Origin of the sequence: Pantoea sp. LMR881, from assembly GCF_027157825.1 — a bacterium.
Classification (GTDB): Bacteria; Pseudomonadota; Gammaproteobacteria; order Enterobacterales; family Enterobacteriaceae; genus Pantoea; species Pantoea haifensis.
This window is the reverse complement of the sequence record NZ_JAPVOK010000002.1, coordinates 2,708,315-2,765,985: the sequence shown is the minus strand read 5'-3', so window position 1 is coordinate 2,765,985 and position 57,671 is coordinate 2,708,315. Positions and strand designations below refer to the sequence as shown.

The 57,671-nt window shown below is 52.2% G+C and carries 44 protein-coding genes, 3 tRNA genes and 9 pseudogenes (2 of these 56 running past the window's edge); 18 read left to right on the top strand and 38 right to left on the bottom strand.

Annotated features, from left to right (window positions below; translation table 11 throughout):
* A protein-coding gene (locus tag O3W44_RS14885; RefSeq protein WP_269293666.1) for a methyl-accepting chemotaxis protein crosses the window boundary here: on the bottom strand, window positions 1-1,483 show its 5' portion. 77 nt of this gene lie to the left of the window's left edge; the window shows 1,483 of its 1,560 coding nt (coding positions 1-1,483); the start codon lies at window positions 1,481-1,483; its stop codon lies off the left edge, out of view.
* Between the two features lie 168 nt (window positions 1,484-1,651).
* On the opposite strand from O3W44_RS14885, the pseudogene O3W44_RS14880 reads away from it, so the two are divergent.
* The 3 genes and pseudogenes from O3W44_RS14880 to ppa all read left to right on the top strand — a co-directional run bounded on the left by O3W44_RS14880 (window position 1,652) and on the right by ppa (window position 3,189).
* Window positions 1,652-2,061 (top strand): annotated as a pseudogene (locus O3W44_RS14880) (lysozyme inhibitor LprI family protein).
* 48 nt (window positions 2,062-2,109) lie between these two features.
* Window positions 2,110-2,559, top strand: coding sequence for a DUF441 domain-containing protein (locus O3W44_RS14875; RefSeq protein ID WP_269293665.1), 450 nt, complete (start codon window positions 2,110-2,112; stop codon window positions 2,557-2,559).
* A 99-nt stretch (window positions 2,560-2,658) separates the two neighbouring features.
* Window positions 2,659-3,189 (top strand): inorganic diphosphatase, encoded by a 531-nt coding sequence (gene ppa / locus O3W44_RS14870; protein ID WP_021183548.1) that lies wholly within the window; start codon window positions 2,659-2,661, stop codon window positions 3,187-3,189.
* A gap of 66 nt (window positions 3,190-3,255) precedes the next feature.
* On the opposite strand, the gene O3W44_RS14865 is transcribed toward ppa, so the two are convergent.
* The 3 genes and pseudogenes from O3W44_RS14865 to tamA all read right to left on the bottom strand — a co-directional run bounded on the left by O3W44_RS14865 (window position 3,256) and on the right by tamA (window position 9,115).
* Window positions 3,256-3,609 carry a gamma-glutamylcyclotransferase family protein gene (locus O3W44_RS14865; RefSeq protein ID WP_269293664.1) on the bottom strand — a complete coding sequence of 118 codons (354 nt, stop codon included), beginning with the start codon at window positions 3,607-3,609 and terminating at the stop codon, window positions 3,256-3,258.
* 2 nt (window positions 3,610-3,611) lie between these two features.
* Window positions 3,612-7,380, bottom strand: a pseudogene (gene tamB, locus O3W44_RS14860) (autotransporter assembly complex protein TamB).
* Window positions 7,377-9,115 (bottom strand): annotated as a pseudogene (gene tamA / locus O3W44_RS14855) (autotransporter assembly complex protein TamA). The pseudogenes tamB and tamA overlap by 4 nt, the downstream one beginning before the upstream one ends.
* Window positions 9,116-9,611: 496 nt before the next feature.
* Here tamA and O3W44_RS14850 point away from each other — a divergent pair.
* Window positions 9,612-10,934 carry a hemolysin family protein gene (locus O3W44_RS14850; protein WP_269293663.1) on the top strand — a complete coding sequence of 441 codons (1,323 nt, stop codon included), beginning with the start codon at window positions 9,612-9,614 and terminating at the stop codon, window positions 10,932-10,934.
* A gap of 35 nt (window positions 10,935-10,969) precedes the next feature.
* On the opposite strand, the gene O3W44_RS14845 is transcribed toward O3W44_RS14850, so the two are convergent.
* On the bottom strand, window positions 10,970-11,176 hold the full coding sequence (locus O3W44_RS14845; protein WP_003855513.1) for a DUF1107 domain-containing protein: 207 nt from the start codon (window positions 11,174-11,176) through the stop codon (window positions 10,970-10,972).
* Window positions 11,177-11,492: 316 nt separating this feature from the next.
* Here O3W44_RS14845 and O3W44_RS14840 point away from each other — a divergent pair, with 316 nt between their 5' ends.
* Complete coding sequence (locus O3W44_RS14840) at window positions 11,493-12,056, top strand: YtfJ family protein (RefSeq protein WP_269293662.1); 564 nt, start codon at window positions 11,493-11,495, stop codon at window positions 12,054-12,056.
* Window positions 12,057-12,109: 53 nt separating this feature from the next.
* Here the strand turns inward: O3W44_RS14840 and cysQ are convergent, their stop codons facing one another.
* Window positions 12,110-12,853, bottom strand: coding sequence for a 3'(2'),5'-bisphosphate nucleotidase CysQ (gene cysQ / locus O3W44_RS14835; RefSeq protein ID WP_269293661.1), 744 nt, complete (start codon window positions 12,851-12,853; stop codon window positions 12,110-12,112).
* A 293-nt stretch (window positions 12,854-13,146) separates the two neighbouring features.
* Between cysQ and O3W44_RS14830 the strand changes: the two genes are divergently transcribed.
* On the top strand, window positions 13,147-15,084 hold the full coding sequence (locus tag O3W44_RS14830; RefSeq protein ID WP_269293660.1) for a bifunctional 2',3'-cyclic-nucleotide 2'-phosphodiesterase/3'-nucleotidase: 1,938 nt from the start codon (window positions 13,147-13,149) through the stop codon (window positions 15,082-15,084).
* A gap of 36 nt (window positions 15,085-15,120) precedes the next feature.
* Here the strand turns inward: O3W44_RS14830 and fklB are convergent, their stop codons facing one another.
* Window positions 15,121-15,741: an FKBP-type peptidyl-prolyl cis-trans isomerase gene (fklB, locus tag O3W44_RS14825; protein ID WP_269293659.1), complete on the bottom strand. Its 621-nt coding sequence runs from the start codon at window positions 15,739-15,741 to the stop codon at window positions 15,121-15,123.
* 220 nt (window positions 15,742-15,961) lie between these two features.
* On the opposite strand from fklB, the pseudogene O3W44_RS14820 reads away from it, so the two are divergent.
* Window positions 15,962-16,620: pseudogene (locus O3W44_RS14820) on the top strand (LysM-like peptidoglycan-binding domain-containing protein).
* Between the two features lie 49 nt (window positions 16,621-16,669).
* Here the strand turns inward: O3W44_RS14820 and rplI are convergent.
* Genes rplI through rpsF form a run of 4 tightly spaced genes read right to left on the bottom strand, consistent with a single transcriptional unit; the run spans window position 16,670 to window position 18,110 of the window.
* Window positions 16,670-17,119: a 50S ribosomal protein L9 gene (gene rplI / locus O3W44_RS14815; protein WP_269293657.1), complete on the bottom strand. Its 450-nt coding sequence runs from the start codon at window positions 17,117-17,119 to the stop codon at window positions 16,670-16,672.
* 39 nt (window positions 17,120-17,158) lie between these two features.
* Window positions 17,159-17,386 carry a 30S ribosomal protein S18 gene (gene rpsR / locus O3W44_RS14810; RefSeq protein ID WP_000135199.1) on the bottom strand — a complete coding sequence of 76 codons (228 nt, stop codon included), beginning with the start codon at window positions 17,384-17,386 and terminating at the stop codon, window positions 17,159-17,161.
* Window positions 17,387-17,390: 4 nt separating this feature from the next.
* A complete protein-coding gene (gene priB, locus O3W44_RS14805) occupies window positions 17,391-17,708 on the bottom strand; it encodes a primosomal replication protein N (protein ID WP_193405713.1) in 318 nt (105 codons plus the stop codon).
* Window positions 17,709-17,714: 6 nt separating this feature from the next.
* Entirely contained in the window at window positions 17,715-18,110 is a 396-nt protein-coding gene (gene rpsF / locus O3W44_RS14800) for a 30S ribosomal protein S6 (protein ID WP_128600449.1), read from the bottom strand.
* A 385-nt stretch (window positions 18,111-18,495) separates the two neighbouring features.
* On the opposite strand from rpsF, the gene O3W44_RS14795 reads away from it, so the two are divergent.
* Window positions 18,496-18,702 carry a hypothetical protein gene (locus tag O3W44_RS14795; RefSeq protein ID WP_269293656.1) on the top strand — a complete coding sequence of 69 codons (207 nt, stop codon included), beginning with the start codon at window positions 18,496-18,498 and terminating at the stop codon, window positions 18,700-18,702.
* Here O3W44_RS14795 and yjfP read toward each other — a convergent pair.
* Window positions 18,623-19,498, bottom strand: coding sequence for an esterase (gene yjfP / locus O3W44_RS14790; RefSeq protein WP_269293655.1), 876 nt, complete (start codon window positions 19,496-19,498; stop codon window positions 18,623-18,625). The genes O3W44_RS14795 and yjfP overlap by 80 nt on opposite strands.
* A gap of 160 nt (window positions 19,499-19,658) precedes the next feature.
* On the opposite strand from yjfP, the gene O3W44_RS14785 reads away from it, so the two are divergent.
* Complete coding sequence (locus tag O3W44_RS14785) at window positions 19,659-21,590, top strand: methyl-accepting chemotaxis protein (protein ID WP_269293654.1); 1,932 nt, start codon at window positions 19,659-19,661, stop codon at window positions 21,588-21,590.
* Window positions 21,591-21,643: 53 nt separating this feature from the next.
* Entirely contained in the window at window positions 21,644-21,970 is a 327-nt protein-coding gene (gene bsmA / locus O3W44_RS14780; protein ID WP_269293653.1) for a biofilm peroxide resistance protein BsmA, read from the top strand.
* On the opposite strand, the gene O3W44_RS14775 is transcribed toward bsmA, so the two are convergent.
* The 15 genes and pseudogenes from O3W44_RS14775 to nnr all read right to left on the bottom strand — a co-directional run bounded on the left by O3W44_RS14775 (window position 21,944) and on the right by nnr (window position 40,024).
* The gene (locus O3W44_RS14775; RefSeq protein WP_269293652.1) at window positions 21,944-23,572 is read right to left on the bottom strand and encodes an isovaleryl-CoA dehydrogenase; all 1,629 of its coding nucleotides are present in this window, start codon (window positions 23,570-23,572) and stop codon (window positions 21,944-21,946) included. The genes bsmA and O3W44_RS14775 overlap by 27 nt on opposite strands.
* 99 nt (window positions 23,573-23,671) lie before the next feature.
* A complete protein-coding gene (gene rlmB, locus O3W44_RS14770; RefSeq protein ID WP_269293650.1) occupies window positions 23,672-24,406 on the bottom strand; it encodes a 23S rRNA (guanosine(2251)-2'-O)-methyltransferase RlmB in 735 nt (244 codons plus the stop codon).
* A gap of 74 nt (window positions 24,407-24,480) precedes the next feature.
* Window positions 24,481-26,909, bottom strand: a pseudogene (rnr, locus tag O3W44_RS14765) (ribonuclease R).
* Between the two features lie 16 nt (window positions 26,910-26,925).
* Window positions 26,926-27,369: a nitric oxide-sensing transcriptional repressor NsrR gene (nsrR, locus tag O3W44_RS14760; protein WP_269293649.1), complete on the bottom strand. Its 444-nt coding sequence runs from the start codon at window positions 27,367-27,369 to the stop codon at window positions 26,926-26,928.
* Window positions 27,370-27,594: 225 nt separating this feature from the next.
* Window positions 27,595-28,893: an adenylosuccinate synthase gene (locus tag O3W44_RS14755; protein WP_269293648.1), complete on the bottom strand. Its 1,299-nt coding sequence runs from the start codon at window positions 28,891-28,893 to the stop codon at window positions 27,595-27,597.
* Window positions 28,894-29,059: 166 nt separating this feature from the next.
* Window positions 29,060-29,260 carry a DUF2065 domain-containing protein gene (locus O3W44_RS14750; RefSeq protein WP_269293647.1) on the bottom strand — a complete coding sequence of 67 codons (201 nt, stop codon included), beginning with the start codon at window positions 29,258-29,260 and terminating at the stop codon, window positions 29,060-29,062.
* A 55-nt stretch (window positions 29,261-29,315) separates the two neighbouring features.
* Window positions 29,316-30,299 (bottom strand): protease modulator HflC, encoded by a 984-nt coding sequence (hflC, locus tag O3W44_RS14745; protein ID WP_269293646.1) that lies wholly within the window; start codon window positions 30,297-30,299, stop codon window positions 29,316-29,318.
* Window positions 30,300-30,322: 23 nt separating this feature from the next.
* Window positions 30,323-31,561, bottom strand: a complete 1,239-nt coding sequence (hflK, locus tag O3W44_RS14740) for an FtsH protease activity modulator HflK (protein ID WP_269293645.1) — start codon at window positions 31,559-31,561, stop codon at window positions 30,323-30,325.
* A gap of 227 nt (window positions 31,562-31,788) precedes the next feature.
* Window positions 31,789-33,072 (bottom strand): ribosome rescue GTPase HflX, encoded by a 1,284-nt coding sequence (hflX, locus tag O3W44_RS14735; RefSeq protein WP_269293644.1) that lies wholly within the window; start codon window positions 33,070-33,072, stop codon window positions 31,789-31,791.
* A 77-nt stretch (window positions 33,073-33,149) separates the two neighbouring features.
* The gene (hfq, locus tag O3W44_RS14730; protein ID WP_269293643.1) at window positions 33,150-33,461 is read right to left on the bottom strand and encodes an RNA chaperone Hfq; all 312 of its coding nucleotides are present in this window, start codon (window positions 33,459-33,461) and stop codon (window positions 33,150-33,152) included.
* Window positions 33,462-33,564: 103 nt separating this feature from the next.
* Window positions 33,565-34,514 (bottom strand): annotated as a pseudogene (miaA, locus tag O3W44_RS14725) (tRNA (adenosine(37)-N6)-dimethylallyltransferase MiaA).
* Window positions 34,507-36,350 (bottom strand): annotated as a pseudogene (mutL, locus tag O3W44_RS14720) (DNA mismatch repair endonuclease MutL). The pseudogenes miaA and mutL overlap by 8 nt, the downstream one beginning before the upstream one ends.
* Window positions 36,351-36,399: 49 nt before the next feature.
* The gene (gene amiB, locus O3W44_RS14715) at window positions 36,400-38,034 is read right to left on the bottom strand and encodes an N-acetylmuramoyl-L-alanine amidase AmiB (RefSeq protein WP_269293642.1); all 1,635 of its coding nucleotides are present in this window, start codon (window positions 38,032-38,034) and stop codon (window positions 36,400-36,402) included.
* Window positions 38,031-38,507: a tRNA (adenosine(37)-N6)-threonylcarbamoyltransferase complex ATPase subunit type 1 TsaE gene (gene tsaE / locus O3W44_RS14710; protein WP_269293641.1), complete on the bottom strand. Its 477-nt coding sequence runs from the start codon at window positions 38,505-38,507 to the stop codon at window positions 38,031-38,033. Before tsaE ends, amiB begins: the two co-directional genes overlap by 4 nt.
* Window positions 38,504-40,024, bottom strand: coding sequence for a bifunctional ADP-dependent NAD(P)H-hydrate dehydratase/NAD(P)H-hydrate epimerase (gene nnr, locus O3W44_RS14705; protein WP_269293640.1), 1,521 nt, complete (start codon window positions 40,022-40,024; stop codon window positions 38,504-38,506). The genes tsaE and nnr overlap by 4 nt, the downstream gene beginning before the upstream one ends.
* Between nnr and queG the strand changes: the two are divergent.
* A pseudogene (gene queG / locus O3W44_RS14700) lies at window positions 40,023-41,161 on the top strand (tRNA epoxyqueuosine(34) reductase QueG). The gene nnr and the pseudogene queG sit on opposite strands and share 2 nt — an antisense overlap.
* 348 nt (window positions 41,162-41,509) lie before the next feature.
* On the opposite strand, the gene O3W44_RS14695 reads toward queG, so the two are convergent.
* The 4 genes from O3W44_RS14695 to orn all read right to left on the bottom strand — a co-directional run bounded on the left by O3W44_RS14695 (window position 41,510) and on the right by orn (window position 42,606).
* Window positions 41,510-41,585, bottom strand: a tRNA-Gly gene (locus O3W44_RS14695).
* 26 nt (window positions 41,586-41,611) lie between these two features.
* Window positions 41,612-41,687: transfer RNA gene (locus O3W44_RS14690), tRNA-Gly, on the bottom strand.
* Window positions 41,688-41,712: 25 nt separating this feature from the next.
* Window positions 41,713-41,788: transfer RNA gene (locus O3W44_RS14685), tRNA-Gly, on the bottom strand.
* Window positions 41,789-42,057: 269 nt separating this feature from the next.
* Window positions 42,058-42,606, bottom strand: coding sequence for an oligoribonuclease (orn, locus tag O3W44_RS14680; protein WP_269293638.1), 549 nt, complete (start codon window positions 42,604-42,606; stop codon window positions 42,058-42,060).
* A 103-nt stretch (window positions 42,607-42,709) separates the two neighbouring features.
* On the opposite strand from orn, the gene rsgA reads away from it, so the two are divergent.
* The 3 genes from rsgA to mscM all read left to right on the top strand — a co-directional run bounded on the left by rsgA (window position 42,710) and on the right by mscM (window position 48,138).
* The gene (rsgA, locus tag O3W44_RS14675; protein WP_269293637.1) at window positions 42,710-43,756 is read left to right on the top strand and encodes a small ribosomal subunit biogenesis GTPase RsgA; all 1,047 of its coding nucleotides are present in this window, start codon (window positions 42,710-42,712) and stop codon (window positions 43,754-43,756) included.
* Between the two features lie 138 nt (window positions 43,757-43,894).
* On the top strand, window positions 43,895-44,794 hold the full coding sequence (asd, locus tag O3W44_RS14670) for an archaetidylserine decarboxylase (RefSeq protein ID WP_269293636.1): 900 nt from the start codon (window positions 43,895-43,897) through the stop codon (window positions 44,792-44,794).
* A gap of 14 nt (window positions 44,795-44,808) precedes the next feature.
* Complete coding sequence (mscM, locus tag O3W44_RS14665) at window positions 44,809-48,138, top strand: miniconductance mechanosensitive channel MscM (protein WP_269293635.1); 3,330 nt, start codon at window positions 44,809-44,811, stop codon at window positions 48,136-48,138.
* A gap of 41 nt (window positions 48,139-48,179) precedes the next feature.
* Here the strand turns inward: mscM and mdh are convergent, their stop codons facing one another.
* A complete protein-coding gene (mdh, locus tag O3W44_RS14660; protein WP_269293634.1) occupies window positions 48,180-49,118 on the bottom strand; it encodes a malate dehydrogenase in 939 nt (312 codons plus the stop codon).
* 544 nt (window positions 49,119-49,662) lie between these two features.
* Between mdh and argR the strand changes: the two genes are divergently transcribed.
* The 3 genes from argR to yhcN all read left to right on the top strand — a co-directional run bounded on the left by argR (window position 49,663) and on the right by yhcN (window position 51,272).
* Complete coding sequence (argR, locus tag O3W44_RS14655; protein ID WP_269293633.1) at window positions 49,663-50,133, top strand: transcriptional regulator ArgR; 471 nt, start codon at window positions 49,663-49,665, stop codon at window positions 50,131-50,133.
* 490 nt (window positions 50,134-50,623) lie between these two features.
* Window positions 50,624-50,896, top strand: coding sequence for a YdgH/BhsA/McbA-like domain containing protein (locus O3W44_RS14650; protein ID WP_269293632.1), 273 nt, complete (start codon window positions 50,624-50,626; stop codon window positions 50,894-50,896).
* A 112-nt stretch (window positions 50,897-51,008) separates the two neighbouring features.
* Window positions 51,009-51,272 (top strand): peroxide/acid stress response protein YhcN, encoded by a 264-nt coding sequence (yhcN, locus tag O3W44_RS14645; protein WP_269293631.1) that lies wholly within the window; start codon window positions 51,009-51,011, stop codon window positions 51,270-51,272.
* A gap of 56 nt (window positions 51,273-51,328) precedes the next feature.
* Here yhcN and O3W44_RS14640 read toward each other — a convergent pair whose 3' ends face one another.
* The 5 genes and pseudogenes from O3W44_RS14640 to aaeX all read right to left on the bottom strand — a co-directional run bounded on the left by O3W44_RS14640 (window position 51,329) and on the right by aaeX (window position 56,321).
* Window positions 51,329-51,598: a barstar family protein gene (locus O3W44_RS14640; RefSeq protein WP_269293630.1), complete on the bottom strand. Its 270-nt coding sequence runs from the start codon at window positions 51,596-51,598 to the stop codon at window positions 51,329-51,331.
* A 56-nt stretch (window positions 51,599-51,654) separates the two neighbouring features.
* Window positions 51,655-53,108: pseudogene (locus O3W44_RS14635) on the bottom strand (NAD-dependent succinate-semialdehyde dehydrogenase).
* A gap of 111 nt (window positions 53,109-53,219) precedes the next feature.
* Window positions 53,220-55,172, bottom strand: a complete 1,953-nt coding sequence (gene aaeB, locus O3W44_RS14630; RefSeq protein WP_269293629.1) for a p-hydroxybenzoic acid efflux pump subunit AaeB — start codon at window positions 55,170-55,172, stop codon at window positions 53,220-53,222.
* A gap of 5 nt (window positions 55,173-55,177) precedes the next feature.
* Entirely contained in the window at window positions 55,178-56,110 is a 933-nt protein-coding gene (gene aaeA / locus O3W44_RS14625) for a p-hydroxybenzoic acid efflux pump subunit AaeA (protein ID WP_269293628.1), read from the bottom strand.
* A gap of 7 nt (window positions 56,111-56,117) precedes the next feature.
* Window positions 56,118-56,321, bottom strand: a complete 204-nt coding sequence (gene aaeX, locus O3W44_RS14620; RefSeq protein WP_269293627.1) for a p-hydroxybenzoic acid efflux pump operon protein AaeX — start codon at window positions 56,319-56,321, stop codon at window positions 56,118-56,120.
* 244 nt (window positions 56,322-56,565) lie between these two features.
* Here aaeX and aaeR point away from each other — a divergent pair, with 244 nt between their 5' ends.
* The gene (gene aaeR, locus O3W44_RS14615) at window positions 56,566-57,483 is read left to right on the top strand and encodes an HTH-type transcriptional activator AaeR (RefSeq protein ID WP_269293626.1); all 918 of its coding nucleotides are present in this window, start codon (window positions 56,566-56,568) and stop codon (window positions 57,481-57,483) included.
* A 31-nt stretch (window positions 57,484-57,514) separates the two neighbouring features.
* Here aaeR and tldD read toward each other — a convergent pair whose 3' ends face one another.
* Window positions 57,515-57,671, bottom strand: partial view of a metalloprotease TldD gene (gene tldD, locus O3W44_RS14610; protein WP_269293625.1) — the final stretch only. It continues 1,289 nt past the right edge of the window; only the last 157 of its 1,446 coding nucleotides appear in the window; the start codon falls outside the window, past its right edge; it ends in the stop codon at window positions 57,515-57,517.

The following is a 57,671-nucleotide window of genomic DNA, read 5'->3' as shown; positions in this document are numbered from 1 at the left end:
CTGTTGCCTGCTCAACTAACGCAGCATTCTGCTGTGCCACTTCATCCATCTGCGTCACCGCCTGATTAACTTGTTCAATACCACGGCTCTGCTCTTCGGACGCCATTGAAATCTCTTTCATCAACGCCGTAACACGCATTACTTCGCCAGAAATTTCATCCATGGTTTCGCCTGCGCGTGTCGCCATTTCGCTGCCCTCTTTCACGCGCGCCTGCGATTCACCAATCAATGTGCGGATCTCTTTCGCTGCATTGGCGCTGCGCTGGGCCAGATTTCGTACTTCGCTGGCAACCACGGCAAAGCCCCGGCCTTGCTCGCCCGCACGAGCGGCTTCGACGGATGCGTTAAGCGCCAGAATATTCGTCTGGAAAGCGATGCCGTCAATGACGCTAAGAATGTCGCCGATGCGATTAGCACTGTCGGTGATCTCATGCATTTTCTCCATGACGTAACACACCACTTCTGCACCGCGATCGGCGGTATCCGATACGCTGTTAGCCAGTTTATGCGCCTGCTGCGCATTGCTGGCATTGAGGCGCACGGTAGCGGTTAACTGCTCCATACTGGCCGCGGTCTGTTCAAGCGAAGCCGCAGATTCTTCCGTGCGTTGGGAAAGATGAATATTTCCTGCAGCCAGTTCACGGCTGCCAACATCAATTTGCAGGCTGGCTTCACGTACCTGATTGACTGATATTTGCAGGGCTTGCTGCATGCCTGCCAGGGCATTATTGAGCCGGCCCAGTTCATTGTTGCCTGCCAGCGGTAAGGTTTGCGATAAATCGCCCGCTGCGATCTGCTCAAGGTGACCAATCGCCTTATCCAGAGGCCGCAGCAGCATACGCCGCAGAAGCTGCCAGGCAAGCACCAGTAACAGCAGCGACAGCCCCACTGCTACAGCGATCAATAGCTTCATTTTGGTTTCGTTATAGGTAGCTTGCGCCAGCTGTGCTGCGCTCACTTCGTTGGCGTACTGGGCGAAATCTCCCACCGCCTTGCTGTAATTGTCTGCCAGAGTAGAGAGATTGCCTTCCAGCAACTGATAATATTCATCGGTGTACTGTTTATCCAAAGCCGACATCATTGGCTTGATGCCCTGCTCCAGATAGCGGTTGAAACTTAATGCCACTGCGTCAGCCAGCGTTTTGCCATGAGCAGTAACCGTTCCTGCATCGATAAACTGTTTTAAATTTTTCTGTGATGTAGCCAGATCCGCCTGCGCCTGTTTCGTCACGGCTGCGCCATCGTCGAGTAAGCCAATTTCGATTTTGCGCACCGCCAGTGCGGCTAAAGTGCGGGCGTGCATCAGTTCTGCATTACTTTGATAAAGACTGTTTAATTCAACACCCTGAATACGATTGATCGCATCCAGTGAGCGGTTTCCTTTGTTTATAGCCAAAATTCCCATAAAACTTACCGCCAGCAACAGCAGCGTCATAAACCCCAGCATAGCCAGCAAGCCGGTGCGAAGTGATAACTGTTTCATTCAGATAGATTTCCTGTGAGGAGTAAAAAGGCATAAATGCAACTTCCCTAACTCGGATGAGGTATCGGCAAAGGGAAGAATAAACTTTAATCATGCCGGTTAATGTCTGAACTGGCGTTTCCACTCAACCTGGCTCTACGCCGCTTTATCCTGCTTAAGGAAACCGTTATGAAAACCGCTCTGCTTTTAACATTGATACTTATCACTGGTAGCACCATGGCGCAAAGCTCCCCTGTCGACAGCAGGCTGAATCAGTGTCTGAACGGGGCATCGACCACGGCAGCCATGTCGGCATGCTATAACGAAGCCAGCCAGGCCTGGGACAGCGAGATGAACCATCAGTATGGAAAGCTGATGGGAAAATTAACCGGCGAGCCAAAAATAAATTGCGCATGGCGCAGCGCGCCTGGCTGGCTTACCGTGACAGTTGGCTGGAGGCCAGCCAAAGCCGTTACCGCGATCAGGGGACGCTGCGCGCACTTTCGCTTAGCGCACAAGCCGTTAGTCTGGTGCGTAATCAGGCTCGTATGTTGCAATCATTGAATGACGGCAGTTGCGCTAACCCGGATGATTGTTGATTAATGACAGTTGCCGGTCGGCGCATTTAATTACTTCACGGAGAAACCATGGCTGCTTATGCCTCAACACTGATCCTTGTTTGCCTCGCCATTTTGAGTTATTTCGTTCACAACAGTGCTGTGACTATTTCGATACTGATCCTGCTGGCGATTAAAATCACGCCGCTGGCGCAATTCTTTCCCTATGTCGAAAAACAGGGCATCACGTTAGGCATCATTATTCTTACCGTGGCGGTGATGGCACCGCTGGCCAGCGGTTCGCTGCCCGCAGAAACGCTGCTGAAATCGTTCGCGAACTGGAAATCAATTGTAGCCATTCTGGTGGGTATTTTCGTTGCCTGGCTGGGCGGCCGTGGCGTCAATATGATGAGCGCCAACCCTACGGTAATTGGTGGTTTACTCATCGGTACGGTGATTGGCGTGGCGTTTTTTCGTGGTGTACCGGTCGGCCCGCTAATTGCAGCAGGCATTGTCTCGCTGTTTGTCACGCAAAAGTAAGCGTCGAGGAGCATTCCTAAACGCCAAAAAGGGGCATACTTTCAGAGTCAGTTGGCTATAATAGCCGTCACTCAACACACGACACTGAAGGAATGCCCGATGAGTTTGAACCAGGTGCCAGCAGGTAAAGACCTGCCAGAAGATATCTACGTAATCATTGAGATCCCGGCAAATGCCGATCCGATCAAATATGAAGTTGATAAAGAGTCTGGTGCCCTGTTTGTAGACCGCTTTATGTCTACCGCCATGTTCTATCCATGCAACTACGGCTACATCAACAACACGCTGTCACTGGATGGTGACCCGGTTGATGTGCTGGTGCCAACCCCGTATCCGCTGGAGCCAGGCTCTGTGATCCGCTGCCGTCCGGTTGGTGTGCTGAAAATGACTGACGAGTCTGGCGAAGATGCCAAACTGGTTGCCGTTCCACACACCAAGCTGTCAAAAGAGTACGATCACATCAAAGATGTGAACGACCTGCCAGAACTGCTGCGTGCGCAAATCACCCATTTCTTTGAGCACTACAAAGATCTGGAAAAAGGCAAGTGGGTGAAAGTTGACGGTTGGGATAATGCTGAAGCTGCAAAAGCTGAAATCATTTCCTCTTTCGAACGCGCACAGAAGAAATAACTCTGCTGTTTCGTTTGATACACGCGTCAGATAAAAAAACACCGTCCAGTTGGACGGTGTTTTTGTTTAGGCGTTTGGTTCCTCATCGCGCTTTAGCCAGTCTCCGCTCGTTATACGCTGGCGTCCCGCCACTGAACGTTGATAGACATAAAGCCATGCACTGCCAAACGGCGTCTGAATCAGATGACGTTTGTATTCTCCACCCTTAGTACGAAGCGCATCCAGCTCGTTAAGGGTTGAGGCATCGATGCGGTACACTTCGCAATATACCGTTCCATTGCCCTGAACGACGCCAGGATAATGACCGAGACTGTAGAGCTCAAAGCCCTCAATCGGATAATCACCCAGCCATTGCGCGTTCGTCATCCAGTGACTATTTCCCTGCTTGCGCCGTAAACTGCCGTAAACAATTATTCGCATTGCTAAAACTCAAACTGATAGAGCAAATCGAGAGCCTGGTCCACACCGGACACAGCTTCCAAATAGAGTTTGGGCATCAGGCGGTAACGTAAGGTTAGCGTCGCCAGTGAATCAAAAATGCCAACACCATATTTTACTTGTAGACCCGGCAGCACATAGCCACTGACCTGCACTTGTTGGCTGTCGCCAACGCCAGTGGTGTCGAGAGCAAGATTGCTGACGCCGAATGTCTCCCCGATTTTACCCACAACCTGCCCACTTTGTGCAACCCCAGACCAACCAATGCTGAGGTTAATGCATTGCTGTCGCCGTCACTGTCGAGTCCTTGCCCGCGCAGCAGGTAAGACAATGCCTCTTGCTGTGACATGGCTGGATCGGAAAAGACTTCAACTTTAGGCTCATCAGCTAAGCCGGTCACACGCAGCCCGGCGGTTACGTCATCTTCCGTCGCCTCTGGATTACGGATCGCTTCAAGGTTCACGTAAGGCTGATCCGGCGGGCCGGCAAACTGCAGTTCGCCCTTCTGCACCAGCAAATCCTGTCCATAAGCATGGAAGCGACCAGACGGGATATTGATTTGTCCGTTTAATCCCAGCCCCGACTTATCCTGAACCAGTTTAAGATCGCCATTCAGTTTGGCTTTCAGGCCAAAGGCCGATAACCGCACATCGTTGCCAACATGGATCACCAGATTACTGTTGATCGGGATCGCAGTGGTTTTAGGCTGAATCGGTTTGAGGTTCTCATCCAGCATGACCTCATCTGACGAGACGCCGGTGGCACTTTGCGGCACTTCCTGAACAGTAATGCGCGCCCACGGAATATCCACGCGCCCGTCCAGGTTGAACGCTGCTGGCGTCGCCTCGAATACCAGATCTGGCGAGACATCCATGCGCACCATTGGCGGCACAGTTACACGTATTTTGCTGCCCTGTGCGGCAACGCGAGCGCGCCAGTTATCGAGCTGACTCCAGTCCGCGTTACCGTTCAGATTGACGTTGCCCTGCGCCGTTTGAATCAAGCCATTCAGCGTTGAACTCATGCCGTTGAACACCAGATTGAGATTCGCGGCAGTAAGATCGACGGGCATAAAACTGCCCTCAACATCCACATTTTGCAGACCAAGCTGCCCAAAAATCTGCGGCTGCTGCACGCTGCCGCCAAGGCGCAGGCTGCTGTTAAGATTGCCTGTGATTTTCTCGCCCTGCATCAGCGCAGGGTTAAGCAACGCCAGTGAGATGTTGCGGATATTGACGTTGCCGCCCAGGGTACGACGATTTTCAGGATCGTTAATCTGTACGTTGCCATCAAGCTGACCGTTATTCGCGATGCGGATTAGCCAGTCGAGTTGCGCTCGCCCGTTGCGCAGTGCGGCGTTTAGGTTAAGCGTATCAAAGGCAATGGGCAGCGTATTGCCCTGTACATCCTGTGCCACTTTGACGCCGTTCCCTTTCAACGCGATGGTGCCGGTCGGCAAGCCACCGTCAGCAGTCCAGTTCACGCGCGCATCGCCAGTGAAGACCCCCTCCAGTTGCGTAGCATCAGGCATGAAAGGTTTGATCATGGCTAAATCAAAGCGGTTGAGCACCACATGCGCTTGTCCGCTCGGCCCCGCTTCCACCGGTTGCGGGATGCACAGCTGCGCATTTGGGTTCTGCCAGCAGTGTGGCCCGATAGTCGCGGTCTGTTTAGCATTGAGGTAATCAATTGCCATCGCACGTGTCAGACGCCATTCACCCACGGGCGTATCGAAGCGCGTGTTGTTCAGTGAACCTTTCCAACGCTGCTCCTTGCGATCAAAACTGCCGCTCAGGGCAAGCTGGCCCGAAACGGGTTCACCCTGCACATTTAATTTGAGCTGATGCTGCTTTTCGTTGCCGTCGGCATTCAGCGTTAACAGATTAATGCTCAGTGCATCCTGTTTTAGCTGCTCCACACGCAGCTGTAGCTTGCCCGCAACCTGATCGCTGGAGCGCACATCACCATCCAGCGTAACGCGGCGGATCTGCAACTGCTGCCAGCGCAGCCCGCTGGCATTAAGATCGGCCAGCAGCTGCGGTGCCTGTAAGGTGCCACGCGCTTTGATGGTACCTTTTGCTACGCCGCCTAAGCCTGGTAAGGCGTTGTTCAACTGGGGCGCATCAATATTCGCGTCCAGGTTGAGGGTATCACCCAGCGCGCCTTTTACATCAACATGGTTACGCCCCAGCGCCAGCCTCACACCCGGAATCGTCCACTGGTTATAGCTGTTGCCGCTTAGCGATCCTTCAGCAGACACCGCGTTTTGCTTCACGTTTCCTTTTAACTGCAACTGCGGCACGCTCATCTGCCAGCTGCCCCCGTATACACTGCCACGGGTGGTAATTTTACCATCCAGCTTCGCTGGCCAGTCAGGGTACGCTCTGGCAGTATTAATGCCGGATAAAGTCAGTTCGCTACGCCAGCTGATCGCTTTGCTCCAGTCCACCAGCGCCGTAAGATCAATGTTACCTTGCAGCACGCCAACACGCAGCCTGTCGAGGTTAAATTGCTGCACATTGCCTTTGCCCTCAAGCGAGATGTTGGCAGGCGGCACCGCTTCCCCTTTCACGGCGGTGCGCAGCGACATGACATAATCGGTGGCTTTGCCGTTGAACTGGTAATCAAGATTCTCAGCCTGGTACTGTACCGGACCGGTCAGCGGCCAGCGCAACTGCGGGCTGGTCAACTTCAGCGACAGCGGCAAACCTGCCACCGCCGGTTGCGTTGTGGCATCTAACTGCGCACGCACCGGACCGGAAAGATTCAACGCCAGCGTCAACTCATCACGCATCGCGCCATTCAGCTTCAGCTTAATGTTTTCGCCTTTAACAGGGTCGACATTCACCGCCCCATTGAGAGAAAAATCTACCGGCCAGTTATCGGCCAGCGTTGCCTGACCGCTGCCGTTGAGCTGTCCTAAATTAGAATCTACTTCCAACGTCTGTAGCTGCATTTGACGATCGGCCGTTTTGGCTTTCACCAGCAGGCGTTGCACTGAAATGTCCGTGTCGCCCGTGATGCGCAGTTGTTCGCCCAGAATTTCCTGTATGTCGATATCCAGCGGCAAACGGAAATCAGGCAACGCTGGCAACAGGGGTTGATCAAACATCGCTTGCAGCGTTTCCCCAGCGGCTTTTCATCCGGCTGCGGCTGCTGCACTTTAGGTTGAATGACCTGCTCATTTGCGACCTCCGCCGCTTTTGGCAGGGCAATCAGCAAGCTCTGGATATGCGTCGGGTTCAGCGTCAGCGCCCGATCTTGCCACTGCAATCCGCTGGTGAAATCAAGCAGCGAAATAGCCGTGTCATCCACTTTGACATTAATGTTATGCAGACCAAGATGGCGTAAGGCGATCGGATATGGCGTACTGAGATTAGTGCTTCCGCTCTCCTCTTCCGGCGGCGGCTCGCTGGCTGGCGTCATCTTTTTGCTGTCGACCACCACGCTGATATCTTTTAGCGAGAGATCATTAACGCACAGCGAAGAGTGCAGCAGACAGTTGAGATCCACGGCTAAGTGAACGTTACCGGCATCAACGCTGACCCCTGGCATCTCATAGCGCAGCCCGCTAATGGTAAGATTACGCCAGCCGCCCTCGACCTGCTTGATCGATAAGCCCGGCACCCAGCGTGATGCGCCATTTAACACCAGATGCAAACCTGGCGTGGTGCCAATTAAAAACGCTACGCCGCCCAATACCAGCACCAGAAAAATCAGGATGCCGATCAGGACCTTTTTCCATAACTTCATAGTTCAGGCCCCAGTCCTACGTAAAATTGCAATCCATGTTCCTCATCATCACCAATGGGTCGGGCAATATCGAACTTGATCGGCCCTACCGGTGATGACCAACGCACGCCAATGCCTGCACCGGTTTTAAAATTGCTTTGCTTGATGTCGTTAACCGCTTCACCGGAATCGACAAATACCGCACCCCACCATTTACCGGTTACGTTGTACTGATATTCCACTGAGCCGGTAGCGAGTTTTGAGGCCCCCGTCAGCTTGCCGTCTTCATCGCGCGGCGAGATATCTTTATATTTATAACCGCGAATACTGCGGTCACCACCTGCGAAGAAGCGCAGATCCGGCGGCACCTTGTCAAAGTTATTGGTTTCGATCCAGCCGAGATTGCCTCGCGCCACAAAGCGGTGTTTATCGCCCAGCGTGCGTATCCAGACGTTCTGCGCCTGTAAAATCAGGAAATCGACGTCTGAACCCCAGGTCGTATCCGAAACATCAATGGAATAACGTTGTGAATCACCCCATGTGGGCATCAGGCCGCCACGCGAACGTGTGCGATTAAGGCTCACGCCTGGATAAAGCAGCATGGTGGTATTGGTCACGCTACCCTGGGTAAAGTGATCGAGACTCCAGCGCAGGTTAATCGCTTTTTGCCAGCCGGTACTGTTATCCCAGTAGCGCGAGACAGCAAGTGTCGAGGTATCCGCTTTGGTGTCATTGAGATCGGTACGCTTCAGGCCACCTGAAAAGGTGTAATACTGCTCAAGCGGGTTTTTTAGCAGCGGGACTTTATAGCTGAGATCGAGCTGCTGTTCCGGTGCAGAAACATAGGCGCTGGCCGTCAGACTGTGTCCACGATCGTTTACCCACGGCTTTCTCCAGGTTCCCTTCAGGCGCGGCCCTACATCCGTTGAGTAACCCACACCGGTTTCCAGCGTATTTTCCGTTCTCGGCGAGACGACCGCACTCAGCGGCAGCACTTTGGTTTTTTGCCTTCGTCGAATTCTGGTGCCACCACCACGGAGTTAAACCAGCCAGTGGCTGAGATGCGGCGGTTCAGCTCCGCTAAGTCACGCGAGCTGTAATAATCGCCTTTTTTAAACGGCACCAGATTTTGCAGATACTCTTCGCGAATTTGCGAACCCTCAAAGCTTACATCGCCAAAGCGATAGCGTGGTCCGCTGTCGTAGTCGATATCCCAGAACGCTTCGCGTCGTTCAACCGAGACACCTAACTGGCTTTGTTTGAAATCACCATCAAAATAGCCGTTGCGCAGCGCAAGGTTAGAGAAACCGCTTTTGAATTTGTCATACTGGCCGTGATTGAGTTGGGAGCCGACTTTGGGACGGCCCTGCTCTACCCAGGCTTTATAATCGGCGTCGTTTTTCGCGGCCCCTTCAACCACAATAGTGCTGCCGCCAATCTTCACCGGTTCGCCCGGTTTAACGTGCGCAATCAGTACCGGACGTCCACCTCCAGCGGGTGCCGGACGCGATTCAAAATCGATTTCAGGTTCATAATAGCCCAGTGCACGTAAGCCATCTTTTACCGCTTCCGATACGCGTGCACGAAAACGGCCATCGTTTGAGACTTCGTCACTGCCGATGGTTGACAGGCTGGCCCTGACATTTTTCTGTAAATCCCCGGTTAACCCTTCTACCTGCAATCGCACTGTCGCGGCCTCAAGGGCTGGCGCGGCGAGCAGTAAGCTGGCCATACAATAAATATGAAGTCGTGGCACTTGTACTCCTGTTAATTATGCCAGCCCTTTTTCCACAGGGCGCTAATTAATCATCTTTGCCTGGTCAACCCCAACGCTAAGGCAACATCCTCATCATAGCCACACTTTTCACTTGGTGGCGGCTTAAAACGACATATACGTCAGTGGCGGCTATTGTCGGTAAATGCCGGGGGCGATACAACAACCAGACGGCAGAATGACCGTACCGGGTGACGCACTCAGACTAATCTTAGGTTGCGGCTTGCGTTTTCTTCTGGCGATTGCGCTTCATGCCGCTATTCATCCTCTGGCGGCAACATTGTGGCTGCTGCTATAATCAGCCACCACAGGCATTTCGCCTGTTTTCATTTCTGCCCCGACATCGCTTTTTTTGTCGAACTGGCGCAGACATTTTTGGCACGGATAGCCCTGACTGACTGGTGAGTACACGATGTACGCTCTTACCCGCACGCTGCCCAGGCCAAAAATGACAAGTGGATAACCCTTTGGATCTCTTATGTTAGATAGCTTACTTGTCATCCTTTTATTGATCGTCATTAGTGCTTTTTTCTCTCTTTCAGAAATCTCGCTGGCGGCCGCCCGTAAGATCAAACTTAAACTGCTCGCTGATGAAGGCAACGTTAATGCACAGCGTGTATTAAAGATGCAGGAAACGCCCGGCATGTTCTTTACCGTGGTGCAGATTGGTTTAAATGCGGTGGCTATTCTTGGTGGTATTGTGGGTGATGCCGCTTTTTCACCCGCCTTCAGCAGTTTGTTCAACCGCTTTATGGCACCCGACCTCGCCGAACAGCTTAGCTTCATCTGCTCATTTACCATCGTTACCAGCCTGTTTATTCTTTTTGCCGATCTGACGCCAAAACGTGTCGGTATGATCGCGCCAGAAACCATTGCATTGCGCATTATCAATCCCATGCGCTTTTGCCTGCTGATCATGCGTCCGCTGGTGTTTCTGTTTAACGGTCTGGCTAACGTCTTCTTTCGCATTTTTAAACTGCCCATGGTGCGCAAAGATGACATCACCTCTGATGATATTTACGCCGTGGTTGAAGCTGGTGCACTGGCAGGCGTACTGCGTAAGCAAGAGCATGAGCTGATCGAAAATGTATTTGAGCTGGAATCACGTACGGTTCCCTCTTCAATGACCTCACGTGAAAACATCGTCTGGTTTGATCTGAATGAAGAAGAGCAGAGCCTGAAGACCAAAATCGCCGAGCATCCACACTCTAAATTTCTCGTGTGCAGTGGCGATATCGACCATATCGTCGGCTATGTGGACTCCAAAGAGTTGCTGCTGCGCGTGTTAGGTAATCAAAGCATGACGCTAAACAGCGGCTTGCAAATTCGCTCGGCACTGATTGTCCCGGATACGCTGACGCTTTCTGAGGCGCTGGAGAGCTTCAAAACCGCAGGTGAAGACTTTGCGGTAATCATGAACGAATATGCGCTGGTAGTCGGCATTATTACGCTGAACGATGTGATGACCACCCTGATGGGCGACCTTGTTGGCCAGGGTATGGAAGAGCAGATCGTCGCGCGTGATGAAAATTCATGGCTGGTAGAGGGCGGTACGCCAATTGATGATGTAATGCGCGTGCTGGATATCGACGATTTTCCGCAGTCTGGCAACTACGAAACCATTGGCGGCTTTATGATGTATATGCTGCGTAAAATTCCGAAGCGAACTGACTTTGTTAAGTTTGCTGGCTATAAATTTGAAGTGGTTGACATCGACAGCTATCGCATTGATCAGCTACTGGTAACCCGGATTGACGAACGACCACCGGTGTTGAACGTGACGAAAACCAGCGAAGAGTAGATATACTAAGGGCGCCAGCGGCGCCCTTTTTTTGCTTAGTTGAACTCAAGCTTGAGACGAACAACCTGGCGATTAATTTCAGACATTACGCTCAGATGTTGTTTGTCTTTAACGCGCGGAATCAAGACTTTTCCCTTGTCGAATTCAAACGCGCCAACGTCCTTGATATATAACCTTCCTTTGAACAGCGTTTTTACGTATTTCGCTATTTGTAGTGGATTATAGCGTTGGAAGATCTTCATGCTGTTTAACTCCTGACCATTTATAAGCACGCTTCGCCGTTTCCAAAATAGGTACGAGCCCATGAAGCGCGAATTGCGGATAAACTATAGAACACTCTGCGCAAGCTGTGTTCCGAAAAATGAACTTTTTTACTGAATTGACACACAATTACAGAATACTCTGTTATTGCGTTATCAGAACCCAGTGTAAACCATCGCTTGTTAAATAATTGTGGCATTGCTAACAAACCTGACACCTTTCAAAGACAGCCGCATCATCCCTGCTTACTATTGCAATAAAATGACTAACTGGTCAGATCACTCAAGGAACAATGCCATGCGAATAATATCGACAGTGATGGTCACAACTTTAATGATTTCGGTGTGCAACTTTGCTCAGGCTGATGATCTACATCAAGGCGAACGCGTTCCCGCTGTGGGGGTTAACGACAAGGGCGAACTCGTATGGCAACACAATGAGTTTAGCTATAAAAACTGGAACAGTGCGCAGCTAAGTGGAAAAGTGCGTGTTATTCAGCATATTGCCGGTCGATCATCAGCAAAAGAGAAGAATGCTGCACTGATTGAGGCGATAAAAGCAGCGCAGTTTCCTCACGATCGCTATCAAACAACTACTATCGTCAACACTGACGATGCGATCCCCGGCACGGGTATGTTTGTGCGCAGCAGCATCCAGACGAATAAACAGCATTATCCCTGGTCGCAGTTTGTTGTTGATAATAAAGGCAATGTGCAAAAAGCCTGGCAACTTGAGCGCGCAAGCTCAGCGATTGTGGTGTTAGATAAAAATGGTCGGGTGCGTTTTATAAAAGACGGCGCATTATCGCAAGAAGAAGTGCAGCAGGTAATGTCGCTGATAGCGAGTTTGCTAAAACAGTAAGCATTCTGAATATATTGTGCCAAAAACGGGAGGCAAACCTCCCGTTGAACGGATTAAAACAGTGAAACGCGGAAGCCCGGATTAAGGAAAGATTCACGCGGCGCGTAATCCAGCGTTTTGCCCTGCCAGTCATGTACATGCGCACCTGCAGCCATCGCCACCGCATGACCTGCACCGGTATCCCAGATATTAGTGGGTCCAAAACGTGGATAAAGCTGCGCTTTACCTTCTGCGACCAGACAGAATTTCAGCGATGAACCGGTGGCAATGGTTTGGTGCTCACCCAGTTGTTTCAGATACTCTTTCATTTCATCATCATTGCCATGTGAGCGACTGACCACCACCAATGGCGGACGCGCATCCTGCGCCTGAATCTGTACCCGCTGTCCCGACTCTTCTTTCCAGGCTTTGCCCTCTGCAGCGGAATACATGACGCCTAACGCAGGCGCATAAACCACGCCCAGCACCGGTTTGCCTCGCTCAATCAGTGCGATATTAACGGTAAACTCGCCGTTGCGTTTGAGGAACTCTTTGGTGCCATCCAGCGGGTCAACCAGCCAGTAACGCTGCCAGTGTTGACGAACCTCCCAGGCGGGTGGATCTTCTTCTGACAGTACCGGCACATCGGGAGAAAGCTGGCTTAGTCCCTGAATAATAATCTTATGTGCAGCAAGGTCGGCAGCTGTCACCGGTGAATCGTCTGACTTGTGAGAAACGTCAAGCGGTGCTGCGCCATTATAAACGTGCATGATCGCGTCACCTGCTTCGCGCGCCAGTTGGCAGATTTGCTCTAACATTTTTCACCTCGGTTTATGCGGCCCTCTACGCAATAACAGCGCCAGACCGGTTCCATTTCAGTAGTTCCGCTGTCCCCGCCGAAAATTCGGCACTACAGTGGAGCATTTCATAGATATATCAATATCATAGTTCATACCTCATCGCCATGCTTGTGGCGTCGCGCCAAAATCTTAAATCTGCGAGCAGCGTTCCAAATGCGTCAAAACGTTATATCCATCACGATTTAATCTGACCCTTCATCAGGCATTTACATTAATTTGAGAGCCTACTGTTTTTACCCGCAGGAGAAAGCATGTTGAAGCATGTGATGTTACTGGCGCTTGGCTTTTCCAGCGCGCTACAGGCAGCAAGCGTGGATTTGCGCATACTGGAAACCACCGATCTGCACAGCAACATGATGGATTTCGATTACTATAAGGATACGCCAACCGAGAAGTTTGGTCTGGTACGCACCGCAACTCTGATTCATGCTGCCCGGCAGGAAGCGCCAAACAGCGTGTTAATCGATAATGGTGACATTATCCAGGGCAGCCCGCTGGGTGATTACATGGCAGCGAAAGGATTAAAAGAGGGCGAAATTCATCCCATCTATAAAGCGATGAATACGCTGAATTACAGCGTTGGAAATCTCGGCAATCATGAGTTCAACTATGGCCTGCCTTACCTGAAAAAGGCACTCTCCGGCGCGCGCTTCCCTTATATCAACGCCAACGTGATCGAGATAAAAAGCGGTAAGCCGATGTTTACACCTTATCTGATTAAACCCACCGCTGTCGTTGATCGAGACGGCAAACTTCAGACCCTTAAGATTGGCTACATTGGCTTTGTGCCGCCACAAATCATGGTGTGGGACAGAACGAACCTGCAAGGCAAAGTCCGGGTTGAGGACATCACAGAAACGGCACGCCGTTATGTGCCGGAAATGCGTGCCCAGGGCGCTGATGTCATTATCGCTGTTGCTCATTCAGGCCTGAGCAGCGAGCCTTATCACGCCATGGCGGAAAACTCAGTTTACTATCTCAGCCAGGTTGCGGGCATTGACGCGCTCCTGTTTGGTCATGCACATGCGGTTTTCCCCAGCAAAGATTTCGCGGCCGTTAAAGGGGCGGATATCGCTAACGGTAAGCTAAACGGTATTCCTGCCGTGATGCCGGGTATGTGGGGCGATCATCTTGGCATCATTGATTTGGTGTTAAATAACCACAGCGGTCGCTGGCAGGTGAGTGAGGCAAAAGCCGAAGCGCGCCCAATTTATGATACAGCGCAGAAAAAGTCGCTGGCCGCCGAAGATGCGGCGTTAGTTAACCTGCTGGCTGATGACCATCGTGCCACGCGGGAATTTGTCGCTAAACCCATCGGAAAATCTGCGGATGTCATGTACAGCTATTTGTCGCTGGTGCAGGACGATCCGACAGTGCAAATTGTTAACAATGCCCAGCGCGCGTATGTTGAACATTTTATTCAGGGCGATCCTGATTTAGGACGTTTGCCCGTGCTCTCTGCTGCCGCACCCTTTAAAGCGGGTGGACGCAAAAACGATCCTGCCAGTTATGTTGAAGTGGAAAAAGGCCCACTCACCTTCCGTAACGCAGCCGATCTCTATCTTTACCCCAACACGCTGGTCGTCATGAAAATCAACGGAGCCCAGGTAAAAGAGTGGCTGGAGTGTTCGGCAGGACAGTTTAATCAAATTGATACCAACAGCAGCAAACCGCAATCTTTGATTAACTGGGGTTTTCGCACCTACAACTTCGATGTCATTGACGGGGTGAACTATCAGATTGATGTGACGCAACCGGCGCGCTACGACGCGGAATGCCAGATGATAAACCCTGACGCTTCGCGTATTAAACAGCTTACCTGGCAAGGCAAGCCGGTTGCTCCAAACGCGACTTTCCTCGTCGCGACGAATAATTATCGCGCTTATGGCGGCAAGTTTGCAGGTACTGGCGATAGCTATGTTGCGTTCGCCTCACCTGATGAGAACCGCTCTGTCGTTGCCGCCTATATCAGTGCGGAAACAAAAAAACAGGGGGAAGTGCAACCGCAGGCGGATAACAACTGGCGGCTGGCCCCGATAATGACAGCTGTTCCACTGGATATCCGTTTTGAAACCGCGCCAGGAGATAAAGCTACTGGCTTTATTCAGCAGCACGCACAATATCCCATGCAGCCCAAAGGCAGCGATGATATTGGCTTTGCTTTGTGGCAGGTAGATTTGCAGAAATAAGAGAGATAAGGGCGACGTAATGGTCGCCCTTAAGTTTTACAGGATTTCCAGCAGTTCCACTTCAAATACCAGGGTGCTGAATGGTGGGATGGATGCGCCAGCGCCACGCTCGCCGTAAGCGAGGTTGTGCGGGATCACCAGTTCCCACTTTGAGCCAACTGGCATCAGGGTTAACGCTTCAATCCAACCGGCAATCACGCCGCTTACCGGGAATTCTGCTGGCTCGCCGCGTGCAACCGAGCTGTCAAACACGGTGCCGTCGATCAGCTTGCCCGTATAGTGAACGCGTACGCGATCCTGACGAGAAGGGATTGGGCCATCGCCTTGAGTGATTACGCTGAACTGCAAACCCGATTCGGTGCTGCTCACGCCTTCGCGCTGCGCATATTCAGTCAGGAACGCCTGGCCTTGTGCTGCCATAGCTTCAGTGCGCTCACGGCGCACGCCTTCAGCGCGCTCGTGGACTTCACGCAGGGCGCGATGTACCACATCAACCGGAACTGCCGGCGAGTTCCCTTCCAGCGCGTCGCGCAGGCCCGCGAGCAGTGCTTCTGGCTGCAGCCCCTGCAGGCCAGATTCCTGCAACTGCTGGCCAACCTGTAAACCAATACCATAACTTGCTTGTGCTTCGACGCTGTCGAAAGAAGGGGTTGTCATCTTCGTTCCTTTCACTCTCGGATAAATTCGAACCGGCAGCATAGCAGCGCAGGCCGCTGGCGTAAAATGCCCTGCATCAAAGATGACTTTTCGTGATGAAAGAGAAACAATACGCAGGTCAAATTTATCAATGCTGGCAGGCACTTCCCGCCCGCATTGCCCATACTATAACTATCGACAAGGTTAACCTTGTTAGTCACGCTGAATAAAGAGAGAAATTATGGGCCAGATCGCCCCACGACGCCGCAGGAAGCGCACACCGCGTATTTTATCCCGGTTGCAAGCCTGGCTGCCTGCGCGCACGCCGCAGCATTCTGCCGGAGAGGAGGAACCACGAATGGCTTCAGACGCGTCATCCCGCTTGCCCACCTGGCTTTATCGCCTCTGGCATTTAACGGATCATATTCGCTGGATGGATCCGCTCCCCGCTCCCCATCGTCGCGGCATCGTCATCGCGTTACTGGTGGTCTTACTGGCCTTTCTCTGGCCAACAAGCACGCCGCAATATCCGGTAGAACGACCTGCCCCCCAACGGCGGAGAAAGATGTGCCATTACAGGCAGATATATACAATAACGTACCTGCACAGCAGCCAACGCAGACGAAGGCTGATTCTCAGGGCGCGTGGCGCAGTTATACCGTAGCATCAGGCCAGACGCTGGCACAGCTGTTTCGTGACAACGACCTGCCAGTGAATGATGTGTTTGCTATGGCGCGCGTGGAAGGAAACGATCAGCCGCTCAGTACGCTGCAAAGTGGTCAACGGGTGAAGATTCGTCAGAACGCAGAAGGTGTAGTCACCGGATTAACCGTTGATGGCGCAAACGGCCCGGTTTTGTTTACCCGTCAACCGGACGGCAACTTTATCCGCGCCCAATAAACAAAAACGCCGGCACAGGGCCGGCGTTTCTGCATAACTCAGTAATAAATTACTCAGTCACTACTTTCACGATCAGTTTCGCGAATACTTCGCTGTGAACCTGGAAGTCCACTTCGTGCTCACCGGTGGTGCGTAGAACGCCGTTCGGCAGGCGAACTTCGCTCTTAGCCACTTCAACGCCAGCTGCAGTTACAGCGTCAGCGATGTCGCGAGTACCGATGGAACCGAACAGTTTACCTTCGTCGCCTGCTTTAGACGCGATGGTAACGGTGCCCAGTGCATTGATTTTCTCAGCGCGAGCATTAGCTGCAGACAGAACGTCAGCCAGTTTGGCTTCCAGTTCTGCACGACGTGCTTCGAAGAATTCAACGTTTTTCTTAGTAGCAGGAACAGCTTTACCCTGTGGTACCAGGAAGTTACGAGCGTAGCCCGCTTTAACGTTAACCTGATCACCCAGGCTGCCCAGGTTTGCTACTTTATCAAGCAGAATAACTTGCATTACCTTATCCTCTTAAAGTCGTTAATGGACAGCGGCCGATTACTGATGACGATCAGTGTACGGCAGCAGAGACAGGTAACGCGCGCGCTTGATAGCACGAGCCAGCTGACGCTGGTATTTTGCGCGAGTACCGGTGATACGGCTCGGTACGATCTTGCCGCTTTCAGTGATGTAGTTTTTCAGCGTTGCGATATCTTTATAATCGATCTCTTGAACGCCTTCCGCGGTGAAACGGCAGAACTTGCGACGACGGAAATAACGTGCCATTTGGCTAGTCTCCAGAATCTATCAATTCAATCTGCTCGGCATGTAACACCATTTTACTCTGTCCATTGCGTGCCTGATGACAGCTAATGAAACCTTCGAGAATGAGTTGCGTGCCGACCGTTATATGTTGAGTAATCACCTGATGGGTGCTGCCGCTGATAATCACCGGCATCCGACACCAGGCTTGCCGGTGAAATCCGGCCTCCTCCTGCACTGAGCGGTGCTCTAGCACAAACTGACAGTGAGGAATTCCTGACGGGCTAATTTTTCGAACCGGCGTCTTGCACACCGTGCCAGACAAACGCAGTCGATTAACCGTCACGATGGATTACTCTTCAGAATCCCCAGCATCTGAGTCATCAGCGGATTCGTTAGCGAAGTCTTCGCGGCGCTCACGACGCTCGTCTTTCGCTTTAACCATCGGTGATGCTTCAGTTACCGCGTGTTTAACGCGCATAACCATGCTACGGATAACGGCGTCGTTGAAGCGGAAGTTCGTTTCCAGCTCATCGATCACTTCCTGCGGCGCTTCAACGTTCAGCAGAACGTAGTGTGCTTTGTGCAGTTTGTTGATCGGGTAAGCCAGCTGACGGCGGCCCCAGTCTTCCAGACGGTGGATCGTGCCCTGAGCACCAGTGATAGCACCAGTGTAACGCTCGATCATGCCCGGAACCTGTTCGCTTTGGTCAGGATGGACCATAAATACGATTTCGTAATGACGCATCGAAATTGCTCCTTACGGATTATTCAGCCTCCTGTCAGGGTCAACCGCGGCCCGTGGAAGCAAGGAACGTTATAGCCAGTGCCCCATTTATCACGGGACACCGCCTGAGAATGCGGCTGAAAAATTGACGCGTAATCATACTGATGTAACCCATTAAACTCAAGCGCACATTTCATCAAATCTGGCGTAGCGTGCCAAAAGCTGGCGCATTTTGTGCTATCAGAGGAAATACAAGCGGTTGGACCGGGATTGTTCAACAGGACTGATAAAGACGTTCAATAGTGCCGGTTGGCGTCATATTAGCGAAGCACTAAACTTTATACAGACGTCAAGGTTAGCGTGTTGGCGTCCAGCAGAGTGTTTTCCCTGTAGTGAGGAGTCGAGCATGAAAACGTTCGTCATCGCCACTTTACTGGGTCTCTTCCTGTCTCCACCCGCTCTTGCCAGCAGTGCTGACTGTGCGCAGCAGATAAGAAGTAATACTAGCAACGCGGCTTCAGGCTATGTTTACGTTAATCGACTGGATGCGCCGGGCAGTATTCATGCCAGTGCCAGCAGTAGTGCGGCGGAACGGTTATCGAACCAGATGTGATGCCCTGTAACGTAACGGGCTGGTGGCGTGCTATCAGCCCGATTTCGTTATAAATAATGTTTGAAAAAGTCACCAGCGCCGTGAGACCGGACGGGGTAATCTTGTGGCCGATATATTTCTCTGACAGCGACGTCAGATGGCTATCCCGTCCCTGTTCACGCAGGGCGTTCGTAAGCCGTGTGGTTTCAGCAAACGGCACAACTTCATCAGCTTCACCATGCCAGAGTAACAGCGGCCGGTTAGCCAGCTTGTCCAGCATCATGCAGGGATCGTAACCCGCCAGCGGAGCCATGCGTTCGGCGAACTGTGTTTTTTGTTCCGGTGTGCGTGCCACCAGCGGCGGAAACAGCGTCTGGCTCAGCTGCATAAAATAGCCCGATCCCATCATACAGGCGACGCTATGAATTTGCGGATAACGCGCCATTGCACCCAAAGCGGTCATACCGCCCATTGACGCGCCTGCCACCGCAAAACGCGCTTCAGCAATCAGATCTTTTTCGCGCAGCGCCGCTTCCAGGTGCGGCACATCATCAATGTTTTGTCTGAGAATGTCCCAAAAATGGCTCTGTCGGTATTCGGCATCGCCGTTATAGCGCGCGCCATGCATATCAGCATCAGGCATCACCGCACGAAAACCCGCCTGCGCTAACGCCACGGCAAAATAGGCATAAACGTCTTTTGATGAGGTGAATCCGTGGTGAAACAGTACGGTTGGCAACCGGGCGTGGCGCTGGCCCGCAGGTGCTGCGTGAAGGCATTCAATGCCCGCGAACGTTTCCGTATTAAGTTCAATCATGCTCCCTCCTGCGTGATGGTTAAGACTTGCCATTCAAGTGTACGTTCTGCCGATTGAAATGCGAGCCTGTTCACATTTCATTTAAATAATTGCAACACTAAACTTTTCTCGCGCCCTGCCGTTGATCTTGTACCCTCCTAACATAACCTTAAGGTAATTTATGAAGCGTCTCTCTCTCAGCGGCCTGAGTCTTGGAGTGAAGCTGTCTGTACTGACGTCTCTCAGCGTTGCGCTGCTTTTGCTCGTGCTGACACTGACTCAAAGCCACAATGCTTCTCGTCAGCTGGAAAGCCTGGCGATGGATGATATGCACAATCAGGTGCAAGGCATTAGCGAAATGGCGACGATGTTTAACGCCACTCTGACCGAAGAAGTCAGTAATTACACCCGTCTTTTCACCAGCTTTCTGCCAAAACGCTTTAGCCGTGACGAAAGTTCCCGCATTCAGGTCGGTGAATTTTCAACCCCCACGCTGCGAGCCGGACTGAAAACCCTCAATCTTGATCAGACCTCAGTAGATGATTTCACAGAACGGACTGCCGCCGTGTCGACGATTTTTGTGCGTGACGGTGATGATTTTATTCGTATTTCGACATCACTGAAGAAAGAGGACGGCAGTCGGGCAATCGGTACGCAGCTGGATCGCAGCAGCGCCGCCTGGAAACAGATTAACCAGGGCGAAATTTATCGCGGTCTCGCCACGCTGTTTGGTCATCGTTATATCACCCAGTATCAACCCGTGAAAGATGACAGCGGCACGGTAATCGCCATCCTGTTTGTGGGTGTGCAAATTGATAATCAGTACGCTCTAATGCGCGAAAAAGTGCTGGCGCGTCGTCTGGGTGAAAGTGGTCATTTCTATGTTCTGAACGGTACGCCAGGAAAAGCACAGGGCCAGTATCTGTTCGATAAGCAACATGAAGGCGATCTGCCAACATGGGACAAGGCGGTTCAGCAGCAGCTACTGACGCAGCCACAAGGCATTCTGGAAGCCGAGGTTGCAGGTGAAAATAAAATACTGGCCTGGCAGCAGTTGCCTGACTGGAACTGGATAATTGTTGGTGAAGTCAGCCGCGCCAGCCTGCTGGCACCGATTATTCATAGCCGTAACGTGTTTATGATCACTGGCCTGCTGTTAGTAATGCTCTTTGCGCCTGGCTTTGTCTGGTACAGCCGTCGGGCGATTACTCAGCCGTTGCAGCAGGTTATTCAGCTGGCGGAACAATACGCGGCGGGAAATTTACAGTTTCATCTTGATACCCAACGTAAAGATGAAGTCGGACAGCTGGTGAATGCGATTAACGGCATCGGCGACGGTTTAGAGAAAATTGTTGCTCAGGTGCGCGGCGCGGCGCAGGAGATTAGCGACGGCACCGACACTATCGCGGCCAGCAGTCTGGATATCAGCGCCCAGATTAGCCGCCAGGCGAGCAGTGTTGAAGAAACCTCCGCCAGCATGGAGCAGTTTGGCGCCACAGTGGAGCACACCGCTGACAGTTTACGTCAGGCCATGGCACTGGTTTCAGAAGCGAACAGTATGGTTAATCACGGCAGTAAAACTGTAGTGCACTCCGTTAATACAATGTCAGCCATCAAAATTTCTTCGCAGAGCATTGCCGATATAACGCATGTAATCGAGTCAATTGCTTTTCAGACCAATATTCTGGCGCTTAATGCGGCGGTCGAAGCGGCGCGTGCCGGTGAACATGGTCGAGGCTTTGCCGTGGTTGCCGCCGAAGTGCGTGCGCTGGCACAACGATCGGCGCAGGCCGCTAAAGAGATTGAGGGTTTGATTGCGACTTCAATCAAAAATGTGTCGGAAGGCCATACCTTGTCGGAGCAAACGCGTGAAGCGATGGTGAACATCGTGACGCACATTGAGCAGGTTCAGGCGCTGATGGGTGAAATTAACGTTGCTGCGCAGCAGCAGGCGGCGGGGATTGGTCAGGTCAATCTGGCGATGAACCAGATCAGTCAGGCAACGCATCAGAACAGCGACCTGGTGGCGCAGGCAGAAAGCACCGCTCAGAATCTGAGCCAGAAAGGGCATCATCTGACACAATTAGTGAGCGTTTTTAACCTCAAATCGTGATCTTATGGGACGTTAGCTTACACTTAAACCATCGTCCCAACTAAGGATCAGCTATGCGTTACGCTTATTTTCTGGCTTTAAGCCTGCTCCTGAGTAGCTGTGCAGCATTTCAGAATACGCCAAAGGCGCCGCCCGCTCCCACCAGCCAGGCGCAAGAAATTTCGCGCGACCAAAGCAACGGTTTGCCAAAGATCGGCAACATTAGTGTCAACGTGCGTGGTTCACCGGATGATGCCGAACGTGAAATTGCTGCGCAGGCGAATCGGGCCGGGGCAACCTATTACCAAATTGTGATGCTCAGTGAAACGGTAATGCCAGGCCTGTGGTACAGCACAGCCATTTTGTATGGTGCCTCAACTGCCACTGGCACGCAGAAGTAAACGATCGGTCAGCGCATGTTCTAACGGACGCGATCCGCGCTGATCGATCCACTGTAAGCACCAGGCATCTGCAATTGGCGGCTCTGCATATTTCAGCAATTGCGCAGCCGTCGCCAGTTGTAACAGGTTAGAGGTTAACTCACGCGCCTGCGCCTCCTGCGCTTTCCCCAACCGCAGTTTTAGCTGACGCCAGCGTGTATCAAAATGCCGATTACTGCCTTTTACAGCATCAAATTCCTGATTCAACATTTCCATCATGCCGGGCTGCTTTGCCAGCACCCGCAAGACATCAAGGCACATCACATTGCCCGCACCTTCCCAGATACTGTTGACCGGCATATCCCGAAACAGCCGCGCAAGCTCGCTCTCTTCGCAATAGCCGATACCGCCTGTTACTTCCATCGATTCCGCCACAAAAGGCATGCCTGCCTTGCAGATGACATATTTCGCTGCGGGGGTAAACAACCGGGCAAAACCGGCTTCATGCGGCTGGGCAGGCTGTGCCCACGCCCGAGCGAGTCGTAGCAGTAGCGCGGTTTGTCCCTCTAGCTGCAACGCCTGAGTCGCCAGCACCTGGCGCATCAACGGTTGATCCACCAGGTTTTTACCCATTACCTGGCGCTGGTGCGCATGATACAGCGCGACGGAGAACGCGCGCCGCATCTGGCCGTGGCTGCCGAGCGCGCAATCGAAGCGCGTCATGCCGCCCATTTTAAGGATCAGCCGCACGCCTTCGCCTTCTTCGCCCAGCAACCAGCCGGTGGCATCTTTGAATTCCACTTCGCTGCTGGCGTTCGAGCGATTGCCTAATTTATCTTTGAGGCGCTCGATAAAAATGGCATTACGTGTGCCGTCTGGCAGCAGGCGCGGCAGGAAGAAGCAGCTCAAACCATGCTGGGTTTGCGCCAGAATCAAGTGGGCATCGCTTTGCGGCACCGAGAAAAACCATTTGTGCCCCACAATGCGATAGGCTTCACCGGGACCGCGCGCCCCTAGCGGTTCTGCGCGCGTGGTATTGGTTAGCACATCGCTACCGCCCTGCTTCTCTGTCATTCCCATACCAATCAGCAATCCGCGTTTTTGATCGCCAGGCTGAGCATGCGTATCGTAGCGATCGCTGAGTAGGGGATCGCGCCAGCCTTCAAAAGTTTGAGGAAGATAACTTTGCAACAGCGGAATAGCAGCGTGCGTCATGGTAACGGGGCAAAGCGTGCCGGCTTCCACTTGTGCATGCAGGATAAAACGTGCCGCGCGTGCCACGCTGGCGCGCTCACGCACATCAGGTTGCCAGGTAAGATTGTGCAAGCGACTGGCGCAGACGCCCTGCATCAGCAAGTGCCAGGCAGGATGAAAGCGCACTTCGTCCAGCCGAACACCGCGCGCATCGTAGCGCAACAGTTCAGGCGGTTCGGCGTTAGCCAGCCTGCCTAACTCCAGCGATTCGGCACTGCCGAGTTGCATACCTACCGAGGCCAGCCATTCACGATCCCATTCTCCGCCTTCACGAAGTAACGCGTCGCACAATGGCGTATCGGACAGAAATAAATTGCTGTTGGCCAGGGGTTGCGGCTGATTGAAAACAGTGTGGGTTGTCCAGGTCATAACTACTCCTCGCGGATGTCACTTCCTAATTATGGGAGCGACGTGCAGTTATGCCTGGTACAGAAACACTTTTGCGGCGGCGATCACGCCGTCCGGGAATTAAAGGCTGCGTTGACGCACTGCTTCAAACAGACAGACGCCAGTTGCGACAGAAACATTCAGGGAAGAAACGCTGCCCGCCATCGGAATGCTAATCAGCTCGTCACAGTGTTCACGGGTCAGTCGACGCATGCCTTCGCCTTCAGCCCCCATCACCAGCGCCATTGGGCCAGTCATTTTGCTTTGAAACACCGTATGATCGGCTTCGCCCGCAGTGCCGACGACCCAAATGTTATATTCCTGCAACAGGCGCAGCGTGCGCGCCAGATTGGTGACGCGAATCAACGGCACGTTTTCTGCTGCACCACTGGCGACCTTTTTCGCCGTGGCGTTTAACGATGCTGACCGATCTTTCGGCACAATCACCGCATGCACGCCCGCAGCATCTGCACTACGCAAGCAGGCACCCAGATTATGGGGATCGGTAACGCCATCGAGCACCAGCAAAAACGGTTTTTCCAGACTTTGTAACAGATCCGGCAGATCGCCTTCCTGATACTGACGTCCCGGCTTCACGCGTGCCACGATGCCCTGATGCACACTGCCTTCAACCTGGCTGTCGAGCCATTGACGGTTTGCCAGTTGGATCACGATCCCCTGAGCTTCCAGCGCGGTCACCAGCGGTTGCAGGCGACGATCGTCGCGGCCTTTGAGAATAAAGACTTCCTGGAAACGTTGTGGATCGCGCTCCAGCAGCGCCTGCACGGCATGGATACCAAAAATTATTTCGCTCATCAATCTGCTCAGTGGTTGGGAATGAATGGATTACAACAGGCCCTTTCTCACATGAGAGAGGGCCTGAACGCGCATCAGAGAGGTTTTGCCTTCTTCGTGGCGCGCTTAGCCTTCGTGGCGGCGGCGATTTTACGGGTTTTTTCCGACACTTTTTGCTTTTTTCTGTCTTCGTCGCTGCGGACTTCTTCTTACCCCCCGGAAGGCAGAGTCCGGCTCGAAAGTCCCTTTTTTGCTCAGATCGCGACGGCGCTTCGGCGGCGCTTTGCCTTCACGTTTTGCCCGATCGCGTGCAGTTTTGCCTTCGCCACGCGGCTGGCGTTGGCTGGAGATCAAAGCAAAATCGATTTTACGTTCATCCATGTGTACCGCTTCAACACGCACTTCTACCGCATCACCGAGACGATAGGTACGACCACCGGATTCGCCAACCAGACGCTGACCCACCGGATCAAAACGGTAGTAATCATTGTCGAGCGATGAAACGTGTACTAAACCATCGATAAACAGATCGTTCAGACGCACAAAGAAACCGAAACCGGTAACACTGGAGATCACACCGTTAAACACATTACCGACCTGATCCTGCATGAAGTCGCACTTCAGCCAGTCCGCAACATCGCGTGTGGCTTCATCTGCACGGCGTTCCGTCAGTGAGCAGTGCTGCCCCAACTGCAACATTTGCTGCATTTCGTAGTGATAGCCGCCCGTTTCCGTGGTGAGGCTTTTCACTTCGCCCTGCTCTTTAGCCAGCAGGTATTTGATGGCGCGGTGCAGCAGTAAATCCGGGTAACGGCGAATCGGTGAAGTGAAGTGTGCATAGGAAGCCAGCGCGAGGCCAAAGTGACCACGGTTTTCCGGATCATATACGGCCTGCTTCATCGAGCGCAGCAGCATGGTTTGTAACATTTCTGCATCCGGGCGATCCGCAACCTGCTCCAGCAAGGCAGCATAATCTATCGGCTGCGGCTTATTTCCCCCGGCAAGCTGAGTCCCAGCTCGTTTAAAACGGTGCGGAAGCTTTTAATGCTGTCGTCGCTGGGGCGATCGTGATCGCGGAACAGAGCCGGTTCTTCATTCTTCTCAACAAAACGCGCTGAGGCGATGTTAGCCAGAATCATGCACTCTTCGATCAGCTTATGCGCATCGTTGCGTGAAGCGCGCTCAACACGCTCAATCCGGCGCTCGGCATTGAAGATAAACTTCGCTTCTTCTGTTTCAAACGAGATGCCGCCACGCTCTTCACGCGCGGTTTCCAGCGCCTGATACATGTTATGCAGCTCTTCCAGATCTTTAACCAGCGGTGCATATTGCTCGCGCAGTTCTTCATTGCCCTGCAAAATATTCCACACTTTGGTGTAGGTCAGGCGCGCATGCGAATTCATGACCGCTTCGTAATGTCTGAAGCCGGTGAGCTTGCCTCTGGCCGACACGGTCATTTCGCACACCATACACAAGCGATCAACCTGCGGGTTAAGCGAACAGAGGCCGTTAGAGAGTACTTCCGGCAGCATAGGAACAACCTGCGAAGGGAAGTAAACGGACGTGCCACGCTGATGTGCTTCATTGTCGAGTGGTGTGCCTGGGCGAACGTAATAGCTGACATCGGCAATAGCAACCCATAAACGCCAGCCGCCGCCGCGCTTTTTCTCGCAGTACACCGCATCGTCGAAATCGCGGGCATCTTCGCCATCAATGGTCACCAGTGGAAGCTGGCGTAAATCAACGCGTCCCTGTTTGGCCTCTTCCGGGACGTCTTCGCTCAGCTTACTGACCTGTTTTTCAACTTCTGGCGGCCAGGTGTGAGGGATCTCGTGGGTACGCAGCGCCATATCAACGGCCAGGCTGGTGCCCATGTCATCGCCCAGAATTTCGGCGACTTTACCGATAGCTTTAGTACGGCGCGTTGGGCGTTGAATCAGCTCAACCACCACCACCGTTCCCATGCGCGCATTCATGGTTTCTTCAGGCGGAATAAGGATATCGAAACTCAGACGACTATCGTCTGGTACGACAAAACCAGCGCCCGCATCGGTGAAGTAGCGCCCAACGATTTGATTATTACGCGGCTCTTGCACGCGCACCACGCGCGCTTCGCGGCGTCCTTTACGGTCTGCGCCCAGCGGTTGCGCCAGAATCACATCACCGTGCATGCAGAATTTCATCTGCTCAGCAGAGAGATAAAGATCGTCTTTTGCCCTTCAACGCGCAAAAAGCCGTAACCATCACGGTGACCAATGACTTTGCCACGCAGTAAATCAAGGCGTTCCGGCAGGGCATAACACTGACGACGGGTAAAAACGAGCTGTCCATCGCGCTCCATCGCACGTAAACGACGACGCAACGCCTCAAGATGCTCTTCGTCTTGCAGATTCATTTCTTGCGCCAGCTCATCGCGGCTGGCGGGCTTTTCACGCTTTTCTAATAATGCCAGGATAAACTCCCGGCTTGGGATCGGGTTTTCGTATTTTTCAGCTTCTCTATCCTGATAAGGATCTTTTGACATAACGGTTCCTCCGATGTCATTTAATATTTATTGCCACCGGCGGTTCGGACAATATGATTTCATATAAAGGGCTATTGCCATCAACCAGATCCGCCAGCGTATAGCGATCAAGCTCTTTTAAAAATAGCTGCACCGCGTCATATAACGCTTTTCTCAGACGGCAGGCGGGCGTAATAACACAGGCGCTGCAATCCACTAATTGTAGCGGCTCCATCTTGCGTACGACGTCACCAATGACAATTTGATTCGCCTTTATGCCCAGGCGAATGCCTCCATTTTTCCCACGGGTGGCCGCCACAAAACCCAGCCTGCTGAGTTGGTTAATGATTTTAACCATGTGATTACGCGACACGCCGTAAATCTCAGTGACTTCCGTAATGCTGGTCTGTTTGCCTTCCGGCAACGTCGCCATGTATATCAACGCCCTGAGACCATAATCGGTAAAACTTGTCAGCTGCACATTAACCTCGCTGAATCATTTAACATTGCATTGATTCGCTCGTCAGCCTGGTAACGAATTTTAGTCTTAACCCGGTTCGCTTCGCGATTACGTAAGATGATAAACCAGACTCTGATTGGCTGGGCGTTTTTTTAAGCCAGGAGGTAATTTGGCAAGCGAAGGGATAATTGGCGGCAAGTCGGGAACGGAAAAACAAAGGCCGGACAGTGTCCGGCCTTTGCGTGATTATGCGTCGAATGGATCGCGCAGAATCATCGTTTCGCTGCGATCGGGGCCTGTTGAAATAATATCAACCGGAACGCCAGTCACTTCTTCAACACGCTTGATGTAGTCGCGCGCTGCCTGCGGTAAGCCTTCCAGCGTTTTCACGCCAAAAGTGGTTTCGCTCCAGCCCGGCATTGATTCATAGATTGGCTCAATGCCTTCCCAGTTTTCAGCAGCCAACGGCGTGGTGGTGACTTCGCTGCCGTCAGGCATACGGTAAGCCACACAGATTTTCACTTCTTCCAGGCCATCCAGCACGTCCAGCTTGGTCATGCAGAAACCTGACAGTGAGTTGATCTGTACCGCGCGGCGTACTGCAACGGCATCTAACCAGCCAGTACGACGACGACGACCGGTAGTCGCACCGAATTCGTTGCCTTTCGCACACAGGAATTCACCGGTTTCATCAAACAGTTCGGTCGGGAACGGACCTGCACCCACGCGAGTAGAGTAGGCTTTGACAATGCCCAGCACGTAATCAACGTAACGCGGGCCAATGCCAGAACCGGTCGCAACGCCGCCTGCGGTGGTGTTAGACGAAGTAACATACGGATATGTACCGTGATCGATGTCCAACAAAGTGCCTTGCGCACCTTCGAACATAATCAGATCGCCACGCTTGCGCGCGCCATCCAGCAGTTCTGAAACGTCAACAACCATGCTGGTCAGGATGTCAGCAACTGCCATCACATCATTCAGCACTTTGTCGTAGTCGACCGCATCTTCTTTGTAGTAATGCACCAGCTGGAAGTTGTAGTAATCCACCACTTCTTTCAGCTTGGCTGCAAAAGTTTCTTTATTGAAAAGATCGCTCACACGCAGAGCGCGGCGCGCAACTTTATCTTCGTACGCTGGGCCGATGCCACGACCGGTGGTGCCGATCGCTTTCGCGCCACGTGCTTTTTCACGCGCCATATCCATGGCAACGTGATATTGCAGAATCAACGGGCAAGCTTCAGAAATCAGCAGACGTTCGCGTACCGGAATTCCACGCTCTTCCAGGCCTTTCATCTCTTTCATTAATGCTTCAGGAGAGAGAACCACGCCATTACCAATAATGCTGGTAACGTTGTCACGCAGAATGCCAGAAGGGATTAAGTGGAGGACGGTTTTTTCACCGTTGATGACAAGTGTGTGGCCCGCATTGTGGCCGCCTTGATAACGCACAACGTAATTCGCGCGTTCAGTCAGAAGGTCTACAATCTTACCTTTACCTTCGTCACCCCATTGGGTGCCCAGTACGACGACGTTCTTACCCATTTCTCAAAATCACCGATTGCTTAAAAATGGATTCTACCATCTGATCCAGCCGCTTTCAGCACTTTTAGCATACGATTGCGCGCTTTTTTGCCTGAGTTTTGATCACTACAACATGTTGGGGATAATGACCTTTCAAAGCACAATTTAAGCGGTGATACCTTTCTCGCTACACATTGCCATGCAGACTTAACATACAATAAATCACGACCCCGGCGACCACTAAGCCACCGCCAAAGCGATGCAACAGGCGATCGGGCAGCTGCGTCATCGACTGAAGCATACGTCGCCAGACACGAGGCATAAACATCGGTCCCAACCCTTCCAGCACTAACACCAAAGCTAACGCCATCCAGATACTTGTGTTCATTCTGATCGTCCAAAAAAGGCCGACAAAATTGTCGGCCTGTAGGTTATATCAGTTCTTAACGTGTGGCGTTAGAGGGCGCTTTCATATATCGGAAGAAGTCGCTGTCTGGACTCAACACCATGACGTCCTGATTTTCATTAAAGCTATTTTCGTAAGCGCGCAGGCTGCGGATAAAGGCGTAAAAATCGGGATCCTGGCTGAATGAATTAGCAAATAGTTTCGCCGCTTCTGCATCACCATCACCGCGCGTAATCAGTGCTTCACGCTGCGCTTCGGCGAGCGTACGCGTTACCTGATAATCAGCCTGAGCACGCAATTTCTCTGCCTCTTCCTGACCCTGTGAACGCTGACTGCGCGCTACCGCTTCACGCTCAGCGCGCATACGGTTGAAGATAGCGTCTGAGACTTCGGTCGGCAGGTTGATCTGCTTGATGCGCACATCAACAACCTGAATACCTAACGCTGCCATACTGTTTGGGTTTGGCGCAGGTTCATTACTGTTGGTTTCACGCTCAACGCGTGCTGCCGCATTGGCAATCGCATCATCGGCAGCCGGTGTCGCGATTTCATCGTCGCCACCTGCGCTACCGGTGTTCAGGGCATCGCGTACATCAGTGGTTAAACGACCACGTGAGTCAGTTACGATATCTTTAACATCCAGACGTCCCATTTCAGAACGCAGACGGTCACTGAACTTACGCTTCAGCAATACTTCAGCCTGAGAAACGTCACCGCCGCCTGTTGCCAGGTAATAACGGCTGAAATCACTGATGCGCCATTTAATGTAGGAATCGACGATCAGATCTTTTTTCTCTTTAGTGACAAAGCGATCGGCCTGGTTATCCATGGTTTGAATACGTGCATCCAGAGATTTAACCGTTTCAATAAACGGAATCTTGAAATGCAGGCCCGGTGAGTAAACCTGCGGCTTGTTTTCATCATCACGCAAAACTTTGCCGAAACGCAGCACAATGCCACGCTGGCCTTCCTGCACCACAAACAGTGACGCATAAAGCACCACCAGCACGACAATTAACAAAAGACTATGGACTTACGCATCGATTACTCTCTCCCTTCGCGCTGGGTATCGTTGCGCAGAGCATTGGCCCGACGCTGATCCATGATGCTGTCTGGACTGTATGACGAGCTGTCACTACGGCTGGCACTGCGGTCAGAAAGCGGCGGTAAAGCGGACGAACTGCTGCCTTTTTGCCCACTTTGTCCGGTTGATGACTGCATGCCACGCATCAGTTGATCAAGCGGCAGCACCATCAGGTTATTGCCACGGTCGTTAACCAGCACTTTGCGCGTATGGCTCAGTACACGTTCCATGGTTTCAATATAGAGACGCTCTTTGGTAATTTCTGGCGCAGCTTTGTACTCCGGCAGAATTTTGGCGAAACGCGCCACTTCACCCTGCGCTTCCAGAACGGTGCGCTCTTTATAAGCTCGTGCTTCTTCAAGAATACGCTGCGCCCGACCGTTAGCACGAGGCTGCACTTCGTTAGCATATGCTTCAGCTTCACGTACGTATTGTTCACGGTTTTCACGCGCGGCAATCGCATCGTCAAATGCAGATTTCACTTCTTCTGGCGGACGCGCGGCCTGGAAGTTAACGTCCAGTACCGCTATGCCCATATTGTAAGGGCGAATTGTTTCATCGATCTCACGCTGCGTTTCACTACGCACCACGGTACGACCTTCTGTCAGGATGCGGTCCATGGTTGAGCGGCCAATCACGCCGCGCAGGGCACTGTCCGTTGCCTGACGCAGGCTGTCATCAGCACTGGTCACGGCATAGAGGTAACGCTCAGGATCCGTTACGCGGTACTGCACGTTCATTTCAACGCGCACCACGTTTTCGTCCGAGGTCAACATCACGCCTGATGCAGCCAGTTCACGCACCGCTTCAACGTTAACGGCACGAACCTGATCGATAAATGTCGGCTTCCAGTTCAGACCTGGTTCAACCAAGTGGCTGAATTTACCGAAGCGCGTCACGACGCCACGTTCCGCTTCTTTAATGGTGTAGAATCCGCTAGCGGCCCAGATGACCACAGCAGCAACAGCCACAATGCCAATAATTTTGCCGCCGCTGCCTGAGCCACGTTGGCCATTGTCACTCTGTTTGCCACCGCCCAGTCCACCGAGCTTCTTGCTCAGCTTACGGAAGATATCATCCAGATCAGGTGGTCCTTTATCTCGACCTCCTTTATTTCCCCCAGAGTTGCCGCCTTGATTATTGCTGCTTCCCCACGGGTCGCGGTCCTGTCCGTTATTTCCGGGCTGATTCCACGCCATGTTTCTACTCCATTTATTGTATAAGCGGTTTTTACCCGTCATCTTTCGGATTGCAGCTGTGTTGGCTGCCTTCACACGCCCCTGTTACCTACTGATGTAGGCTCCAGGGGACTTGCTCAGTTGCCGCCTTGCTGCAATCCGAAATACTCGGGTCAATCTTGCATCTTGAGGCTGGCAACCTTCGTCGCAACAATCGTCAATTTCTCAGGTAAATGCGTTGGGCAATATCAAACAATGTAACTGGTCAGCGACGGTTCCTGTTTACATAAACGGCGCCAGTCAACAATTGGCATTCGAATCTGTAAACTTACACTGCCGTCTTCTTCATTCCACTCTTTTTCAATCGCCTGCGACTGGTAGAAGCGGCTGCGCAAGCGCCCCGCATCGTCGGGTGGCAGACATAATTCATATTGGGCAATTTCACCCGACAAACGCTCCGACAGCGCCTGCCACAACAAAGGAATTCCCGCCCCGGTCTGAGCCGAGAGCCAGACGCGAACAGGCAGGTTTTCTTCATTACGATCGATACGCGGCTCAAAACTGTCGAGCATATCGATCTTATTCATAACCAACAGTACAGGAATATCGTTCGCTTCAATTTCTTCCAGCACGGTATCGACGGCTTCGATGTTCTCGTTTACCCGAACATCCGCGCCATCAATAACGTGGAGCAGCAACGCAGCCTGACGTGTTTCCTGCAGCGTCGCCTTAAATGCTGCCACCAAATCGTGCGGCAAATGACGAATAAAACCCACCGTATCCGCTAACACGACCTCACCGACATCTGCCACGTTCAGGCGACGTAAGGTAGGATCGAGGGTTGCAAACAGTTGATCCGCAGCGTACACATTGGCGGATGTCATTGCGTTAAACAGGGTAGATTTACCGGCGTTGGTATAACCAACCAGCGAAACGGTCGACACATCGGCTTTAGCGCGCGCTTGTCGTCCCTGCTCGCGCTGTTTTTCAACGCGTTCAAGACGGGAAAGAATTTGGCTAATGCGACCACGCAACAAGCGACGGTCAGTTTCAAGCTGTGTTTCACCCGGACCACGCAAGCCGATACCGCCTTTTTGGCGCTCAAGGTGAGTCCAGCCACGCACCAGGCGCGTAGCCAGATGGCGAAGCTGTGCCAACTCGACCTGCAATTTACCTTCGTGAGTGCGAGCGCGTTGGGCAAAAATATCAAGGATTAAGCCTGTGCGATCAATCACACGGCATTCGCATATACGCTCCAGGTTTCGTTCCTGAGCGGGCGTTAAAGCATGATCGAATAATACGACCGATGCTCCACTTGATTTCACCGCATCGGCAATTTCAACGGCCTTTCCTTCACCGACAAAATATTTGGGATGTGGCGCTTTACGACTGCCAGTAATCACTTGCAGTGCATCGACGCCAGCAGAAGAAACCAGGGTTTCAAACTCCTGTAAATCTTCTATCTCTTTGTCTTGGGAGAACCAGATGTGTACCAGTACGGCCTGCTCACCGGCATCATAACGGTCAAACAAGCTATAACCTCGCTAAAAATAAAAGACCAGGACGGAAAACGAACTATGCTCTCCAGCCCTGGCTGTACGGTGACGCTTTACTCTGCGTTATCACCGTCTTGTTGTGGCTGTGGCTGCGCAGATGGATTGCTGCCGCCATGATGGTAATTATTGCTGCCACCACCGGTATTGTTGCTATGGTGAGAAACCGGGCGCGATGGAACCACGGTAGAAATGGCGTGCTTGTAAACCATCTGACTTACCGTGTTTTTCAACAAAATTACGAACTGATCAAATGACTCAATCTGACCTTGCAGTTTAATACCGTTGACCAAATAAATCGAAACCGGAACACGTTCACGACGCAGTGCGTTCAAAAACGGGTCTTGTAATGATTGCCCCTTAGCCATTCTATCTTTTCCTTATATGCTTGTTGTTTGTTACTTGTAGAACCTATGGTTCTGAAAAAACTGCGTAAAAATTTGCGCACGATAACCAGCCAATTGTACACAATCACCCATGCTTCGCACTAAGAACCTGTAGCACCGTATCACGCGCTAACTGGGGTTCGTCACTCTCTAACCAGTGAACATTTTCCCAGCCGCGTAACCAGGTGATTTGGCGCTTAGCAAGTTGCCGGGTCGCGCAAATTCCCCGATAAACCATCTCGTTGTAATCGATTTCGCCAGCTAAATAAGACCACATCTGTCGATAACCCACACAACGAATGGAAGGCATATCCGTATGCAAATCACCTCGTGCGAACAGGGCCCGAGACTCCGCTTCAAATCCTGACGCTAACATCTGTTCAAAACGTAACGCGATGCGCTGGTGTAGCAGTTCGCGGTTCGCGGGGGCGATGGCAAACTGATACACGTCGTAGGGTAACGCTTCACCGGACGTTTTTGTCAGTTCCGTTAAAGTTTTACCCGAAATAAAAAAACTTCCAGTGCTCGCGAAAGTCTCTGCGGATCATTCGGATGAATACGACTACCTGCAACCGGATCGATTTCACACAGTTGACGGTGTAAGGCTTCCCACCCTTTTTCACGCGCCATTTGCTCTATCCGCTGACGAACGTCGGGATCGGCCGAGGGCAACGGCGACAATCCTTCCAGTAACGCCTTGAAGTAGAGCATGGTTCCACCAACAAGCAGCGGAATACGTCCATGCTGAACGATATCCGCCATTTCGGCTAACGCATCACGTCGAAACTCTGCGGCCGAATAGGCTTCGCTGGGATCGCGGATGTCTAGCAAACGATGGGGCGCCAATGCTAACTCCTCAGCCGACGGTTTCGCCGTGCCAATATCCATCTGACGATAGATTAAGGCAGAATCTACGCTGATAAGTTCCACAGGCAAATGCTTACGCAGTTCAATCGCCAAAGCAGTTTTGCCTGAAGCAGTGGGTCCCATCAAAAAAATAGCCTTAGGCCGGCCAGCCTGGTTTCGTTCACTCATGCTTCAATGCGTTGATCGCGCTCTCAATTTCAAGGGCCTGTAATAAGCCTGAAGGCGGCGATTTTAATAATTGCGGGCAAAGTCGTTCTAACTCCGCCAACAATGTAATCGCCTGCGAGTGATTCCAGTTTGGAGCCTCTGCTGGTTCTCGTCGCGCCAGCCATTGCGCCAGCTGCGTAGCAGAGTTCTCCTGCTGTCGGGCCAGATAGCCTAACAGTTCAGGAATCAAGATTTGTAAATTTTGTGTTCGTAATGGTAAAGGCACCGCGCGTAGCGTCACACGATCGCCTTCTGGCTGCAAATCAATTCCCATCTCACTGAGAAGACTGGCATTTTCCTTTGCAGCTTTCCGCTCAGGCGCCTCGAATTTCATGCGTACCGGAATTAACAGCGGCTGCGGTTTTAAGCCGTTTTCACCCGGTTGTAACTGCGCCTGTTTTAGCCAGCGCGCCGCAACCGGTAACGCCATCAGCATCAGCTTTTCATCTTGCTCTAACAGCGCATACTGATTTTGCACCACCGTTAAAACCCGGCCAAAACTCTGTGCGTGCGCGGCTAAAGGCGACTCTTTTATTGCCGGACGCGGCGCAGGTTCTGCCGAAGGCGAAACAGGCTCTGGCGCACTAACCGTCGGGGTTTTCAGTAACTGCTGATAAACGTTACCTTCACGCTTGCTGTAGCTGTTCTCTTTTGCCTGCCAGCCGGGCGCGGGGGCGTTTCCACTGCGTCCTGGGGCAGGCTGGGAAAATGATTTCTTCCCGCAGCCTGCCGATTCTCCTGCTGCCAGCGCGGCGCAGGCTCTTTATCTTCAGCCTGCAAGGTCGGCAAAACAGGGGCTGCGCTCGCTTGCAGTACACTCATCACACCCTGATAAATAAAATCGTGCACCAGCCGGGACTGATGAAAGCGCACCTCATGCTTTGCCGGATGCACATTGACATCCACCTGATGCGGATCGATCTCCAGATAGAGCACGTAAGCTGGCTGCTGATCGTCCTGTAACTGCGTTTGAAACGCCTGACGAATGGCATGATTGATCAGCTTATCGCGCATCATGCGCCCGTTAACGTAGCAATACTGTAACTCACTGACCTGACGAGAACCCTTTGGATCGGCAACCCAGCCGCGCAGCGCAAGGTCGTCATGCTGCCAGTCAATGCGCAGCGCATGCTGCATAAACGTAGTGCCGCAAATCGCGCCTAAACGGCGCTCGCGCTGCTTTTCATCCGTCACGGCGCGATACTGACGCATTAGCTTGCCGTTATGACTGAGCGAGATCGCAACATCAAAGCGTGCGAGTGCAATACGGCGAATCACTTCATCGATGTGGTTGAATTCGGTTTTTTCGGTGCGCATGAATTTACGGCGCGCGGGCGTGTTGTAGAACAGGTCGAGCACTTCCAGCGTGGTGCCGCATGGATGCGCTGCGGGTTTGACCGTGACATCCATATCGCGCCCTTCCGCGTAAGCCTGCCAGGCCTCATTCTGTTCAGCGGTACGCGATGTCAGCGTTAAACGCGAAACGGAGCTGATACTGGCCAGGGCTTCGCCACGAAAGCCAAGGCTCATGATCGCTTCCAGATCGTCAAGCGAAGCAATTTTACTGGTGGCGTGACGTGCCAGCGCCATTGCCAGCTCAGCTTTGTGAATGCCGCAGCCGTTATCGCGGATACGAATGAGTTTGGCGCCGCCCTTTTCAATATCAACTTCGATGCGTGTCGCACCGGCGTCGAGGCTGTTTTCCACCAGCTCTTTTACCACCGACGCAGGACGCTCAACCACTTCACCCGCCGCAATCTGGTTAGCCAGTTGTGGCGGTAAAATTTGTATCGGCATGGTGGATATCCTTTTAACTGGCAGCCCGGCCTGTCAGCCGGGCGAACAATCAGGATGCAGGGATCTTCAGGTTCTGACCCAACATGACGTTGGTCGATTTCAGATTATTGGCCTGCATAATCGCTTTGGCGCTTACGCCATAATGCGCAGCAATGCCGGTCAGTGAGTCACCACGTACAACTTTATGGCGTACTGGCGCAGATGATTGAGCCGTTGTGGCACTGGCGGGCACTTTCAACCGCTGCCCTACCCAAACGACATCACGCTTGAGGCTGTTCATCTCACGCAACGTCGCCATGCTGACGCCATATTTTACTGCAATACCCGAAAGCGTTTCACCGCGAGTAACCGTGTGACGTTGCGTTGCCCCGATATACTGCGTTACGCCTGTCGCCGGATGACTGGCAACGCTAACCGTCGGCGGCGAGCCGATCGGTCGGTTTTCCTCCTTTGGGACCGATTGTAGCGGGTGCGCCAGGAAGTAACTGCGCAGACCTTTATAGATCGATTGCGCAATTTTCTCCTGGTGTGCGCTACTGCCAAGCAGTCGCTCCTCCGAGTTATTACTGATAAAACCGGTTTCCACCAGCAAAGAGGGAATATCCGGTGAACGCAGCACACCAAGGCTGGCATGCTCAGGCAGGCGTTTATGCAGTGAAGCTACGCCGCGCAATTGCTGCAAAACTTTAACGGCAATATCATAACCAACACGCTGCGAATGCCCGAACTGCAAATCCAGCACCGCCTGGCTGAGATAGGGATCGGCCTGGCTGTTTGCCAGCAAATCGCCTGCGCCGCCTAATAGCTCTGACTGCTTCTCTTTTTGCTCCAGCCAGTTCGCCATCTCACTGTTAGCGCGGCGATTCGATAACACCCAAACAGACGCACCGGATGCAGCATGGCTTGGCGCAGCGTCTGCGTGAATCGAAACCAGTACGTTGGCGTTGGCTTTACGCGCCACGTCGGAGCGGCCCATCACCGAGATAAAATAATCACCGTCACGCGTCAGTACACCTTTAAACATCGGATCGTTATTCAGCAGCACTTTCAGCTTGCGCGCTATCGCAATGGTGACGTTTTTTTCTTTTAAACCGTGCTGGCCCATCGCCCCCGGATCCTGACCGCCGTGACCCGCATCAATGGCGACGATGATGGTATCGTTGCGGCTAACGCGGCTACCGGGGCGCACGGTGTTTGCTGTGCTGGTCACCGCTGTGACGGGGTTAGCATCAAACGGATTGCTCTTTGAAGCATTCTGCGTCGGTACGCGTGAAGGGGTGCTGCGCGTAGCGGATTGCGTCCCCTTAATGGTAAACACTACGCTGTAGTTATTACCCTGGCGCTGCGTCACCGCGCGGGTTTTACCCGGCTGGGTGAGTTCAAACACCAGCCGCACGCTCTGCTTATCTTTTGGCGTACTGGTGCGAATGCGCTTAACGATGTTCTCACCGCTAAAGTTAAGCGGTAAGCCCTGAATCACGCCGCTCTGACGAATATCCAGCACGACGCGATCGGGATTACGCAGCGGGAAAAAGCCGTAAACCGGCTGACCCGCAAAGCTCAGGGTAACCGTTGCCTGGCTGTCACCGTTTGAGACTTTTATATCAGAAAGATTGGCGGCGAAAAGTGGCGCGGTTACCAGCAGTAGCAGCGTCACTATTGCGATTCTCATCCGTGATATCATGCCTGATCCCTGCCTTGATCAATCTGTTCAATCCATGTCTGGCCCAGCGGCGATTGTGCCATCAGTTCCGCTTCACGCGCTTCGCCAACATAACGTAAGGTCAGTGCCAGGTCCGGTGGCGGTAATACGCCAGCGCCCTGCTGTGGCCATTCCACCAGGCAAATCGCGTCACCAGTGAAATAGTCACGTATGCCCATGAACTCCAGCTCTTCAGGATCGGCAAGGCGATAAAGATCAAAGTGATAAAGGGAACGCTCACCTAAAGTGTAGGGTTCGACCAGGGTATAAGTCGGACTTTTTACATTGCCCTGATGGCCCAACGCCTGCAGAAAACCGCGGCTGAAGGTGGTTTTGCCCGCGCCAAGATCGCCATATAAATAGATTACCGCCGCGCTGCGACATGCACGAGCCAGTTGAGCGCCTAATTCAAGGGTTGCCGCCTCGTCAGACAGAGGAATAACACAGGTTTTCATGCTTCTTGATTCATCTCTGGATTAACAAACTGCCACAACAGATCGAATAAATCTGTTGCCAACATGCCACGAGTGCCGCGCTGTGCTGCCACCGCGTCTGCTGCTGCGCCGTGTGCGACACAGCCTGCACAAGCAGCATCGAAAAGCGCCAGCTTCTGCCCCATCAGCGAAGCGATAATGCCGCTCAGCACATCGCCCATACCGCCTGAAGCCATCCCGGCATTTCCAACATCCGCGAACGCCATTTCGCCAGCCTCACTGGCAATAATTGTGCCTGCGCCTTTCAGTACCACCACACCACCATAGCGTTTCGCTAAAGCCTGCGCTGCATGTAAGCGGTCACTCTCAATTTCGCTGGTCTTTATTCCCAGCAAACGTGCCGCTTCGCCGGGATGCGGCGTAATGATGCGATTCTGACGTTTCTCTGCGCTGATTGCCAGCAGGTTAAGCGCATCAGCATCCCAAAGCATGGGCTTTTCACTGCCTGCCACGCTTTTCAGCGCCTTCTTACCCCATTCACGCTGCCCTAAACCTGGACCAATCGCGATGACATCGGCCCACTCCAGAGCTTCGGTCAATCGTTCATCCGTTAATTCATCTACCATAATTTCTGGTCGGGCAGTAAGAACAGGGGCGATATTATCTTTGTGAGTAAGCACTCGCACCAAGCCGCTACCGGTACGCAGTGCTGCTTCTGATGTCATGCGAATGGCACCCGCAGTGCCAGTGTCCCCGCCGACTACCAGCAGGCGTCCCTGATCGCCTTTATGTGAGGTCGGCCTGCGGGGTTTGAGCCAGTGCGATAAAAAAGTTGCATCATAACGCGCCATCGGTGCGGATTCGCCCGCCAGACAGGCACTCAGGCCTAAATCGGCGTAATGCAACGCGCCGACAAAATCACGCGCTTTGCCGGTTATCTGGCCCGGTTTCAGCGCGACCACACTTAATGTATGAGTCGCGGCCATTACATCCCCTGCTGCGCTACCGTTGGCAGCAGAAAGCCCCGATGGCATATCAACAGACAAAACAGGCGCCGCGTGCGCGTTAGCCTGCTGAATAAGGGTTGAATAAGGCGCAACGGGTGCCCGATTACTGCCTGTGCCCAGTAGCGCATCGACAATAATATCAACCTGTTCTGGCCACGCCGTATCTGCCGCATGAATCTCTCCGCCCGCCTTCAGCCACGCATCGCGCGCCGTTTGCGCCTCTTCAGGTAAGGGCTTTTCACTCTCACAGGCAAGCAGCGTGACCTGCTTTCCCGCTGCCTGCGCCAGGCGTGCAACAACATAACCATCACCGCCATTGTTGCCATGACCACACAGAATCAACCAGTGTTGTGCATCCGGCCAGTGCGCCCGAATATGTTCATAGGCTGCCTGACCCGCACGTTGCATCAATTCATACAGCGTTATGCCCAGTTGGTCAGCAGCATTGCGCTCCAGCGCCGCCAGCGCCTGCGCAGGCCAGACAGAATATGGTAAACTGCGGCTGTTTTTCTCTGAATCCTGGTCACTCATGTCATATCCTCTCGATCTTCATCAACTCGCTCAACAGATTAAACAGTGGGGGTTGGATCTCGGCTTTCAGCAGGTCGGCATTACCGATACCGATCTCAGTGCCGAGGAGCCGCGCCTGCAAGCGTGGCTGGATAAGCAATATCATGGCGAGATGGAATGGATGGCGCGCCACGGCATGATGCGCGCCAGGCCGCATGAGTTATTGCCCGGTACGCTGCGCGTCATCAGCGTTCGCATGAATTATCTCCCGGCGAAAGCCGCCTTTGCCAGCACCCTGAAAAACCCCCGGTTGGGTTACGTCAGCCGTTATGCTTTGGGACGTGATTACCACAAAGTATTGCGCAATCGACTGAAAAAGCTCGGAGAAATGATTCAGTCAGCCTGTGAAACGCTTAATTTTCGTCCGTTTGTCGACTCGGCACCGCTGCTGGAACGCCCGCTGGCGGCAAAAGCCGGTCTGGGCTGGACAGGCAAACACTCATTGATATTGAACCGCGAAGCAGGCTCATGGTTTTTTCTTGGTGAGTTACTGATCGATCTGCCATTGCCCGTCGATCAGCCGCAAGAAGAGCAGTGTGGACGTTGCGTCGCCTGTATGACGATCTGTCCAACCAATGCCATCGTTGAACCTTACGTTGTCGATGCCCGCCGCTGTATCTCCTATCTCACCATTGAGCTGGAAGGTGCCATCCCGGAAGAATTTCGCCCTTTAATGGGCAACCGGATTTATGGCTGTGATGATTGTCAGCTTATTTGTCCGTGGAACCGCTACGGCCAGCTCAGCGACGAAACAGATTTTTCTCCACGCGCTGCGCTGCATGCGCCTGAATTGATTGCCCTGTTTCAGTGGGACGAGGCTAAGTTTTTACGTGTTACGGAAGGCTCAGCCATTCGACGTATTGGGCATTTGCGCTGGCTGCGTAATATTGCTGTCGCTTTGGGAAATGCGCCCTGGTCAGCAGACGTTGTCTCAGCGTTGATGCAGCGACGCGGCGAACATGCGCTACTGGATGAACATATTGAGTGGGCGCTGCGGCAACAGCAGGAGAAACGCGAACAGCTTGTCGTTGAAGTGCAGCCTGCGCAGCAAAACGGTTGGTTCGTGCAGTAGAGAAAGGATTGCCGCGTGATGCGTGATTGCGCAACCGGAGAGTTAAACTGCTTTTCCACACCTTGTGAATAAAATTAAAAAGCTGTTGTCATTCAACTGGCGTAACGTTATCAGATAAGCTAAATCACAAATTGAAATATTTACATTATCTTAATTTTCAATAAGTTATCTTGAAGTTGTGTTTATTTGAGAATTAGGCTAGCGAGGTATTTATCAGAGCAGCCTGTGGATAACTCTGTTCAAAACACTTTTGTAGATCGCCCTGAATAGCGTCATTAACGGTGCGTCATGCTGTGGATAACCCTGGATAAGGATGTCACAACAGCATTTATCAACAAGTTAACAAAAGACTGATTTAACGTTGACTAAAAATTTGGAGCGGGAAACGAGACTCGAACTCGCGACCCCGACCTTGGCAAGGTCGTGCTCTACCAACTGAGCTATTCCCGCATAGAAGGGTACTGCTAAACAAATTTTGGAGCGGGAAACGAGACTCGAACTCGCGACCCCGACCTTGGCAAGGTCGTGCTCTACCAACTGAGCTATTCCCGCAAAGAGGGTACTGCTAAAACAAATTTGGAGCGGGAAACGAGACTCGAACTCGCGACCCCGACCTTGGCAAGGTCGTGCTCTACCAACTGAGCTATTCCCGCGCCTTGTACCGTTAATAAATTCTTCACCGGTACGGGGTGCGCATTATACGAGAAATCGTTTCTGCTGCAAGCGTCTGAAAGCAAAATTTTTCGCTTTCGATGCGTTTGCTGATTAAAGCAGCAATATGACGACTTATTACGCACCCTGTTCCTGTAACCTGTAGCAACAAGGTTTATTTTTGCCGCTATTTTCGACGCGTCACAGGCGCGAGGCTACCAAATGGGCGGACAGGCGCCCTGCCCGCTTTTAACATGAACAATGCAGCCGGTTAGAGCTGTAAAAAATGTTCACGGTAATAAGCCAGTTCAGCAACCGATTCGCGAATATCATCCAACGCCTGATGCGTACCGGTTTTTTTGAAGCCGGGTAGAATGTCTGGTTTCCAGCGACGCGCCAGTTCTTTCAGCGTGCTGACGTCCAGATAGCGATAGTGGAAGTAGGCTTCCAGTTCTGGCATATATTTGAATAAAAAGCGACGATCCTGACCAATACTGTTACCGCAAATCGGCGAGGTGTTAGCCGGAACCCATTGTTTGAGAAATTCAATGGTAGCCAGTTCCGCTGCACGATCGTCAAACGGGCTGGCTTTTACGCGTTCCACCAGGCCGCTATTGGTATGAGTACGCACATTCCAGTCATCCATCAGCGCCAGCTGCGCATCCGACTGATGCACCGCCATCACCGGGCCTTCCGCCAAAATAGTTAAATTGGCGTCGGTGACAATAGTGGCGATTTCAATAATGCGATCGCGTTCCGGATCGAGACCGGTCATCTCCAGATCAATCCAGATTAAATTGTTTTCATTTCCAGTAGCCATGCTGTTTCCTGCTGTTGCTGTAGTCGTCAATAACGGTGTTTAGGGTGTATCATAGACGTTTTGCCCAGCAGGGCGAAGCCTGGCAACCGCCGTGTGAGGATGAGTGAGTAAAAATAAACTGTCGAAAGGTCAACAACGCCGTGTAAGTGCTAACCATCAGCGTCGTCTTAACCAGCGGAAAGATCAGCCGGAAGCGGACGATAATCTGTTTGGCGAGGCAGCTGAAGGCGTAGTGGTCAGCCGCTTCGGCATGCATGCCGATGTCGAAGACAGTGCTGGCATCGCCCATCGTTGCAACATTCGTCGAACGATCCGTTCACTGGTGACCGGCGATCGCGTCGTCTGGCGCCCTGCGCACAGCGGCGGTAAAGGCATCGTTGAGGCCGTTCACGAACGCATCAGCGTGCTAACCCGACCCGATTTCTACGATGGCGTAAAACCCATTGCCGCCAATATCGATCAAATTATTATTGTGTCGGCAATCTTACCGGAATTATCGCTGAATATTATCGACCGCTATCTGGTGGCGAGTGAAACGCTGGGTATTGAACCGCTGCTGGTGCTGAACAAAACCGATCTGCTGGATAGCGAAGCGCGTGCTTTTGTCGATGAGCAGATGACTATCTATCGTCAGATTGGTTACCGCGTCCTGATGGTCTCCAGCCGGGCGAAGAATGGCCTTGATGAACTACAGGCTGCGCTTACCGATCGCGTTAGCATTTTTGCGGGCCAATCTGGTGTAGGGAAATCCAGCCTGTTAAACGCCCTGCTCGGCCTGGATAGTGAAGAAGAAACGGCGATCCTGACTAACGATGTTTCTGACGTTTCCGGCCTTGGTCAACATACCACCACCGCCGCGCGCCTGTATCACTTTCCGCACGGCGGCGATGTGATTGATTCTCCTGGCGTGCGTGAGTTTGGTTTATGGCATCTTGAACCGGAACAAATCACGCGCGGATTTGTCGAATTTCGTGAATTTCTCGGCAATTGCAAATTCCGTGATTGCAAACACGGCAACGATCCCGGCTGCGCTATTCGCGAAGCGGTAGACGAGGGTAAAATCGATGTCTCCCGGTTCGATAACTATCACCGCATTCTGGAAAGCATGGCGCAGGTAAAAACACGTAAAAACTTCGCTAACGAAGATTAACCGGCATCACTGCCTCTCTGGCCAAATAATACACGCCGTGGCGTGAAGTATAGCGGGCAGAGTCGCCATCGGACCGGGGCGCTGCTACAATCCGCTCCCTTTTTTATTAATGTCGCGATATATAGCCAGGAGGCTACGGTGTTTGATCGTTTTAAACTCGCCTTGAATCATGTTCTCCCAAAGAAATGGCTGACTGAACTTGCTGGCTGGGGCGCAAGCCGCCGTGCGGGTTGGCTGACTAAACTGGTCATCGACATTTTCGTCTGGTTCTACAAAGTTGACATGGCAGAAGCACGCAAGCCAGATACCGCCAGCTATCGGACGTTTAACGACTTTTTTGTGCGCCCACTGAAAGATGACGCACGCCCGGTTGATCCTGATGCGAGCCTGGTTGTCCTGCCTGCAGATGGCGCGATCAGCCAGTTGGGCCATATTGATGGCAACCAGATTTTCCAGGCTAAAGGCCATCATTACACGCTTGAGGCATTGCTGGCGGGCAATGAGCAGATGGCGGCGCAGTTCCGCGATGGTGAGTTTGTGACGATCTATCTGGCCCCGCGTGATTATCACCGTGTGCATATGCCCTGTAATGGCATCCTGCGTGAAATGATTTATGTGCCAGGCGATCTCTACTCGGTGAACCCGTTGACAGCGCGCAATATTCCTAATCTGTTTGCCCGTAACGAGCGCGTTATTTGCTATTTCGATACCGATATCGGCCCAATGGTGCAAATTCTGGTAGGCGCAACCATTGTGGGTAGCATTGAAACCGTCTGGGCGGGTACGATTACGCCGCCACGCGAAGGCGTGATTAAGCGTTGGCACTATCCGGCTGCCGATGATGAAGGTGCGGTTGTGTTGCTGAAGGGCCAGGAAATGGGCCGTTTTAAACTCGGCTCTACTGTTATCAATCTGTTCACGCCTGGTCGTGTCAGACTGGCTGCCAGTCTGGAAGCCGAAAGCAAAACGCGTCTGGGTCAGCCGCTGGCAATGACATTGCCGTTGCCCGCTGAAGCCGCTGATGTTATCGCTAAATAATTGAGTGTTCCCCCGTGCGTTCGATCCTTTTCCTGCTGCTGAGCCTGTGGCTCAGCACTTCAGCATTAGCAGCCAGTGTTCCTGATGCCAGTTCATTAAAACAGCAGCTTGAAGAGGTGAAAGCCGCTAAAAGCTCGCCTGCTCAGGCGGAACAGATCCAGTCGATCGAAGCCGCGCTTAACTTTCTCAGCGAGCGTGATGATTCTCTGGAGCGGACAAAGCAGTATCAGCAGGTCATTGATGACTTTCCGCGCCTCGCCCGTGAATTACGCCAGCAAATAGCCTCTCTCAACGACAGCAGTAAATCCATTCGCAGTAATATGAGCAGCGCCGAGCTGGATCAGGAGATCTTGCAGGTCAGTAGCCAGTTGCTGGAAGAGGGACGTCAGGCACAGCAGGAGCAGGATCGCGCACGCGAAATCAGCGATTCGCTGTCACAACTTCCACAGCAGCAGACCGAAGCGCGCCGTGCAATGACAGAAAGCGGACGCCGTTTGCAGGGGGCTGATAACGCCACACCGCAGGCTCAGACTCAGCTGACCACACGTCAGGCAGAAAATGCGGCCAATAAAGCGCGTGTTGATGAACTGGAGCTGGCACAGCTGTCAGCTAACAATCGCCAGGAGCTGGCGCGGATGCGTGCGGAGCTTCATCAGCGTAAAGCTGCGCAGTTAGATAATTATTTGCAGGCGCTGCGCAATCAGCTCAACGAACAACGGCAGCGTGAGGCGGAACTGGCGCTGGCTCGCACAGAGCAGCTAGCTGAAAACAGCGGTGATCTCCCCTCCTCGATCAGCGATCAGTTTCGGATTAACCGTGACCTCTCCGGCTCGCTGAATCAGCAGGCGCAGCGCATGGATTTGGTCGCTTCGCAGCAGCGTCTTGCCACCAATCAGATTATTCAGGTACGTCAGGCCCTCACTACTTTACGTGAGCAATCCCAATGGCTGGGGGCTTCAAATTTGCTAGGCGAGGCTCTGCGCGCGCAGGTTGCACGCTTACCGGAGATGCCTAAATCTCAGCAAATTGACAATGAAATGGCGCAGCTGCGCGTGCAACGTCTCTATTATGAAGATTTGCTGGAACGTCAGGATGCGTTACGTAAAGCCCATCAGGCCGATGGTCAGCCATTTACCCCTGAGCAGAAACGCATTCTTGATGCCCAGTTAAAAACACAACGAGAGCTGCTTAACTCACTGATCTCTGGCTGTGATACGTTAATCCTTGAGATTACCAAGTTAAAAGTGGCTAACACTCAGCTCCAGGACGCATTGACCGAAGTTAAAGATGCCACGCATCGCTATCTGTTCTGGACCGCTGACGTCAGCCCCGTCAGCCTGAGTTACCCCGTTGATTTAGCAAGGGATCTGTCACGCCTGCTGTCGCTTGATACGTTAGGCCAATTGGGCAAAGCCCTGGCGATGATGTTTACCAGCCGGGCAACGGTGTTACCGATTTTAGGTGCGGTACTGCTGGTGGGATTCAGTATCAGCTCTCGCCGTCATTTTAATGCGTTTCTGGCGCGTGCCGCCGGTAAAGTCGGTAAGGTCACACAGGATCGCTTCCGCTTAACCATTCGCACTGTGTTCTGGTCAATTCTGGTTGCGTTACCGCTGCCTGTTTTGTGGGGCGCGCTCGGTTACGGCTTACAAAATGCCTGGCCCTATCCGGTTGCCGTGGCGATTGGTGATGGCATCACGGCTACGCTGCCGCTGCTCTGGGCATTTATGATCAGTGCCGCGTTTGCGCGTTCTAACGGATTGTTTATTGTCCACTTTCGGTGGCCACAAACCCGCGTCGCACGCGCAATGCGCTATTACTCATTGAGCATTGGCCTGATCGTGCCGCTGATTATGTTGCTGATTGCCTTTGGCAACCTGGAAGATCGTCAGTTTTCCTCATCGCTTGGTCGTCTCTGTTTTATCCTGATTTGCGGCGCCCTTAGCCTGGTCACGGTGAGCCTGAAACGTGCCGGGATACCGCTCTATCTCGATAAAGAGGGCAATGGTGACAATATCATCAACCGCGTACTGTGGAACCTGATGATTGCGATTCCGTTACTGGCCGCCCTCGCCTCGGCGATCGGTTATCTGGCAACGGCGCAGGCGCTGCTGGCCCGTCTGGAAACGTCGGTGGCAATCTGGTTTCTGCTGTTAATTATCTACCATATCATTCGTCGCTGGATGCTGATTCAGCGTCGCCGCCTTGGTTTTGATCGTGCCCGACAGCGACGTGCTGACATGCTCGCTAACCGCGCACGAAGTGAAGAGGAAAAAGAGCAAAGCGCGCAGAATGTTGATGCCATTGAAGTGGAAGAGCCTGTTATCGATCTCGACGCGATCAGTGCGCAATCGCTGCGGCTGGTTCGTTCGATTCTTACGCTAATCGCTCTGGTTTCTGTGATTGTATTGTGGTCAGAAATCCATTCAGCCTTTGGCTTTCTGGAGAATATCCGCCTGTGGGATGTCAGCACGTCTGTTCAGGGCGTAGAGAGCATTCAGCCGATTACGCTTGGTTCAGTGCTGATTGCCATTCTGGTGTTTATTATCACAACGCAGATGGTGCGCAACATGCCCGCCCTGCTGGAACTGGCTCTGTTGCAGCACCTCGATTTGACACCGGGTACGGGGTACGCCATTACCACTTTAACCAAATATCTGCTGTTACTGATTGGTGGCCTGATCGGTTTTTCGCTGATTGGTATTGAGTGGTCAAAACTGCAATGGCTGGTCGCCGCGCTCGGTGTGGGATTAGGTTTTGGTTTGCAGGAGATTTTTGCCAATTTTATTTCTGGTCTGATTATCTTGTTTGAGAAGCCAATTCGTATTGGCGATACCGTGACGATTCGCGATCTGACCGGCAGCATTACCCGCATCAATACCCGTGCAACCACCATCACCGACTGGGACCGCAAAGAGATTATTGTGCCGAATAAGGCCTTTATCACTGAGCAGTTCGTTAACTGGTCGCTGTCAGATTCGGTCACGCGTGTGGTTCTGACGATCCCGGCGCCTGCCAAAGTGAACAGCGAAGAAGTGACGAACATACTGAAGCAGGCGGCTGAACGCTGTAGCTATGTGCTGGATATGCCGCCGCCAGAAATATTCCTGGTCGATCTACAACAGGGTATCCAGTTGTTCGAGCTGCGTATTCATGCCGCAGAGATGGGGCATCGCATGCCATTGCGACATGAACTGCACCAACTGATTCTGAAAGGCTTTGAGCAACACGGCATTGAAATGCCCTTCCCGCCATTTCAGGTGCGTATGGAAACGCTGGGCAAAAAGATGCCTGCCAGCAATGGTGCGCCTGCTGCACGAACCTTTAAATCTGGCGGCTTATAGGCAAAAAAACGCCCGGCTGGTCCGGGCGTTTTAACGACTGGTTACTGCTTAACGAACGCTTCGCCCTGCTCGATATCTTTTTTCAGGGTTTCTAACATGCCGTCAAGCGCCTGCTGTTCGTAACGGCTTAAGTTGCCTAAAGGCCTGCGCTCAACGATACCGCTTTTACCCAGCAGCAAAGGTTGTGAGAAGAAACGCGCATACTCACCGTCGCCCTCAACATAAGCACATTCCACTATGTTCTCTTCACCCTTAAGCGCCCGCACGAGCGATAAGCCAAATCGCGCTGCTGCTTGTCCCATAGAGAGTGTCGCTGAGCCGCCACCGGCTTTGGCTTCAACCACTTCAGTGCCCGCATTTTGAATGCGCCGGGTTAAATCTGCGATTTCCTGATCGCTGAAGCTGACATCATTGACCTGTGACAGCAGCGGCAAAATAGTCACACCTGAATGCCCACCGACTACCGGCACTTCAATTTCACCTGGCGATTTGCCTTTTAGCTCCGACACAAAGGTGTTGGCACGAATAATATCCAGCGTCGTCACGCCAAACAGCCGGTTTTTATCATACACGCCGTGTTTTTTCAGGACTTCAGCGGCAATGGCCACGGTGGTGTTGACCGGGTTAGTAATCACACCAATCAGGGCCTTAGGCGCTGTCTGTGCCACCTGATCGATCAGGTTACGCACGATGCCGGCATTGACATTGAACAGGTCGGCACGGTCCATGCCTGGCTTACGCGCGACGCCAGCAGACATCAGCACCACATCCGCACCCTGTAGTGCAGGTGTAGCATCTTCACCGCTAAATCCTTGAATTTTTACAGCAGTGGGAATATGGCTGAGATCAACTGCAACGCCCGGCGTAACCGGTGCAATATCGTAGAGGGACAGTTCTGAACCCGCAGGAAGCTGCGTTTTGAGTAAAAGTGCGAGCGCCTGGCCTATGCCACCCGCGGCACCGAGAACGGCAACTTTCATTCTTAACTCCTTATTAAGGTGGGGCAGAGAAGAGCCGAAATTCCATCTGTGTCAGACCTTAATCAACTGCTCAGGCGATGACGAGTATCCGCACTCATTCTACGTGCTTGCGCACTTAATTTCCGGATTCATAACTGACTAATCATCTACTTACCTTGATGTTTCAGGGTGCAGGCAGATGACAGACACATGATCCCGATGAGTTTACTCAGTGCGGAAAAAGGTGCGCAGTCAATTGCTTAGCAGCCTGAAGCATGCCGGATATAACCTGAATGACCGACAACTTTGCCGAGGGCAGACAGAGAACGGCCGTAATCGTTATCTGTTGCTACATCACCCATAGTATAACAACTCTGCAACCATTGTCTGTTTGCCTGCTTAAGGAGCCTTTTGGCCCGGTCACATTTTTTTGTTATTATCCCCGCCCGCTAACCGATTCATGCTGTTCACTTACCAACCAATTGCATAAAAATTCATTTATATGCATAATCCTCGCTCTGCCGTGGGCTGAATCCCGGTTATTCCCTATTTTTATTGGTAGCCTATGCGAAACCCATCAAAACAAGACGATTTGATCAAAGCTTTTAAAGCTCTATTAAAAGAAGAAAAATTTAGTTCCCAAGGGGAAATTGTGCAGGCGCTGCAAGAGGAAGGCTTCGAGAACATCAACCAGTCAAAGGTTTCTCGTATGCTGACTAAATTTGGCGCGGTACGCACACGTAACGCCAAAATGGAGATGGTTTACTGCCTTCCGGCCGAACTGGGCGTGCCGACAACCACCAGCCCGCTCAAGAATTTAGTGTTAGATATCGATTATAACGATGCCTTAGTGGTCATTCATACCAGCCCTGGCGCAGCGCAGCTTATTGCACGTTTACTTGATTCGTTAGGAAAATCAGAAGGGATTCTTGGCACCATTGCGGGCGATGACACTATCTTCATTACCCCTGCGCGCGCCTTTACGGTTAAGCAACTCCACGACGCCATTCTGGTGTTATTCGAACAAGAGCTTTAAATATCGCTTTGTCTACCGGCAGTTAACCTGCCGGTTACGTCCTGTCTCGCACCATCCCTACAACATTAATTTTTTGTTTTAATTATTAAAACAGTGCATACGTGCGCTGATTGTCCCGTTTTTGTTGCCTGAAAAATGGGTCAGACCTTTTAATCGTGATAACCTCTCTCGCTACTTTACGCTGCTTTACACCTGACAATTAGTGTCTCTTCCTGCTTTCAAATTAAACCACAGCCTTATCGACCATGATTTTTCGCACAAAAGGATAAAGTGACGCATATTACTGTTTTAACATGAAATTAACCACTTATGCTCACTTATTCATCGGTTTTTATAACTCATGGTTATTAAAAGTTGCCATAAGGATAAAGAATCACAAAAAAACATTATTAGCAGAGTATTAATTTCTGACGTTATTAGTTCTATACTTCTTTTCGTGATGCAAATCACATCAATAAAAAGAGAAAAACCAACGACGAGGAAAATATTCATGAACATTAAATCAACTATCGCCACCCTGAGTATGCTTTCTGCCCTGTCATTTGGCGTTAACGCTGCCAGCCTGATTTCAAATCAGCAGGCACAGGATATGAACCTGCAATCAATGAACCAAACCATCAGCGTGAGTGGCCGTGACGGCGACCAGACCAACGTCCGCCAGGTACTGTCGCAGAAAGCAGATGCACAGGGCGCAAGCCACTATCGCATTATTGAGAACAATCAGGACGACACTTATCACGTCACTGCTGAGCTGTATAAATAATTAGCTGAAATAAAGATTAACCCATCCGGCGTTTGAAAAATGCCTGAAGAAATCGACGACCCGCTCTCTTTTTTAACGCCGCAGGTTGTTGATTGTAATGAGGAGATAAACTATGAAAATCAAAACAACCATCGCTACCGTTAGCTTACTTTCCGTTATCGCTTTTGGTGCCTCCGCTGCCCAACTGGTTACCGGTGAGCAAGCACAAAACATGCAGCCTGCGGGTACCATAACCATTAGCGGTACTGCAGGTGCGCCAATGGATTATCGTGCTCAGCTTTCACAGAAAGCCGATGCACAAGGTGCCAGTGCCTATAAAGTGATTGAAGCGCGTACCGGCGATAACTATCACATCACTGCAGAACTCTATAAATAATTCCTCGTCAATTTTTGACGAACCCTTTGGCCCCGCTCTCCGGGGCCCTTTTTAATTTATTTCACGTTGAAATGGAACTGGCCCTCCAGCTCCTCTTCTGCTTCATCAAATAATAAAATCAGTGCGCCGTAGCGCCTTTTTTGCCCTTTTCCCAAATTCACGAATTCAATTTCCAGCGGCATCGGTAGCGTTGCGCTGGTGACCACATCCCATAAGCCATCCAGATCGCATATACGCCTGTCTTCTATGGCAAAACGCTCGCTGAACTGGCGAAAGAAATGCGCCTGATCAACAATCTCATTGAAGTCAAAACGCTCGGTTTTCATGCGGACCGCTCCCATCCTCCAACGGTGGGCGACATTCGCCGCCCGGTGATGTGAAACTAGCTCAGGCCGCCAAGGTGCAGCGTTTTGATCTCCAGATACTCTTCCATGCCAAGTACCGATCCTTCACGTCCCAGGCCCGATTCTTTTACGCCACCGAACGGAGCCAGCTCTGTAGAGACTGCGCATTCGTTGATACCAATCATGCCGCTTTCCAGCGCGGCGGAAACGCGAAATACGCGCTGTAAATTTTGAGTATAAAAATAAGCGGCAAGGCCATATTCGGTATCGTTAGCGCGTCGAATGACCTCATCTTCATCATCGAAACGGAAGCAGGCTGCAACCGGGCCAAAGGTCTCCTCTCGCGCTAACTGCATGCTTTCATTCACATCGGCAATCACGGTTGGCTGCCAGAAGTTACCGCCCAGCTCATGACGACCGCCTCCCGTCAGCACTTTTCCCCCTTTGCCGAGCGCATCTTTAACATGTTGCTCAACTTTTTCGACCGCTGAGGGTTCGATCAGCGGGCCGACAACCACGCCCTCTTCCATGCCGTTTCCGACTTTGAGCTTTTTCACTTCCGCGGCGAGTTGATTCACAAAGCGATCGTAAACCGCATTGTGGATAAAGAAGCGGTTTACGCTAACGCATACCTGCCCGGCATTGCGGAACTTGTTGGCAATCGCACCCTGCACGGCTGCATCAATATCAGCATCCTCAAACACAATGTAAGGCGCGTTCCCCCCAGTTCCATCGACACTTTCTTCATTGTTTCAGCCGCGTTGCGCATCAACAATTTGCCGACTTCAGTCGAACCGGTGAAAGAAATTTTTCGCACCTCTTTACTGGCCATAATCGCATCGCTGATCGCATGCGTATCACCCGCGACTGCATTCAGTACGCCGTCGGGCACGCCCGCTTTTTTTGCCAGCGCCAGTAAAGCGAATGCACTCAGTGGTGTGTTGTTGGCAGGCTTGATGATGCCAGTACATCCTGCGGCTAACGCCGGGCCAAGTTTGCGCGTCAGCATCGCCATGGGAAAATTCCACGGCGTAATCGCTGCCACGACACCAATGGGTTCACGTGTCGCCAGAATGCGCGAGCCAGTTTTTGCCGGAGGAATGATTTCACCATTGGCACGTTTGGCCTGTTCCGCGAACCACTGAATGAAGCTGGCGGCATATTCCACTTCACCTTCGGCTTCTTTCAACGGCTTGCCCTGTTCAGCCGTCATGAGTTGACCGAGCCAGCGTTTGTTTTCAATCATTAGCTGATACCAGCGATTAAGGATCTCAGCACGCGCTTTGGCGGTTTGCGCACGCCAGGCCGGAAAAGCAGCCGCAGCGGCAGCAATGGCCTTTTCCGTCTCAGCTTTACCCGCTTTCGCCACCTGCGCGATAACCTCACCCGTGGCCGGATTGGTTACATCAAACGTCGCTGTTGTGGTCTGCCACTGGCCACCCGCCAGAAAACCCGTTTGAAACAGTTCGCTGTCTTGTAATGAAGAATTCATTGATCGCTCCTGTGAGTTTCGCTTTCCATGAAGAAAGTATAGTTGGCAAAAACGACAGGTTTTGTGACGAGATGGGATTGTGTCAGCCGCTGCGGAAGGCAGCGGCTGGTTTCAGATTTGGATAAGGGTGTTTTGATACTTGTCTAACATTGTTGCCAGCCGCTTCACCGGCTCGGTGACGCTCGCTGGTGCCTCGTAATGCGCCAGCTTCTCCTGATAAATCGCTAACTCTTTCAGCAACCGCTCAAAATAGTAACGGCGTTTCTCATCGCTACCGGCAGAAATCACGCGATCGGCGGTATAACGCAGTTGCCGATGATAAGCGGACAAATCCTCATTTATCGGTATTTCTGCGTTGCGTAAGCGTTGATGGCCAATAATCAGCGTGAGCGCGATGCGATATTTATCAATATCGCCAGGAAACAAATTCAACAGCAAGAACAGCTGCTGATACAGCGCAGGCAGATGGTTCTCACGGCGCCGCGCCTGATTAGTGGTCATTGCCGAAACCGCAGCATACATAAAACGATTAAGCAGCTTACGACCCGTGCGCGCCTTGGATTTATCGCGAATCAGCAAGATCACCATCATTGCCACAAAGCAGCCAATGACCTGGCCCAGCACGTTATCAAGGAACACCTTGATCTCAAATTGCATGGGGTTATCCAGCACAATTACGTTGATAGTACCGATCAGCGCACCAAGCGTACCGAGCTGGCGTCGCTGAACAAAGATACCGCCGATAAAGCCAAGCAAACCAATCGCAATACAAAGCAGAACAGCACTTTGCTGAGTGGCCGGTAAAATATACATAAAGTAAAGCGCGCCTAGCGGCACCGCTACCGTCATGCCATACAGGAAGTCTTTGGCCATCATCAGCGGATTCGGCATGCGCATCGCCAGCGCAGTGATAACCGCCAGCATCACCATACAGCCACTGCCTGACGTCCAGCCGGTATATAGCCAGAATAACGACCCCAGCGCCGTTGCCACAAAGGTACGTATACCGTTAATCATCGCGTGATGCGTTTCGGCGGAACGCGCCTGAATGACAACTTCGCGCTGCAAAATGCGCTCTTCCAGCGTGGTGATACGGCTGTTGCTTTTGATGCCGTTGATTAACAGCAGATATTCCGTTGCGGCTCCAACCCAACTCGCCAGCGTCAGCGGCGTGGCTTTACTGCTGGCGCTGATTACCCTGCGCATGATTTTCATGCGTTTATGCACGTCATCAACGTTTTCGACATCCTTTTCAATCAGCAGGCGATACTGCGGCGCAATGTAATCGGGGCGAGCATTTTGGATCAGAAAGGTTTCTGCGGCCTGGGTAATCAGCGTCAGCGAGAGCGTGTTAAGCATTTGCAAACGGCGGCTGGTGTTCTGCCAGCGCGAAGATTCCATCATTAACTGACTGCGCATACTGTTTAACGCTGTGGTACGGCGAACCAGTGCGCTCCACGCTTTATCTACTTCCTCTTTGTCACCGTGCGCCACGCAGAGTTGCAGCAACTTATAATGTGCCACCAGCAGTGAATCAACTTCCTGATCGATCACTTTTTTAATCGATCGCGGTGAGAAGATCATATCCGCCAGGATCGCGCATAAAATGCCTAATACGATTTCGCTACAGCGTTCAACCGCATACTGCGGCGCTAATATCAGCCCGCCGCTGGCATCCGCAGTCACGACGATAATCAAGGCGGTGTAACCCGCCAGACCAAGCGCGTAGGAGTTTTCGACTTTGATCAGAGAAGAGAGCCAGACGCATAATCCCGCCCAGATGCAGCACAGCAGCAGCATCACAACCGGCGCACGTACTGTGGCGATCATAATCGTTAGCGCAGCGATACAGCCAATGAAGGTGCCGATAATACGCAAAATGCCCCGATAGCGCAGCGCACCTGAATAGGGATCGCCGCCAGCCGCAAATGCAGTACCGCCTGCCACGATGCCCGCCGTCATTACTGCCCAGCGCGGTGTTTCTAAGTCCAGATGAAAGCCGATCATCAGCGCAGCCACCAGCGCAAACGTCAGCTTTACCGGAAAACGCAGGAACTCAATCATAACGCTTAACCAAACTCACGCAGTCGATTGAATAGCTTCGTCATTGGCGAGGCATCAGTATGCTGACGATCCGCTTTACCGGTGATAACGACTGTTGCAGTCGTACCCGCCGGGAAACGGTTGCCAGGCTGCTGGTCGAGACGAATACGCACCGGTACGCGCTGCGCCAGGCGAACCCATTCAAGATTCGAATCCACGGTAGCCATGCCTTTAGTGTCCACCGAGCTGCTGCTGTTGGTCACGCCCGCCGCGATACTGTCAACGGTGCCACGCAGGACAATGTTGCTACCTAACGGCGTGACTTCAGCGCGGAATCCCGGCTGAACGCCATGCAGTTTGGTCTCTTCCAGATAAGCCAGCACGTAGAATGAGTGTTGCTGAATCAGCGCCACCGCCACCGATCCGCGCGTAATGTACTCACCGCCAAATACGTTGAGGTTTGTCACCCATCCATCGGACGGCGCTTTGATAGTGGTACGCTCAAGGTCAATCTTTGCCAGATCGCGGGTTGCAATGGCTTTGGCCAGCTGGTGTTCGCTGGTTTGCAGATCGTTATTAGCCTGATCGATAGCTTCACGCGACATCGCAACGGTGCCTAACTGGTTACGGCGTCCCGCTTCACGACGTTTCTCACTGACTAACGCCTGATAATACTCGACGTCTGCCTGGGCCTGATCGAGGGCTTTTTGATAGCGCGGGCGATCAACGACAAACAGCGTATCGCCTTTTTTCACCAGCTGGTTGTCATGTACAGGCACATCCGTGATTAAGCCGGTTACATCCGGCGAGATCGCCACAACATCAGCAGAGAATCGGGCATCACGCGTCCACGGTGACTCGGTGTAGAACACCCAGGCACGAAAGATAATGATGACAGCAATGATAACGAGCAGGAGAGTAATCGCGTAACGCGCGATTTTTCTTATAAGTGCTTTCACTTAAACCTCAGACAAATAGACGGGATACAAGGTAAAACACACAGCAGTAAAGTGCTGTATTAAAAAGTGCCGGATGCCAGACGAGATCGTAAATACCGCTGGGCGTCAGCACGCGTTTCACTAACCAGAACAGCATAAGTGAAATAATTAATTCGATGAAAACGGGCGGAAAAGAGAGCCCAAACACGACAAATACCGGAAGCACACTCATCAGAAATCCTTAGTTCGACGTTGCCGGGATACTCCGTTGCCTGACGGAACGCATGTTCTTAACCTGATGAGATGCAGCTTAGCTGCCACATCCGAACCACGGATGGCTTAATAATAGCGTATCATCGGGTGATAACAGACAATGCAGAATCACCGGGAAATACCCCGGCGTGCTTATAGTAACGCGCTTGACTATACGTTTTCTACAGAATGTGAACTAAATCACTTTTTAGCCAGAGTAAATAATGGAACGACTTAAAGGCATGTCGATTTTTGCCAAAGTGGTTGAATTAGGTTCTTTTACTGCTGCGGCACGTCAGTTGCACCTTAGCGTTTCGTCTATTAGTCAGATAGTCGCGAAACTGGAAGATGAACTGCAGGTAAAGCTACTTAACCGCAGTACACGCAGCATTGGACTTACGGAAGCGGGCAAAATTTATTATCAGGGCTGTCGGCGTATGCTGGCGGAAGCGATGCAGGTCCACGAGCAGCTTTATGCTTTCAACAACACGCCCATTGGTGTGCTGCGCATTGGCAGCTCTTCTACCATGGCGCAAAACGTTCTTGCTGAGATGACCAGCAATATGCTGCGCGAGTATCCGGGACTGAGCGTTAATCTGGTCACCGGTATTCCGGCTCCCGATCTGATTGCCGATGGGCTGGATTTAGTGATCCGCGTCGGCGCGTTAAAAGATTCCAGCCTGTTTTCCCGCCGCCTGGGTGCCATGCCAATGGTTGTGTGCGCGGCGAAAAGCTATCTGGCGCAACACGGCACCCCAGAGAAGCCAGGGGACATCAGTAATTTTGCCTGGCTGGAGTACAGCGTACGGCCCGACAATAATTTTGAGCTCATTGCACCGGAAGGATTAGTGACGCGATTGTCGCCACAGGGCCGCTTCGTCACCAATGATTCACTCACGCTAATACGCTGGCTGAAAGCCGGAAACGGTATCGCTTATGTGCCAATGATGTGGGTGAGTGATGAAATCGCGGCGGGAGAAATCGATATTCTGTTTCCGCAATATCAGTCCGATCCCCGGCCCGTTTATGCGCTGTATACCGAAAAGGATAAGCTGCCGCTGAAGGTACAGGTCTGTATCGATTATCTGACAGAGTATTTTGCGCAGGTCGCTGAACAGTATCAACAGCACCGTAAAAACTAACAACCCGCCAGAGTGGCGGGTTGTTTTTACATCAGGCGGTGCCGCCAACCGTAAGCTTGTCCAGCTTCAGTGTCGGTTGCCCCACACCAACCGGCACGCTTTGTCCTTCTTTACCGCAGACCCCGACACCTTTATCCAGCGCCAGGTCGTTACCGACCATAGAGATCTGCTGCATGGCTTCAATCCCT

Excerpts from the sequence above, each read along its gene's own strand:
- O3W44_RS14875 (WP_269293665.1), top strand. The coding sequence starts at position 2,110 with ATGGCTGCTTATGCCTCAACACTGATCCTTGTTTGCCTCGCCATTTTG.
- ppa (WP_021183548.1), top strand. The coding sequence starts at position 2,659 with ATGAGTTTGAACCAGGTGCCAGCAGGTAAAGACCTGCCAGAAGATATC.
- O3W44_RS14865 (WP_269293664.1), bottom strand. The coding sequence starts at position 3,609 with ATGCGAATAATTGTTTACGGCAGTTTACGGCGCAAGCAGGGAAATAGT.
- O3W44_RS14850 (WP_269293663.1), top strand. The coding sequence starts at position 9,612 with ATGTTAGATAGCTTACTTGTCATCCTTTTATTGATCGTCATTAGTGCT.
- O3W44_RS14845 (WP_003855513.1), bottom strand. The coding sequence starts at position 11,176 with ATGAAGATCTTCCAACGCTATAATCCACTACAAATAGCGAAATACGTA.
- O3W44_RS14840 (WP_269293662.1), top strand. The coding sequence starts at position 11,493 with ATGCGAATAATATCGACAGTGATGGTCACAACTTTAATGATTTCGGTG.
- cysQ (WP_269293661.1), bottom strand. The coding sequence starts at position 12,853 with ATGTTAGAGCAAATCTGCCAACTGGCGCGCGAAGCAGGTGACGCGATC.
- O3W44_RS14830 (WP_269293660.1), top strand. The coding sequence starts at position 13,147 with ATGTTGAAGCATGTGATGTTACTGGCGCTTGGCTTTTCCAGCGCGCTA.
- fklB (WP_269293659.1), bottom strand. The coding sequence starts at position 15,741 with ATGACAACCCCTTCTTTCGACAGCGTCGAAGCACAAGCAAGTTATGGT.
- rplI (WP_269293657.1), bottom strand. The coding sequence starts at position 17,119 with ATGCAAGTTATTCTGCTTGATAAAGTAGCAAACCTGGGCAGCCTGGGT.
- rpsR (WP_000135199.1), bottom strand. The coding sequence starts at position 17,386 with ATGGCACGTTATTTCCGTCGTCGCAAGTTCTGCCGTTTCACCGCGGAA.
- rpsF (WP_128600449.1), bottom strand. The coding sequence starts at position 18,110 with ATGCGTCATTACGAAATCGTATTTATGGTCCATCCTGACCAAAGCGAA.
- O3W44_RS14795 (WP_269293656.1), top strand. The coding sequence starts at position 18,496 with ATGAAAACGTTCGTCATCGCCACTTTACTGGGTCTCTTCCTGTCTCCA.
- yjfP (WP_269293655.1), bottom strand. The coding sequence starts at position 19,498 with ATGATTGAACTTAATACGGAAACGTTCGCGGGCATTGAATGCCTTCAC.
- O3W44_RS14785 (WP_269293654.1), top strand. The coding sequence starts at position 19,659 with ATGAAGCGTCTCTCTCTCAGCGGCCTGAGTCTTGGAGTGAAGCTGTCT.
- bsmA (WP_269293653.1), top strand. The coding sequence starts at position 21,644 with ATGCGTTACGCTTATTTTCTGGCTTTAAGCCTGCTCCTGAGTAGCTGT.
- O3W44_RS14775 (WP_269293652.1), bottom strand. The coding sequence starts at position 23,572 with ATGACCTGGACAACCCACACTGTTTTCAATCAGCCGCAACCCCTGGCC.
- rlmB (WP_269293650.1), bottom strand. The coding sequence starts at position 24,406 with ATGAGCGAAATAATTTTTGGTATCCATGCCGTGCAGGCGCTGCTGGAG.
- O3W44_RS14755 (WP_269293648.1), bottom strand. The coding sequence starts at position 28,893 with ATGGGTAAGAACGTCGTCGTACTGGGCACCCAATGGGGTGACGAAGGT.
- O3W44_RS14750 (WP_269293647.1), bottom strand. The coding sequence starts at position 29,260 with ATGAACACAAGTATCTGGATGGCGTTAGCTTTGGTGTTAGTGCTGGAA.
- hflK (WP_269293645.1), bottom strand. The coding sequence starts at position 31,561 with ATGGCGTGGAATCAGCCCGGAAATAACGGACAGGACCGCGACCCGTGG.
- hfq (WP_269293643.1), bottom strand. The coding sequence starts at position 33,461 with ATGGCTAAGGGGCAATCATTACAAGACCCGTTTTTGAACGCACTGCGT.
- amiB (WP_269293642.1), bottom strand. The coding sequence starts at position 38,034 with ATGATATCACGGATGAGAATCGCAATAGTGACGCTGCTACTGCTGGTA.
- tsaE (WP_269293641.1), bottom strand. The coding sequence starts at position 38,507 with ATGAAAACCTGTGTTATTCCTCTGTCTGACGAGGCGGCAACCCTTGAA.
- nnr (WP_269293640.1), bottom strand. The coding sequence starts at position 40,024 with ATGAGTGACCAGGATTCAGAGAAAAACAGCCGCAGTTTACCATATTCT.
- orn (WP_269293638.1), bottom strand. The coding sequence starts at position 42,606 with ATGGCTACTGGAAATGAAAACAATTTAATCTGGATTGATCTGGAGATG.
- mdh (WP_269293634.1), bottom strand. The coding sequence starts at position 49,118 with ATGAAAGTTGCCGTTCTCGGTGCCGCGGGTGGCATAGGCCAGGCGCTC.
- argR (WP_269293633.1), top strand. The coding sequence starts at position 49,663 with ATGCGAAACCCATCAAAACAAGACGATTTGATCAAAGCTTTTAAAGCT.
- O3W44_RS14650 (WP_269293632.1), top strand. The coding sequence starts at position 50,624 with ATGAACATTAAATCAACTATCGCCACCCTGAGTATGCTTTCTGCCCTG.
- yhcN (WP_269293631.1), top strand. The coding sequence starts at position 51,009 with ATGAAAATCAAAACAACCATCGCTACCGTTAGCTTACTTTCCGTTATC.
- O3W44_RS14640 (WP_269293630.1), bottom strand. The coding sequence starts at position 51,598 with ATGAAAACCGAGCGTTTTGACTTCAATGAGATTGTTGATCAGGCGCAT.
- aaeB (WP_269293629.1), bottom strand. The coding sequence starts at position 55,172 with ATGATTGAGTTCCTGCGTTTTCCGGTAAAGCTGACGTTTGCGCTGGTG.
- aaeX (WP_269293627.1), bottom strand. The coding sequence starts at position 56,321 with ATGAGTGTGCTTCCGGTATTTGTCGTGTTTGGGCTCTCTTTTCCGCCC.
- aaeR (WP_269293626.1), top strand. The coding sequence starts at position 56,566 with ATGGAACGACTTAAAGGCATGTCGATTTTTGCCAAAGTGGTTGAATTA.